This window comes from Microvirga sp. jy35, from assembly GCF_056148915.1.
The window spans coordinates 1-54,497 of sequence record NZ_JBWBEW010000005.1; the positions used below are offsets into that span (position 1 = coordinate 1).

The following is a 54,497-nucleotide window of genomic DNA, read 5'->3' on the forward strand; positions in this document are numbered from 1 at the left end:
GACGACGACACGCTGACCGGCTGGACCCTGGGTGCTGGTATCGAATATGCCTTCACCAACAACCTGACCACCCGTCTTGAATACCGTTACACCAACTTTGATGGTGGTGATAACTTCTTCAACAATGTCGCGCTCGGCAGCAACGACATTGAATTCCACACGGTCCGTGCTGGCCTCAGCTACAAGTTCAGCACCTACTAAGACCCGTCTCCCACAGAGACAGTTCAAGGACAGATCAAGGCCCGGGTCACCCCCCGGGCCTTTTTCGTTTCAGGGCGTCACCCTCGTCTTGGCGTAAGCGGGAACGCGGGCTTCGAAATCGGCAAGCCAAGCCACGAGCTTCGGGTAGCTCTCGCGCCAGCGGCCGCCGAAGCGCAGGTCGAGATAGCCCAGGGCACAGGCGAGAGCGATCTGGCCGATCTGCAGGTCCGGGCCCGGCGCCGAGAGATGAGCCTCCGCGTGGTCGAGGCCGCGGCGCACCTTGTCGGCCTGATGCTCGACCCATTTCGGCTCGCGCTTATCGTCCTGGCGGAAGCGGCCCTCATAGACCTGAAGCAGCGCGGCATCCATGATGCCGTCGGCCAGCGCCTGATCGCGCAGGGCTGAAAACCGCTCCGGCCCGTTCGGAATGACGCGCCCGCCGCCGGCCAGATGATCGAGATAATCGACGATCACGCGGGAATCGTAGAGCACCTGACCGTCCTGCAGTATGAGGGCGGGGATCTTGCCCAGCGGATTCTGCTGGCGGATCGAATCCTCAGGATTCAAAGTGTCCGCCTCGACGATCTCGATCCGATCCGAGAGACCGAGAATGGCGGCGGTGAGCTTCACCTTCCGGCCGAAAGGCGATGCAGGCGAGGAGCGGAGAACGAGCATGGGCAAACCCCTGATTTAAGAGAGTGGGGCAAGTCATGAACGGTCGCAGCCCCTGCGGCAATCCGATTTAAGCAGGGGGACCGAAGGCTTCACAGCGATAAGCGCCGTAGCCGCTGCGCGACAGGCGCTCTGCCAAGGCCGGCAGGAGAATCTCCGCCTCCTCCCTCAGCGACCATGGCGGGTTGAGAATGAGGAGCCCGCTGCCGTTGAGCCGGGTCGCATCGCGCGGATCGTCCACATAGAGTTCGAGGCGCAGGCCCGGACGCGAACTCTCCCGATGAAGGCGCCCGGCCAGCGCATCGACAGGGCCGACATCCTTCACAGGGTACCAGCCGGCATAGACGCCGGTCGGCCATTTCCTCAGCGCTGCAAGCAGCTCCGTCCCGAGCCGCTCCAACTCGTTCGGCTTTTCATAGGGAGGGTCGATCAGGACGAGACCGCGCTTTTCCTTGGGCGGAATGAGGGCATGCAGGGCCGTCCAGCCGTCGAGATGCATGACCTTCAGGTTGGAGACCTCATTGAAGGCCTCATTCAGCACCGCATGGTCGGCCGGATGCAGTTCCACGAGCACACCCCGGTCCTGCCGCCGAAGGACCTCGCGCATGATGCCGGGGGAGCCGGGATAGATGGTCTCTCCATGCCGGGCGCGTACATCGGCAATCACCTTGCGATAGGGAGCGAGGATTTCCTCCACCTCCGGCGCAAGAGCCTCGTCCAGACGCCCGATCCCCTCGATCCATTCCCCGGTTCGCTCGGCCTCGTCACCTGTCAGATCGTAGAGGCCGATGCCCGCATGGGTGTCGATGACTCGGAGCGGCGTCTCCTTGCGCTGCAGATAGGCGAGGATCCGCACCAGAAGGGCGTGCTTCATGACATCGGCGAAGTTGCCGGCGTGAAAGGCGTGGCGGTAGTTCATGGCTGGCCTACGGCATCGGGGCAAAAGTGGAAACCGCTTTTGGCCGATGCCCATCTCCTTTATGGGCGTATCGTTCGATGCGCTATCTTACCGCCGGGACAGTGATCTCGCCCGCCCGGCAGCCATCGCGATCAACCTCGGGACAGGGACGGAACCCACGCAGGTCTTTGCCGAGGCAGATGCGCACCTCCTGAAAGATGCGCCGTCCGCAGGAAACCGCAATCATGTCGGCGCGCAGGCCCGGATTGGCGTTCAGGAAAGCCTGCTCGATTTCGTTCGGCAGCACCCGGGAGCGGCTGTCCAGCCCCTTGAAGCTCTCGGGAATGCGAACCAGGTCGCGGGCGCGACGAACGGCCTGGAAGTAGCTGCTCGGGGATTCCCCTGAGCAGGTTCCATGCTTGCGCCACTGGTAGCGTGCCAGACCCTCATCGGGGAACAGACCATCCGCATCAGCGATGGCCGCCCGCGGCACAAAGCGTCCGCTGGGCTCGCAGAAGCTGGGATACCCCTTCTCGTTCTGCGGCCACAGACCATGGGTGACGAAGCCGAGCCCGGTGCCGCTGTCGCATTGCCGGCTCCGGCTGCCGCTGTTCTCGCAGAAGCCCGGCGACCAGGAGAGCGCGAGCACATAGAAGTCGAACTGCCCCATGGGGGCGCCCCTCGCCTCTCGAGGCCCTTGAGCCGCCGTGGGAGAGAACGAGAGAAGGCAGGCACCCGCGAGGGTGAGAGCCAAGGAGGCTTTTCTGACAGCGCCCTTCGCTCCAGCTCCTTTGGCATGCCGCATCACGCTGCCGAAAAACCGGGTCCACTTTTCCGATCGTTGCGCCAAGCACCGGCGCAGGATCAAGGAGCGGCCTGCTTGCAATGGGGAGCGAAGGCATAGTGGCGGTCGAAGCCGTCCACGCAGGCCTCGGTGTCCCAGCCGATGCCGATGAAGCCGAGATCCTCACGGATCGAGAAGTTGATCTTGTGCCTGTACCCGTCCGAGACGAGCACGGTGCCCGTGCAGAAGCGGCGGGGGATGTAGTCGAGTCCCCAGGGACGCCAGGCGACCTGCTGCACCCGCTCGAAGGAGAGGATCTTCAGGTTGGAATTCCAGAACCTGTATTCCTTGTGGGCGAAGTTCGCACTGATGTCCTGAAGCACGGATGGATCGGCACAGGCCGGCAGGGAGGCGTCAAAGGGCTCCTCCCGCCGCTCTGCAGGCGTGATCTCGCGGGCGATCGCAGGTGCGCTCAACATCATGCAGGAGATGAAAGCCGCCAGCCACTTCATTCGGATGCTCCAACAGGTCTTCGGATCGTGTTCCATCGACCATGTGGGCGAAGCCCAGGAAGGTCAAGGCTCCGCTTGTGGTTTAATAGATGGCGTGGCTGTTCAGCATCATCGGCGCACCCGCCGGGCGCCCCTGCGGCCGCGGCGGGAGATAGGTCTGCTCCGAGGGCCGGCCGGTCGGCGGCTGCGGATAGGACGGGGCGGGCGAGGCCCTTGGGACGCCCGCACCTGGCAGGTCGGCCGCATAGCCGTTCGAGGACGAGTATCGCGGCGGTGGAGCAACGGGGGCAGACAAGGCAGGTGCAGGAGGAGGCGCGGGCGGGATATAGGCTTTCCCTGCCGGCACATCCTGTTCCACGTCCACCGGGGCCAGATCGCCCGCGGCGGCCGCGCTCTGAAGAGCCTCCTGGCTGCGCTCGGGGTCGATCCGCGGAGCGAATTTCAAGATCGGCTTGCAGATGCGCCGCTGCCCTTTCGGGTCGTGCCGCGCCAGATCGATGTGGAGGTGATCGTAGTGGAAGGCGTCGGAGCCCGGCCCCAGAACCGTCGTGAAGTACCGGCAGGCGCCGACGAAGACCTCGCGCAGGAATTCCTGCTCGGCGGGATCCCGGCTCCGCCAGCCGTTCACCACCGAAATCTCCCGTCCATCGGTCAGGGCAAAACCCATGATATCGAGCGCGTTGCCGAATGAATGTTCGGAGAGTTTGGCGCCCCGCTGGTTGTTTCGGGGGCGGCAGGAATAGGAGCCTGCCTTGATGTCCGCGAGCGGGACGCCGAAATACATCTCCGCGGCAGGCCTTACGATCTCGTCGAGCCAGGTATCGATCTGCGGGATGATCGGGCAGGCAAGCGTCACCTTCGACTTCAAACCGACGGCGCCATTGTTGAAGGCCGAGACCTTGAACGGGTAGTCCATGCCGCAGACGCCAGGGCCGTCGATCTTGGAACTCAGGGCCATATAGGCTGAAGGCTGCACGAGTCGCTGCGACAGGCAGGCTTCCTCGGCCTGCGCGCGCCAAGGCTCGCGCTGCTCGAACCGAAACAGTCCGCAACCTGTAAGCCCGAGCCCGACGAGCGATAGGGCAAAAAACGCAACTAACCCACGACGCATGGGCGGGAGACTAGGACAGGGCCGTAAACATCCCGTCAACGGCGGAAGAGGAAGCTCCGACCCGAGGCCGATTCGGGCCTCAGGCGCCTCTGCTGGCCTATGAAATCATGAGAAAAACCGGGTGCGACAGAATGGATCAGGAACTTTTTTCGTCTGATGCTGAAAACGATTACGAGCTAACGAAAACAAGGCGTTAACTCATTATTAACCATTTCATTATCGGCCCTCGACCGCTTCCGGCCGACCCGGAGCGCTTCTCAGGATCTCGGAGGTTTGATAGTGTACCTATACATTCAGAGAGGGAAATAACCCCTCAGGACGAAGGGGGCTACGATGCATCTAACCTCTAATCTCGACTGGACGGCCAAGTTGAACATCGCTGCCGTCTGCGTCTCCTCCTCGTTCATCGTTGCAATCGTCGCCGGTCTTCTCTGAAGCGGGCGCCCTGCCGCTCCGGGCGACCAGCCCGGCAATCTTCATGGTCCCTCCGCGCTGCCCTCACCGGCAGCTTTTTTTATGTCTCAGGACAGGGCGCCTCGGTGAGGCTCCATGACATGACATTGATCTCCATTTGGCATTGGGCGAGCCGCGGCCCATCGGCCGTCTTCAGGCACACCTTCTCCCCGGGGGCGAACATCTTTCCTTGAGCCCGGCAGTAGCACTCGAGCGGATTGTGTTCGGGAGCTTGAGCCTGCTGAGGCAGCGTTGGGCGCTCGTGGGCGCCCACAGGGGCTGATAGCATCAGGCTGAGAAGGAAGACCACGCTGCGCATAGGCATCTCCGCGTGTCATTTCTCTCGCAATGGTCCGCCTTTCGCAGCATAAGGTCAAGGATCCGCACCCTGAATGCCAAGCTCCTCCATGAGCCCTGTCTTGCCCGATCTCGTGATCCGCCCCGGAACCTCAGTTGACAGCGCTGCCATCGGGCGGATTCTGGCCTCCGGCTGGCAGCAGGCCTATTCCGGCTTCATGTCGAAAGCCGAACTCGGCCCACGGATCGACCCTGATTACCGCGGTCGGGAGGTCGGGACGTGGCTCTCGAGGGAGTTCGACCCGGACGCGGAGCTGCTGCTCGTCGCGGAGCAGGCCGGTGATATCGCCGGCTTCCTCGCAGTGTGCCTCAACGACCGCAATGATGTGGGGTCCGTGGCACAGGTCACCCTGCTCTACGTTTCGCCCGAGCAACAAGGTCGAGGTATTGGCCGCCGGCTTCTTCTGGCGGCGGCCGAGTGGCTGAAGACGCATGCTCCCGGGCCGATCTCGATCGGAGCCTTCGAGCAGAACCCCTTCCGATCCTTCTACGAGGCCATCGGGGGCGTGGCGGTCAAGCAGATCATGGTCAAGGTCGATGCACGGGAATGGCCGGTGGTCATTTATCTCTGGCCCTCGCCGGAGGCGCTTCAGGGAGGCATCCAATCCAAACACGCCTGACGCGTCAGGCCCAGCGTTCCATGGCCCGGTCGTCGGTCTCCTTGGCCTCGACCCAGGCTCCGGCCGTGCCGTCCTTGAGGTGCTCCCGCTTCCAGAACGGGGCCCGGGTCTTGAGATAATCCATCATGAACGACGCCGCCTCGAAGGCGGCCGTGCGATGGGCGCTGGCGGCCAGAACCAGCACGATTTCCTCGCCGGGGGACATCCTGCCGAAGCGATGGATCACCGTCAGACCCAGCAGGGGCCAGCGGTTCTCCGCCTCCTCGGCTATCCGGTCGATCTCAGCCTCGGCCATGCCGGGATAATGCTCGAGTTCGAGGGCCACGAGCCGCCCACCCTCATCCCGGCAAAAACCCGTGAACGCAACCACCGCACCGATATCCGCCCTCCCGCCGGTCAGGGCGGCCGTCTCGGCGGCGGTGTCGAAAGGCTCAGGCTGAATTCGGATGGTTCGTGCCATGGCGGTCCTGCCCCCGAGGGGAGCTAACCTCCCGTCATCGGCGGGAAGAAGGCGATCTCCCGCGCGCCGGCAATCGAGGCCTCGGGTTTGACGTGGACATGATCGATGGCGGCCCGGACGATGCCCTCATTCTCGAAGGCGTACTCGTATTCCTCGCCCCTGTCTTTGAGCCAGCGCACCAGATCGGCCACCGTGCCGATGCCCTCCGGCAGGACCACGTCCTCGTCGGTTTTCCCGACCCGTTCGCGGACCCATGCGAAGTAGACGAGCTTCATGGCTCTAGCCCTCGTCCATGAGGTGGTGGATGCCGTTCTTGAAGTAGTCCCAGCCGGTGTAGATCGTCAGAACCGCCGCCACCCAGAGCAGGACGATGCCGATGAGCGTGTTGTTCGGCAGCACCGTCTCGCCGGCCGGTCCTGCGATCAGGAAGCCCAGCGACACGAGTTGCAGGGTGGTCTTCCACTTGGCCACCCGGCTCACCGGCACGCTGACCTTCAGCTCGGCCAGGAACTCGCGCAGGCCCGAGACCAGGATCTCGCGGCACAGGATCACGATGGCGGCCCACAGCGCCCAGCCATGGATGGTGCCGTCGGCCACCAGCATCAGCAGGCAGGCGGCCACGAGCAGCTTGTCGGCGATGGGATCGAGCATGCGCCCGAGGGCCGATTGCTGGGCGAAGGTGCGGGCCACGTAGCCGTCGAGGTAGTCGGTGATGGCCGCCACCGCGAACACGATCAGGGCAAACCAGCGCGACCAGTGGTCCTCGGGCCAGAACAGGAGACCGACCACGGCCGGCACCGCCACAAGCCGGCCATAGGTCAGCAGGTTCGCCAGGTTGAAGGCCTTCGAACGGCCCAAAGACGGAGCAATCTTCATAGCTCCCGCAGGAAGCATGAGGACGGACGGTCCGTCAATTGCAGAAGCCGGCATTTGCGAAACGTCACCGTGACGTGATCCACATCCAGCAGCACCCAAATCCTAGCCTCGCTCGTGGAAGAAGTCGTAGACGGCCCGGGCCGTGGCGGCATTCACCCCGGGCGCCTTCATCAGATCCTCCAGGGCGGCGCGCTGGATCGCCTTGACCGTGCCGAAATGATGCAGGAGCGCCCGCTTGCGGGTCGGCCCGATGCCGGCGATCTCGTCGAGGGGGTTCTTCACCAGCTCGCGCTTGCGCTTGGCCCGATGGGCCCCGATGGCGAAGCGATGCGCCTCGTCGCGCAGGCGCTGCACGAAATAGAGCGCCGGATCCCGCGGCGGCATCTTGAACGGCGGCTGGCCCGGCTTGAAGAAGGTCTCGCGCCCGGCATCGCGGTCGCGCCCCTTGGCGATGCCGATCAGCGCCACATCGTCCTCGCTGACGCCCACCTCCGCAAGCGCCTGGCGCGCCGCCTCGAGCTGTCCTTTGCCGCCGTCGATCAGCACGAGATCGGGCCAGGCGGGAAATCCGTCATCTCCATGCGCTACGCCATTGCCGTCCGGGCCTCGCGGCTCCTCCTTCACAAGGCGGGCGAAGCGGCGCTGCAGCATCTCGCGCATCATGCCGTAATCGTCGCCGGGCTTCAGGTCCTCCGATTTCATGTTGAAGGTGCGGTAATGCTGCTTCATGAAGCCGTTCGCCCCTGCCACCACCATGGCGCCGACCGCATTGGTGCCCATGATGTGCGAGTTGTCGTAGACCTCCACGCGCCGGGGCGGCTTCGGCAGGCCAAAGGCCTGGCCGAGGGAGACGAGAAGCTTCTGCTGCGAGGCCGTATCGGCAAGCCGTCGCCCGAGCGCCTCGCGGGCATTGCGAAGCACGTATTCGATCAGCTGACGCCGCTCGCCGCGCTGCGGCGCGTGGATCTCGACCTTGGTGTCGGTCTTGGTCGAGAGCGCGGCCGCCATCAGCTCCGCGTCCTCGATCTCGTGCGAGAGCAGGACGAGACGCGGCGCCGGCTTGTCGTCATAGAACTGGGCAATGAAGGAGCCGAGAACCTCCTCGCGGCTCATGGACTTGTCGGCCTTCGGGAAGTACGCGCGGTTGCCCCAGTTCTGCCAGTTGCGGAAGAAGAACACCTCGACGCAGAACTGCCCCGCCTGCTCATCGAGGGCGAAGACATCCGCCTCCTCCACCGATTGCGTGTTGATGCCCTGGACACCCTGAATGGCCGAGAGCGCCGCCAGGCGGTCGCGGCAGCGCGCGGCCCGCTCGAACTCGAGGTCTTCCGCAGCCTGCTGCATCTCCTCGGTGATGCGCTGCTTCACCGCATTCGACTTGCCTGAGAGAAAGGCCCGGGCCTCTGCCACGAGCCCGGCATATTCCTCATGCGGGATCTCGTTGGTGCAGGGACCCGAGCAGCGCTTGATTTGATAAAGCAGGCACGGCCGCGTGCGGTTCTCGTAGTAGCTGTCGTTGCAGGAGCGCAGCAGGAACGCGCGCTGGAGCGCGTTGATGGTGCGGTTCACCGCCCAGACGCTGGCGAAGGGGCCGTAATAATCGCCCCTGCGCTTTCGCGCGCCGCGATGCTTCACGAGCTGCGGCGCCTCGTGGTCCGCCGTGAGCAGGATATAGGGCAGCGACTTGTCGTCCCGCAGCAGCACGTTGTAGCGGGGCTTGAGCTGCTTGATGAGGTTGGCCTCGAGCAGCAGCGCCTCGGTTTCCGTCGCCGTGGTGACGAATTCCATCAACGAGGTTTCGCCGATCATCCGGGCGATGCGGTTGGAATGGGCCTGCCCGCGTGCATAGGAGCCCACGCGGTTCTTCAGGTTCTTCGCCTTGCCCACATAGAGAACGTCGCCCTTCGCATCGAGCATGCGGTAGACGCCGGGCGCATTGGGAAGGGTGGCCCAGAAATGCCGGATGACCTCCGTGCCGCGCTGGACCGAACCCGGATTGGCCTCCAGGTCGAATTCGACATCCGAGCCGCTCTCAAGGGCGACCGACTGATCGTCTTCCTCGTTGTCCAGAATGTCCGGCGGGACGTCATTGGTGGTGTTGCGATTCATAAAAGAGATTTAAGGGCTCAGGAGTCGTGAGGAAAGTGCCGCCGACGAACTGGCGCAGGCCCGCCGTTCGGGCTAAACGGCGAAGCTCTTTAGGGAAGTGGAGCCGGACATGCGCCTGTCGATCGTCACATCAGCCGTGGTCGCGGCCCTGGTGGGGTTCGGCAGCACGATCGCGATCATCATCGCGGCCGCGCAGGCCGTCGGCGCAGATGCGGCACAGACCTCCTCCTGGGTCGCGGCCCTGTGCCTCGCCATGGCGGCAACCAGCGGTTTCTTGAGCGTCCGCTACCGGATGCCGGTCATCACCGCCTGGTCGACTCCCGGCGCAGCGCTCATCGCAGCCTCGACCGGCATCTCGATCCATGCGGCAGTCGGCTCCTTCCTGCTGGCCGGCGCCCTGATCGTGCTGGCGGCCCTGATCAGGCCGTTCGGGCGCGCGATCGAGCGCATCCCCACCTCCATCGCGGCCGCCATGCTGGCTGGCGTGCTCCTCCAGTTCGTCGTGGGGGTGTTCCAGAGCGCGCAGGGCGCGCCCGGCCTCGTTCTGCCCCTTGTGGCTATCTTCCTCGCCGTGCGCCTGTTCAATCCGGCACTCGCCGTCCTGGCCGTGCTGTTCGTGGGCCTCGGCATCGCCTTCGGCGGGGGAATGGCGCAGCCGCTCACGTCGGACCTGAGCCTCTCGTCGCTCACCTTCATCGAGCCTGCCTTCGAGCCCGCAGCGCTGATCGGGCTTGGGCTGCCGCTCTTTCTGGTGACCATGGCCTCCCAGAATCTGCCGGGGTTCGCAGTGCTCAGGGCGTCCGGCTATCAGCCGCCCTCCCGCCCGATCCTGGCCGTAACGGGACTGGCCTCCGTGGTCACCGCCCTCTTCGGCGCCCACACGAGCAACCTCGCGGCCATCTCGGCGGCGATCTGCACCGGGCCCGACACCCATCCCGATCCGGCGAAGCGCTGGATGGTGGGACCATTCTATTCCCTGAGCTACCTGGTCTTCGCCGCCTTCAGCGCGGCATTGATCGGCCTGATCGCGGCGCTGCCGCCCGAACTCATCAAGACCGTGGCGGGATTGGCTCTCCTGGGCGCCTTCGCAGGCGCCCTCGGCTCCTCGCTCTCCGAGGGCTCCAAGGTCTTTCCTGCCGTCATCACCCTGGCAGTGACCGCTTCCGGTCTCACCCTCTTCGGCATCGGCTCCGCGTTCTGGGGGCTGACGGCAGGTCTCGTCACCCTTGGGCTCGATTCGCTGGCGGTCCTGCTGCGCCGACGCGGCTGATCTGGACGACAGCCTCCGTTAAGCTTAAGACTTCGTTACTAAGAACAAGAACGGGGGCTTTCATGGCCGAAATGGCGCTTGCAGGGCGGCTTGCCGCGATCGTGCTCACGACGGCGATGGGAGCCTGCCAGGGCACCTTCACCGCATCGCCCGAGGGCATTCCCGTCGCCCTCGAGAGCATCGACGGGGCACCGGCTCCGATCCGCACTGCCCTGGCCGAGGAGCTCGCCGCCGCAGCCACCGACCGCAAGGTCGACCTCGTCGGCGCCAGCGCCGAGGCACGCTACCGGGTCCGCGGCTACCTCTCGACGGCAACCGAGGACGGAGAAACCAAGGTGGCCTATGTCTGGGACGTGTTCGATTCCCAGAAGCGCCGGGCCAAGCGCCTGGAAGGGTCGAGCCCCGCGCCAGTTGCTTCCATCTCGTCTCTCGACAAGCAGGCCCTTGCCAGATTGGCCCAGGCCAGCATGGGCGAGATCGCCGAGTTCCTGAGCGCGGCCAAGTCCGAGCCTCCTGCCCCGGCCGAAGCGCCGATCCAGACGGCGGAGATCCAGCCGACGGAGCCCCTGGACGAGGATAACCAAGTTGCAATGCAATAATCGCATGGCAACAACCCGGCTTTGCGGCGCATCAAAGCCGCTCACGCGTATTGTGACGGTCTGATATCGCTGCTAAGACCCTTGCGCTCGGCCGCGCACGGATTGAGACGTTGCGCAGCGGGCATTGTCGGTCACACAGAGCCAAAGTTGCTTTCATGAAGCTCGTTGCGGGAAATTCCAATCGTCCGCTGGCGGAGGCCATCTCCGCCTATCTCAATATTCCCCTGGCCAGAGCTCAGGTGAAGCGTTTCGCGGACATGGAGGTGTTCGTCGAGATCCAGGAGAATGTGCGCGGCGAGGATGTGTTCATCATCCAGTCGACCTCCTTCCCCACCAATGACCACCTCATGGAGCTTCTGATCATCACCGATGCGCTGCGCAGGGCCTCGGCCCGCCGCATTACGGCAGTGATCCCCTATTTCGGCTATGCCCGGCAGGACCGGAAGTCCGCATCCCGCGCGCCGATCTCGGCCAAGCTGGTGGCCAACATGATCGCCCATGCGGGGGTCGACCGCGTGCTGACGCTGGATCTCCATGCCGGCCAGATCCAGGGCTTCTTCGACATTCCGACGGACAACCTCTTCTCCGCGCCCATCCTGGCGCGCGACATCAAGGAACACCTTGACGGCGGTAACCGCATGGTGGTCTCGCCGGACGTGGGCGGCGTGGTGCGCGCCCGTGCGCTCGCCAAGCGCATCGATGCCCAGCTCGCCATCGTCGACAAGCGCCGCGATCGTCCCGGCGAATCCGAGGTGATGAACATCATCGGCGACGTGTCCGGCCGCTCCTGCATTCTGGTCGACGACATCGTCGATTCCGGCGGCACCCTGGTGAACGCCGCCGACGCCCTCCTGGCCAACGGGGCGAAGGAGGTCTACGCCTACATCACCCACGGGGTGCTCTCCGGCGGCGCGGTGGCCCGCATCGCCAGCTCCCGCCTGAAGGCGCTCGTGATCACCGATTCCATCATGCCCACCGAGGCGGTGAAAGCGGCCCACAACATCCGCGTCATCTCCATCGCGTCCCTCATGGGCGAAGCCATCGGCCGCACGGCGACGGAAAGTTCGGTTTCAAGCCTGTTCGACTGATCAAGGGAACTGCCTCAATACGACGGGAATATTTCGGCTTCTGCCGAAGTGATTGCTCTGGACAGAGGTATATGTTCTTACTATGTTCCTGTTGATACAACATATCAGCTGGAACCATGGTCATGGACATTTCACAGGCGCAGGACGGAGATATTCCGCTCCACCGGGTCATTGAGCCGCCGGTCCTCTATTTCGGAACCCCAGTTGCCCTGATCACCACGCTGAACATGGACGGCACGCCGAATATCTCGCCCATGTCGTCTGCCTGGGCTTTGAATGACCGGATCGTGCTCGGCATGGCGACCGGCGGCCAGGGAAGCGAGAATGCGGTCCGTGAGGGCGAGTGCGTGATCAATGTCGCTCCGGCAACCCTTTGGGAGAAAGTGGAGCGGCTCGCGCGGACGACAGGGCGCAATCCCGTTCCCGAATACAAAGTGGCAGGTGGCTATCACTACGAACCCAACAAGTTCGAGGCCGCCGATCTCACCCCCCTGCCCTCCGATATAGTCCGCCCGCCGCGCATTGCCGAATGCCCGCTCCAGCTTGAGGCCCGCATCGTTGCGGCCCACGCACCGGGTGGGGGAAAATGGGAAATCGGCTGCCAACATTCCTTCGCCATTATCGAAACGCAGGTGCTGCGTGTGCATGCCCATGAGGACGTGACGCTCGCCGGGACAAACTATATCGACGTCAGCCGCTGGCAGCCTCTGCTTTACGTCTTCCGCCATTATGTGGAAGCCGGCAGAGATCTCGGCCGGAATTTTAGGGCAACCGCTTAACCCCCTGCCAACTTGTTGCGTTTCAGGCAATCTGCCGTTATAAGCCGCCTCGCGCCCGCTCGACACCCTTGGAGGCACGGGCGCTGACCTCATGGCCGCCGGTAGGTTTCAGGACCTTGGCGGCCATCGGTTTTTCCACTCAATCTATAGGACCACGACCATGAGCGAAGTAAAGCAAATCAAGGCCGTGGCGCGCGACCGGGCCGGCAAGGGGGCCGCCCGGGCCGTTCGTCGCCAAGGCCAAGTTCCCGCCGTCATCTACGGAGCCGGCCAGCCGGCCCAGGCGATCGCCCTCGACTTCAACCAGACCAAGCAGCTGATCTTCGCCGGTCACTTCCTCACCACGATCTTCGAGATCGACGTGGACGGCCAGACGATCCGCGCCATCCCGCGCGACTACCAGCTCGACCCCGTCCGTGACTTCCCCGTCCACGTCGACTTCCTGCGCCTCTCGCAGGGTCAGGCGATCAAGGTCGTGGTTCCGGTGCACGTGGTCGGCCAGGAGAAGAGCCCCGGCGTAAAGCGCGGCGGCGCGCTCCAGATCGTCGAGCACTCGGTGGAACTGCTCGTTCCGTCCGACTCGATTCCGGACTACATCGAGGCTTCGGTCGACGGTCTCAACATCGGCGACTCCGTCCACCTCAACGACATCACCCTGCCGAACGGCGCCAAGGCGACCTCCACCGAGAACGTGACCCTCGTCACCGTCGTGGCCCCGACCGGCCTCACGGAAGAGGATGCGGCTCCGGCTGCTGAAGGCGCTGCCGCCTAAAGGCTCTGATCGGGCGTTCAAGCCCATCGATCGGCTTCGACGCTCCGACCGCAAGGCCGGAGCGTTTCTTATGAGCAGGACCAAGCGATGCGCCTCTTCGTCGGCCTCGGCAATCCCGGATCCCGCTACGCCAGGAACCGCCACAATATCGGTTTCATGGCCGTGGACGAGATCGCGCGCGTGCACAATGCCGGCCCCTGGCGCAAACGCTTCCATGCGGAGGCCGCCGATGCCGTGATCGGGGGCGAGAAGGTGCTGCTGATCAAGCCGCAGACCTACATGAACCTGTCCGGCCAGGCGGTGGGAGAAGCGCAGACCTTCTACAAGATCCCGCTTCATGACGTGACGGTCTTCTACGACGAGCTCGATCTGCCGCCGGCCAAGCTGCGCGTGAAGATCGGCGGCGGCAATGCGGGGCATAACGGCCTGCGGTCCATCTCGGCCCATTGCGGCAACGATTACCGCCGGGTGCGGCTCGGCATCGGTCATCCCGGCCACAAGGCCCTGGTGCAGAGCCATGTGCTCGGCGATTTCGGAAAGAGCGAAGAGGCCTGGGTCGATGACCTGTGCCGGATCATCGCGGACAGCGCCGCCCTTCTCGCAAAGGCTGAGGACGGCAGCTTTCAGAACAAGGTCCACCTCGCCATGGAGGCGAGAGGCTGGACGGACGTGAAACGGCCCGGAGAAAAGGCCACCTAGTTCAGGAATCACGCCGGCGAACGCCGGCTATGCAAGGAGTGAGGCCATGGGCTTCAAAATGGGCATCGTCGGCCTGCCGAACGTGGGCAAGTCTACCCTCTTCAACGCCTTGACGCAGACGGCTGCGGCGCAGGCCGCCAACTACCCGTTCTGCACCATCGAGCCCAATGTGGGCGACGTGGCGGTGCCGGACGACCGGCTCGACCAGCTCGCATCCATCGCCAGCTCCGCGCAAATCATTCCGACCCGCCTCACCTTCGTGGACATCGCGGGCCTCGTGCGCGGCGCGTCCCGGGGCGAGGGCCTCGGCAACCAGTTCCTGGCCAATATCCGCGAGGTCGATGCCATCGCCCATGTGGTGCGCTGCTTCGAGGATACGGATATCACCCACGTCGAAGGCAAGATCGACCCGATTGCCGACATCGAGACCATCGAGACCGAGCTGATGCTGGCCGACCTCGACAGCCTCGAGAAGCGCGTGACCGCCCTCGAGAAGAAGGCCAAGGGCAACGACAAGGAGGCGAAGGAAACCCTCGACCTCGTCAACCGGACCCTGCCCCTGCTGCGCGAGGGCAAGCCCGCCCGCATGGTGGAGCGCAAGGTCGAGGAGGAGCGCCTGTTCCAGATGCTGGGCCTCCTCTCCTCCAAGCCCGTCCTCTACGTGTGCAATGTTGAGGAGGCTTCTGCCGACCAGGGCAACGCCTTCTCGGCCAAGGTTTTCGAGCGGGCCAAGGAAGAGGGCGCGAAGGCGGTCGTCGTCTCGGCCAAGATCGAGAGCGAGATCGCTGTTCTGCCGCCCGATGAGCAGAAGGACTATCTCGATGCGGTCGGTCTCACCGAGCCCGGCCTCAACCGGGTGATCCGCGCCGGCTACGAACTGCTCGGCCTCATCACCTACTTCACCGTCGGCCCCAAGGAAGCGCGCGCCTGGACCATCACCAAGGGCACCAAGGCCCCCGGCGCCGCCGGGGTGATCCACACGGATTTCGAGAAGGGCTTCATCCGGGCCGAAACCATTGCGTACACGGATTACACCGGCCTGAAGGGCGAGGCCGGCGCGCGCGATGCGGGCAAGCTGCGGTTGGAGGGCAAGGAATACGTCGTCCAGGACGGCGACGTGATGCACTTCCGGTTCAACACGTAAACCTGTCGGAATCCTGAACGCAGGCTTTTTCGCCCGTTCAGGGCCATGGTGCGACAAAGCCTGCATGGAGGTTGACGTCCCATGCAGGCTTTCTTCGAAACGTTCTTGTCCCCCGGCTTCGGCAGCGCCGAGTTCTTCGTCGGCGTGCTCGTGGCCTGCGGCTTTCTCATGATCGGCATCTCGTCCCTGCTGCCCAAGCGCGGCGATGAAGAGCTCGAGTGGTGGGAGCGGTAGCTTAAAGCCCTAAGGCAGCCGCAGGGCTTTCGGTCCGATTCCGAGGCCGATCTGCAGGCTCTCGGCGATCCTCCCCGCCCGATCCACGAAGAAAGCCGCCACTTCAGGCTCACAGATCTCCCGAGCCGTCGCCTCGAACAGGGACAACCAGCGCGAGAAAAGCTCGGGCGTCAGGCTCATTCTCATATGGGCCGCCTGCGGCTTGCCCTGGTAGCGCCCTGACCTCAGGGCGATCGAGGACCAGAAATCCACCATCAGGGCCAGGTGCTGGCTCCAGCGGCCGGAGAGCGCCGTGTGGAAGATCGGCCCGAGCTCCGGATCGCGGATCACCCGGTCGTAGAACGTCTCCACCAGTTCCCGGATCATCTCCTCCGTCACGCCCTCGGCCGGGCTGATGATCGGGATGCTGCGCCCTGTGGCTGAATGCGCCAAAGCGGATCTCCTCAAAAACAAAAAGGATGGAGCATCATGCCTCCATCCCGTTCGGTCATTCCTTGCGAAAGATCAAGCCGGGCGGCTCATGAGCGGCCCGGCTTGTAATACTCAGTGGTGGCTGTGGTTCTCAGGCTTGGCCTGAGGCCCATGCGGGTATTCCTTGCTGTGCGAGTGGGTGGTGAGTTCCATCTGCTGCCCGGCCTCATACGTGGCGCCATAGAACACGCCGTGCAGCCCCCAGTATCCGCTCACCAGCACCACGAGGGCGACGGCCAGACCTGCAGGAACCGAAGCCAGGCTGCCGAAGCGCGGCAAAGCATTCGGCATCTTCACGGCAACCGCCTTGGCCTCGCGGCACGGATCGGCGGCGACCAGGAAGAGGGCCGCCATGATCAGGGCGTGGCCGACGAGGTCGATGCGGCCGAACGGATAGACCGCGGTGAAGAAGATCGCCAGCAGGGCCACGGCCGAGAGACGGCGCACCAGCGGGGTCCAGAGCAGGCCGAAGCCCATGGTGAACTCGGCGACGCCGGCCATCGGGATGAACACGTCGCGCGGCATGCCGAAGGTCAGGAAGGGCTTCTCCTCCACGAGGGGATAGAACCAGTCCGGATAGGCGAACTTCTCGAGCGACGACCACATGAGCGCAATCGCGATGCCCCAGCGCAGGGCCAGGAACCGGCGGGCGCGCCACTTCTCGTTATCGGACGAGGCCATCACCAGATAGGCCGCGACCGCAACGCCGAGCGCCAGATAGTCGAGCAGGTGAAACAGGTCGTATTCACGCAGCGCCACAACCCACAGGGTGATGATGCCGGCCGCCGCAATCGGCATGGTCCGGCGCGAGAAGACGCACATGGCGATCAGCAGCTGCGCCCAAGAGATGAGCTCGTAATCCGTCTTGAGGTCGGGGGTGAGATAGATGCCGCCGACGGCGAAGATCGCCACGAAGAAGCCCCCGATGGAGACCCGCATGAAATCGTCCGCGCGGCTCCAGAGCGGAGCGCTGACCCGGTCGAGCCCCGACTGGACGCCGCGGCCGATAAAGCCGCGCTCGACCATGAGGGTGGCGAGGAAGAAGGCCAGCACGAGGCCGATGCCGGTCCAGAACCACGCATTGGTCAGGGTGGCGGAGATCGGCTGCGGCGCGGCATCGACGATGTAGGGGGCGAACCACTTCACATGGGCTTCGGCCGGCAGTGCCCAGAGGCCGGCGCCGAAGGCCGCCAGACCGGCCGCGGCGCGCTTTCCTGTTTCCGGCTTAACAGTCACGATGCCGTTCGTGGCAAATACGCGAGACATGACATCCTCGTTGTTGGACTTATCTTTAGGATGGGAAGGGATGTACACCCATCCGACCGAGGACAACATTCAGACAATGCCCCTAAGGGACATTGCGTAGCCGGCCCTCAGGCTTGGCCATAGGATCGCCGCGGACAGGGCACGTGTCCTGGGACAGGGAGGGATCGATCCCCAACCTTGAGCGTTGTGCCTTCGTCCTCTTCGATGCCGGATCATGAAGCTTCACCATCGCCACGACTGGAACCTCTCGCCTTCCGAGGCCATCGCCCTGCAGCAGGAGCTGCGCGGGGAAGTGATCTCCGACCGACCCATCGCCCTCGACAGGGTCGAGCTGGTGGCGGGCGTGGATGTGAGCGTGAAGAACGAGCACTCCCAGGCGGCCATCGTGGTCGTGACCTATCCGGGCTTCCTGCCGGTGGAAACCGTGCTGGCGCAGCGCCCGACGCCCTTTCCTTACGTTCCAGGCCTTCTGAGCTTCCGCGAGGGGCCGGTTCTCGAAGAGGCGTTCGAGAAGCTGAAAACCGTACCGGACGTCTTCCTCTTCGACGGCATGGGTATCGCGCATCCGCGCCGCATCGGGATCGCCAGCCATATGGGCCTGTGGCTGCAGCGCCCCACTATCGGCTGCGGCAAGACGCTCCTGTGCGGACGCTACAAGGATCTGGCCGAGGAGAAGGGCTCGGCCGCGCCGCTGATCGACCGCAAGGAGACCATCGGCGTGGCCCTGCGCACCCGCACGGCCAAGAACCCCATGTTCATCTCCCCCGGCCATCTCGCCGACATCCCCACCGCCGCCGAGCTCGTGCTCCGCTGCTCGCCAAAGTACCGCCTGCCCGAGCCGATCCGCCTAGCGCACAACGCGGCGGGGAATTTTTCGCCTTGATTGCTGCCAAACGCCGCAGCGCCCACAAACCCTGACCTTTCGTCAGCATCCCTCTCCGTTCAGAGAGTTGTCGCCCACGCGTGCCTCCGCGACAGATGGACCGAAGAAAATCTCTTCACTATGGGGCAATTGTTATGGCGACTTACCGCGGCACCTCTGGCTCGGACACACATACCGGCACTGATCGGGCAGATGAGATCTACGGCTACCCGGAGGCAGGAGTTCCGCCGACAACGGAAGTCGCGGGAGGGCTTTACCGGCCAGTTCTTGTTACGGCACCAAAGGGCGATACAGATCGCCTGTTCATTGTCTCGCAAGGCGGAAGAATCACTGTTCATGACCTCACAGACCCGCAAGCGAAACCAAAAGATTTCATAGTAATCCCAGATCCTCTAATCGACGGCAATGATGAGGCTGGTCTTATAGGGTTTACCTTCCATCCGCAGTTCGCCACGAACGGCAAGTGCTACGTGAACTACACTGAGGAGGGGAGCCGGGAACAAGTCATTGTCGAGTATACGATCGACTTGAATAGCACGCGCATCCCGCCAGCTCACACCACTCGCAAGATCATGACGATCGACTACCCGGATAACACGTCCCATCATCGAGCTGGATGGATCGACTTCGGGCCGGACGGCATGCTCTACATTGCGACAGGTGATGGATGGAGGAATGAAAACGGTGAACTTAACGGAAACGCTGCTCAGACCCTCGTCAATTCTGACGGCTCGATCAACCACCTCGGCAAGATCCTTCGCATTGACGTGAATGGCGATGATTTCGAGGGAGATGCTGATCGCAACTACCGGATTCCAGATGGCACCGATGGCAAGCCGGCCAACCCGACAGAATTCCAAGGCGTTAATGCGGAGTTACCGCACCCCTCTGAAATCTGGGCCATCGGTCTGCGCAACCCTTGGCGTGCTAGCTTCGGACCGGACGGCAAGCTTTACGTCGCCGATGTGGGTCAGGACACCTACGAAGAAGTCAATATCGTAGAGGCCGGGAAGAACTACGGCTGGCGCGTTGCTCAGGTGGCTGATGGTCCTCAGGCTGAGCCTGAAGGCACTGATCACTATACAGATCCTTACCACTACTATGGCCGCGGTATCGGGCAGTCAGTTACAGGAGGTTACTTCTATGATGGCGCTGGCGATCTGGATGGAAAGTATATTTTCGCCGATTATGTAGCCGGCAAGATTTTTGCCATGGATGTCGGCGAGAGCATCCCTACAGTCCAAGATGTCACGAATAGGTTCAAGGATGCTCAAGGAGCGTCAGTCGATTTCGGTCAAATCTCTTCGTTCGGATTGGACGGGCAAGGTAACCTATACGTTGTCAGCTACGCACAGGGCTGGGGGCAAGAGAACACAGGCAAGATTTTCCGCCTGAGCGACAACACGCCTGTTCAGGACGAAGGCGACCTCCTGAGCGGTGACGGCGGCAACGACACCATCTATGGCGGTGGCGGCAACGACACCGTTCATGGTGGTGCCGACAACGACCGCCTCTACGGCGAGGCCGATGACGATCAGCTGTATGGCAATGCCGGAACGGACACCCTTTCAGGTGGCGCTGGGAACGACAGTTACTACGTGGACGGTAGCGACACGATCGTTGAAGACGCGAGCAGCGCTGATATAGATAAGGCTTGGGCTCTGGAGTCCTTTACCTTGCAGGCAGGCCAAGGCATCGAGTGGCTTGAGGCTTCCAGCGAGGCTGCGCTGGATCTAACCGGCAACGAGCTCGGCCAGTTCATCAAGGGCAATGCTGGCGCCAACCGTCTCGACGGTAATGGCGGCACGGATATTCTGATAGGCCTGGGTGGCAACGACATCTACATCGTCGATGGCGACGATATGATCGAGGAGGCTGCAGATGCGGTCGGAGGTACCGATACCGTGATGTCGACGGTGAGCCTCAGCCTTACCGGCACGATCGCGAATCCCGATCAGTACAAAAATGTTGAGAACCTCACACTACTTCGCACAGCCATAGAGGGCACCGGAAGCGATCTCGACAACCATATCATCGGCAATGATGCGGACAACGTTCTCGACGGCTACAGCGGGAAAGACATACTGGAAGGCCGCGACGGCAACGACACCTACTGGATCGATGGGCAGGAGGATGTCATCATCGAGGCTTCCGCCAAAGGCACGGATACGATCATGGCCATGGCGGACTATGCCCTGACCGACGAGATGCATGTGGAAATCATGCGCGCCGTGGCCGGTAACGACGTTGATCTGACGGGCAACAAGTTCGGCAACGCGGGCGACAACGCCATCGACGGCCGTGGCGGAGAGGATACGGTGGTGTTCACTGGTGGCCGCAACGACTACACAATCACGCGTGTTGCGGAGAACTCCTACACCATCACCGATGATAAGAATCGCGACGGAACCGACAGAATCACCGGCGTGGAGTTCTTCAACTTCAACGGTCGCTTGATACAAGCGGCGAGCCTACTCAACACGGATCCGACAGACATCAAATTGGTAGGCGACGCCGTGCAGGAAAACACTCTGACCGGCCGCGATATCGGCACGTTCTCCGCTACCGACACGGCTGGCGACAATCTTTCGTACCAGCTCACCAATGACGCCGGAGGCCGCTTCAAGGTCGACGCTAAGACAGGTGTTCTCGAAGTGGCGGACGGCGTGCGGCTGGATTATGAGCAAGCAAGGTCGCATACCATCGAGGTGCGGATCACCGATCAGGACGGTGGAACTGCCACTAAGATCTTCGTGATCGGGATCCAGGATCAGTCCGATGAAAATGCCACCGGTAGCGCCCTGGGCGATCTGATCCTCGGCGGGGCCGGCCGGGACACCTTCTCCGGCGGCGGCGACGACACGCTGAACGCCGGCGCGAGCCATGACCGCCTGAGCGGCGATGCGGGCAACGACTCGCTAATGGGCGGCGCGGGCAATGACGTGTTCAACGGCGGCGACGGCAGCGACCGGATGATCGGCGGCACGGGCAAAGACACGTTCACAGGCGGCAAGGGCCGGGACGTGTTCGTGTTCGACGACCGGAAGACGGGCTCGTCCAAGACGAAGGCGGATTACATCACCGACTTCCGCGGCAAGGAGGGCGACAAGCTCGACCTGCGGGCGGTGGACGCCAACACGAAGAAGAGCGGCGACCAGAACTTCAGCTTCATCGGCACGAAGGGGTTCAGCAAGGCCGGCCAGGTGCGCTACGAGAAGACGAAGAAGGAGACTTACGTCTACCTGAACACGGATAACGACAAAGCCGCCGAGGCCGTGATCAAGCTCAAGGGCTCCATCGACCTCAGCAAAAGCTGGTTCGTGCTCTGATCGTCGTCTGAACGGACGAGATTCTCGCATCCTACGAGGGGACGGGCCTGGCCCGTCTCCTTCTGCTTTGCGGCATCGAACTCACCCCTCGGGCGGCGCACCGGCGACAGGCCGGGGGTGCGCTGGCGGGGCCTCCCCCTGAAAGGCCCGTTGTGCTAAGGGCAGGCCCCGATAGGGGATTGCACATGCGCACGTTCGAAGATCTGCCCGCCGGCTTTGCTCAGACCCTCGGCCCGCTCCATGTGTCGAAGGACGACATCCTGGCCTTCGCGCGGGAATACGATGCCCAGCCCTTCCATGTGGATGAGGTTGCGGCCAAGGATTCCTTTGTCGGCACCCTGATCGCCTCGGGCTGGCACACCTGCAGCCTCAACATGCGCCTCGTGGCCGATGGGCTGCTGCTGGATTCCTCCGCCATGGGCGCTCCGGGCATCGAGGAGGTGAAATGGGTGAGACCCGTGAGGCCGGGCGATACCCTGCGCTCGCGCGTGAAGGTCCTGGAGAGCCGCATCTCCAAGAGCCGGCCCACGCTGGGCCTCGTGCAGCTCCACTTCGACATGGTCAACCAAGCCGACGAGACCGTGCTGACCCAGACCAACTGGGTGATGTTCGCCACCCGCAATGCCGAGCCCTTCTCGGGCGGAGCCGTCTCGCCCGATGCCCGTTCCCGGTCCGGCCACCATCCCCAGCGGGGGATTCCGCCGATCTCCTCAAACCCCTATTTCGAGGATCTCGTCATCGGCGAGACGGAGGAGCTGGGCTCGTATACCTTCACGCCCGACGAGATCGTCCGTTTCGCGAGGCAGTTCGATCCGCAGCGTTTCCATGTGGATGCGGAGGCCGCAAAGAGCAGCCTGTTCGGCGCGCTCTGCGCCTCCGGTTGGCACACCGCGAGCGTGTGGATGAAGCACATGGTCGGCCATCGCGACCGGATCCGCGCCTATGCGCTCGCCCACGGCCAGAGGCCGGCCCGGCTCGGCCCCTCCCCCGGCTTCTCCAACCTGAAATGGCTCAAGCCCGTCTATGCGGGCGACACGATCACCTACCGCACCACCGTGACGGCCAAGCGCCCCTCCGCGTCCCGCCCGGAATGGGGCCTGGTGTTCCACCACAACACCGGCACCAACCAGCACGGCGAGGCGGTTTTCGCCTTCGACGGCATGGTGTTCTGGGAAAGGCGGGGGTGAGGCGTTCTCTTTGGTGTCATTCCCGGCCGGAGCGCAGCGGAGGGGAAGGGAATCCACCCGTACTCTCGGCGCTATGGATCCCCTTCCCTGCCTGCGGCCGCCGGGTATGACATCTGATCTCAATGCCCCTCGAAGCTCACGAGGCTGCGCACCTCGACGCCGAGATCGCGCAGCTTCGCGGCGCCGCCGAGATCCGGCAGGTCGATGATGAAGCAGGCGGCGACGATATTGGCCCCCATCTGGCGCAGGAGCTGAGTGGCCGCGACTGCCGTGCCGCCGGTGGCGATGAGGTCGTCCACGAGGATCACGCGCTCGCCCTCACCGATGGCATCCGTGTGGATCTCCATCTCGTCGACGCCGTATTCCAGCGAATAGGCGATCCGCACCGTCTCGTGGGGCAGCTTGCCCTTCTTGCGGATCGGCACGAAGCCGGAGGACAGCTGGTGGGCTATGGCGCCGCCGAGAATGAATCCGCGCGCCTCGATGCCCGCCACCTTGTCGACGCGACCGCCCGCGAACGGATGAACCAGCTCATCCACGGAGCGCCGGAAGGCCCGCGCATCGCCCAGCAGGGTCGTGATGTCCCGAAACACGATGCCCGGCTTCGGGTAGTCCGGGATCGAGCGGATCGCGGCCTTCAGGTCGGTGAGGAGACGCTGGTCCATGGGTTCAAGCCTGCCTGGGTGTCGGGTGAGAATGGATCCGTGACGGGTGGGCGCGCAAGGCGCCGGCGATCACGCTTTTGAGGGGTTTAGCACCCGGCCCGCCACCGCATCCAACTTTTTCAGGAGATCAGGATTGCGGGCGGAGGGAGCGGTCATGATGGCGCCGCCCAGCGCCCGGTCGGAGCCTGCGGGGCACGGCTCGTGCTCGGCCGGGAAGTCGCGGGCCACGCGGGCGACGAGGCGCGCGACCTTGGCGGCGTTCTGCTGCGCCACCGCCACGACGGAGGCCACGTCCACATGGTCGTGCTCCGGGTGCCAGCAATCGTAATCGGTCACCATGGCGATGGTGGCATAGGTGATCTCGGCCTCGCGGGCGAGCTTGGCCTCCGGCATAGCCGTCATGCCGATCACGTCGTAGCCGAGCCCCTTGTAGGTGATCGACTCGGCGTATGTTGAGAATTGCGGCCCCTCGATGCACACGAGCGTGCCGCCGAGCGCAAACGGGATGTCCTCGGCCAGAGCCGCATCGGCGATCCGCTTCCGCAGCAGGGGTCCGACCGGATGGGCCATGGGCACATGGGCGACGCAGCCCCGTCCGAAGAAGGAGGTCTCTCGCTTGTGGGTGCGGTCCACATACTGGTCCACCAGCACGAAGAAGCCGGGATAATACTCGTCCTTGAACGAGCCGACGGCGGAGACCGAGATCAGGTCGGTGACGCCCGCCCGCTTCATCACGTCGATGTTGGCCCGGTAGTTGATGTCGGAGGGCGACAGGCGGTGCCCACGCCCATGCCGGGGCAGGAACGCAATCGCCGTGTCGCCGATGCGGCCGATGCGCAGCACATCCGACGGTTCGCCCCAGGGAGACCCGATGCGCTCCTCGCGCATGTCCTGGAGGCCAGGCAGGTCGTAGACCCCCGATCCGCCGATGATGCCTAGAACCGCTTTCGCCATCTCGCCCTCGCCTGCCTGGTTGTTGTAAGCCCGTCATAGCCGAGGAACGCCTACGTCCCAAGCCTCACCTCCCGGTCAGCGGGATCGAAGCGATCTCCTCGGTCATGAGACAGGGAAAGAGTGTTTCGCGAACGAGCCTGATGTGCCTCACGGGTGCCGCGATGGACACGGGAAGGCTCTCGATGAGCCTGACCGTGTCATCCGGAACGGAGGCTTTCGTCTGAAAGCGCGCCAGGGTCGAGTGGATCAGATCGTACAGTATCGGTTCCTGGCCGGGCGGCGGGGGAATGTCGCTGACGATTTTGCCCCGGATGGCGCTGATCAGGCCGGTGTCCTCGGCCGCGGTCGCAATGATGGCGGTGTCGGTGACCTTGAGACGGGAAAAATGCAGCTTCAGCGCCTGATGGCCGTGGCAAAGCTCCTCCAGAAGGCGCTGGCTCCGTCCGGCAATGTCCTGCCAGTAGGCGCCCTTGTCGAAGGCTCCCCTGACTGGAACCAGCGGATAGATGGTGACATGCAGCGCCGGCCTGGGCCCCACATGCAAGGGTTCCGGCCAGTGCTCGGCAATCGCCCTCTGCACCTCTTCGAAAGCCTCCCGCGTGTCAGGCTCAAGGCTCGGCTGAACGTGATAGGCGAGGCAGGGCAGGCCCCAGAGGTCATCGGCAATCGTCTGCAGCATGGCCATCGAGATAAGGCTGCTCGGAGAACGTGTCACCCGAAAAGAAAAAGGCCCCGGAAGCCGGGGCCTTGATCGTCGCTTCTTACGGGTTGTGCGTCATCGGGGGCGTTGCGTGGCCTTCGACCTCGCCGCCGACCCGGGCCCAGATCTTCTTCTTGGTGAAGTAGAGCAGGCCAGCGAGCACGATCAGGAACAGCATGACCTGGAAGCCGAGGCGCTTGCGGGCCTCGAGATGCGGTTCCGCCGCCCAGGTGAGGAAGGCCGTCACGTCGCGGGCGTACTGGTCAACCGTTTCCGGAGCCTGGGGCTGGCCGGCCTCGTTCTTCGGGTACTCGACCTGACCGTCATTGATCGGCTTCGGCATCGCGATCACGTGGCCAGGATAATACTCGTTGTAGTGCCCGCCCTCCGGCACCGTGAAGCCCTGCGGGGCCTCATGATAGCCGTTCAGCAGCGCTACGAGGTAATCCGCGCCGTTCTCGGAGTACTGGCGGAACACGTCCGTGATCCACCAGGGGAAGCCGCGCTCGTAGGTGCGGGCCTTGGCCATCAGGGACAGGTCCGGCGGAGCCTTGCCGCCATTGGCCGCCGCCGCCGCGTTCTCGTTCGGGAACGGCGACGGGAAGCGGTCGGCCGCGCGGCCGGGACGCTCGAACATGTCGCCGGCATCGTTCGGGCCGTCCTGGATCTTGTACTCGGCCGCCAGGGCACGAACCTGACCCTCGGAGAACTCCGGACCGCCGGGCTGGGACAGGTTGCGGAAGGCGACGTAGCTCAGGCCGTGGCAGGAGGCGCAGACCTCCCGGTAGACCTTGAAGCCGCGCTGGAGCTGAGCCCGGTCGAAGGTGCCGAAAGGTCCCTGGAAGCTCCACTTGAGCTGCGGCGGGACCGGAGTCTCGCCGGCAGCGAAGGCCGGAGCGGAGAGGCCGAGAACGGCCGCAGCGATGAGAAGGGTACGCTTCATCATGATGTTTTCCTCAACGCTCCCGTTCAGCCCTTGGACTGCGGCTCGGCATTGGCGCCGGCCGGCATGCCAGCCCCGCCCTTCTGCACGCCCATGACGGATTCGAGGATCGAATTCGGCAGCGGCAGCGGACGCTCGACGAAGCCGAGCACCGGCAGGACGATCAGGAAATGGGCGAAGTAGTAGACCGTGCAGATCTGGGAGGCGATCACGTACCAGCCTTCGGCCGGGCGGGAACCGAGCCAGCCGAGCACGACGCAGACACCCACGAACACCCAGAAGAACTGCTTGTAGAGCGGGCGGTAGGCGGTGGAGCGCACCTTCGAGGTGTCGAGCCAGGGCATGAAGACCCAGATCACGATGGCCGCGCCCATGGCGAGGACGCCGCCGAGCTTGTCGGGAATGGCGCGCAGGATCGCGTAGAACGGCAGGAAGTACCATTCCGGCACGATGTGCGCGGGCGTCACGGCCGGGTTCGCCGGGATGTAGTTGTCCGCATGGCCGAGGTAGTTGGGCATGTAGAATACCCAATAGGCGAAGAATATCAGGAACACGACGACGGCGAAGATGTCCTTGATTGTGGCGTAAGGCGTGAACGGAACCGCGTCCTTGCCCGACTTGATCGGAATGCCCGTCGGGTTGTTCTGGCCCGGCACGTGCAGCGCCCAGATGTGCAGGGCGACGACGCCGGCGATCATGAAGGGCAGCAGGTAGTGCAGGGAGAAGAAGCGGTTCAGGGTCGGGTTGCCCACCGAGTAGCCGCCCCAGAGGTAGCTCACGATGGTCTCGCCGACGAGCGGGATCGCCGAGAAGAGGTTGGTGATCACGGTGGCGCCCCAGAAGCTCATCTGGCCCCAGGGAAGCACGTAGCCCATGAAGGCGGTCGCCATCATGAGGATGAAGATGATCACACCGAGGATGTAGAGAACCTCGCGGGGCGCCTTGTAGGAGCCGTAGTAGAAGTTCCGGAAGATGTGGATGTAGACGGCGATGAAGAACATCGACGCGCCATTGGCGTGCAGATAGCGGATCAGCCAGCCGTAGTTCACGTCGCGCATGATGTGCTCGACGGATTGGAAGGCGAGATCGGCGTTCGGGGTGTAGTACATCGCCAGGAACACGCCGGTCACGATCTGCGCGACGAGCATGAAGGCCAAGATGGCGCCGAAGGTCCAGAAATAGGTCAGGTTCCGGGGCACCGGGAAGGCGACGAATGAAGAGTGGACGAGGCCCGCAACCGGCAGGCGGCTCTCGAACCACCGACCGAAGGCGCTCTTGGGAACGTAAGTTGTGGGATGCTGGCTCATGTGTTTCGCCTGATCGTCGCTTAGGTTACGCCGTGGCTTCCTGGCCGATGATGACCTTCGTGTCGGACGCGAAGGCATAGGGCGGGATCGGCAGATTGATCGGCGCCGGACCGCCGCGGACGCGGCCGGAGGTGTCGAACACCGAGCCGTGGCAGGGGCAGAACCAGCCGTTGTACTCGCCCGAATTGCCAAGGGGCACGCAGCCGAGATGGGTGCAGTTGCCGTAGACCACAAGCCACTGCGCCTTGCCGTCCTTGACGCGGGCCGCGTCGGGCTGCGGATCGCGCAGGGAGGCAACGTTGACGTCCGCTGCGGCCTTGATCTCGTCCGGCGTGCGGTGCCGGATGAAGATCAGCTTGCCGCGCCAGAACACCTTCACGATCTGGCCTTCGGCGATCGGCGCCAGGTCGACTTCGACGGGCGCGCCTGCAGCCACCGTCGCCGCGTCGGGCGCCAGGGACTGGACGAAAGGCCACACCAGGGTGGCCCCCCCGATGGCGGCGGCTGCGCCTGTGGCGATGTACAGGAAATCGCGCCGTGTCGGCTCAGCGACATGAGTGGTGGTCTCGGCCACTTGGCTCTCCAGCATTGGTCAAAAAACGAGAACCGCGCATCGGCAATGCCTTGGCAACCCTGGCATTCGGCTCACGAGTTCCGATATGGAACACGACAACGCGCGCGCAATGCGACTGGGAGTCGCCGCGCGGTGGCTCTTTGGCACGGTCAAGCCCGCCTGTCCATAGCCGGATTGGAGTTGTTCCAGGCAGTGGCTCAAAATGCCGCCGGCCCGAAAGCCCTCAAGCCGCTCCCTTGACGGCGAGGCGACTTGCCACGATGACGAACCCATGCCCCGTCTTGCCATCTACCAGCCCGACATCCCGCAGAACACCGGCACCATGCTGCGTCTGGCGGCCTGCCTCGGCGTGCCGGTCGAGATCATCGAACCTGCGGCCTTCGATGTCTCGGACCGCAACCTTCGTCGCTCGGGCATGGACTACCTGAACCACGTGACGATCACCCGCCACATCGCCTGGCGGGCCTTCGAGGCATGGCGGCAGGAGGACAAGGGGCGGCTCGTCCTCGCCACCACCAGAGGGGCGATCCCCTATATGGATTTCGCATACCGGCCCGACGACATCGTCCTGGTCGGGCGGGAATCCGCAGGCGTGCCGGAGGAGGTTCATGGGGCGGCCGATGCGCGGATCCTCATCCCCATGCAGACCGGGATGCGCTCCCTCAACGTGGCCGTGACCGCCGCCATGATCCTGGGCGAGGCCCTGCGGCAGACCCGTTCGTTTCCCAATCCCGCTCCTTCGAAGATGTGAGGCCAGACCTGATGACCGACCAAGCCGCCGTCGCGCGCCTGCAGAATGAGGCCCCCATCTGGTTCGCCCTGCTGCGCGACCGCATCTGCGCCGCCTTCGAGGCGCTGGAGGACGAGGTGACGGCCCCCCTCCCCCCGGAAGCGACGGAGCCCGGCCGCTTCGAGCGCACGCCCTGGGAGCGCAAGGACCACAGCGGCATCCCCGGTGGCGGGGGCGTCATGTCGATGATGAAGGGGCGCGTGTTCGAGAAGGTGGGGGTTCACGTCTCGACCGTCCACGGCGAGTTCGCGCCCGAGTTCCGCGGCCAGATCCCGGGATCGGACCAGGACCCGCGCTTCTGGGCTGGCGGCATCTCGCTCATCGCCCATCCCTGGAACCCGAACGCGCCGACCGTCCACATGAATACCCGTCTCGTGGTGACCACGAAGCGCTGGTTCGGCGGCGGGGCGGACCTCACCCCCGTGCTCGAAAGGCGGCGCGCGCAGGACGACCCGGATACGATCCTGTTCCACGAGGCCATGGAACAGGCCTGCGGCGCCCACGCGCCGGAGGGGTCCTACGAAAAGTACAGGAAATGGTGCGACGAGTACTTCTTCCTGAAACACCGCAACGAGCCGCGGGGCATCGGCGGCATCTTCTACGACTACCACTGGACCGGGAACCCGGACGAAGACTTCGCCTTCACCCGCAACGTCGGCGAGGCCTTCCTCAAGATCTATCCCGAGATCGTGCGGCGCAACGTCGACAAGCCCTGGACGGAGGAGGACCGCATCGAGCAGCAGGTGCGGCGCGGGCGATATGTGGAGTTCAACCTGCTCTATGACCGGGGCACGATCTTCGGCTTGAAGACCGGCGGCAACATCGCGTCGATCCTGTCCTCCATGCCGCCGACGGTGAGGTGGCCTTAAGCCTGCTGCAGCACCCGCCTGAGCAGCTCCTCGGCATAGCTCGCGTCGGTCCGGCAGCCCTCCGCCAGCCAGGCTTGGCGGGCTCGGGCCAGCATTTCGCCGATCCTGGGTCCCTTTGGAACACCCCCTTCGACGAGATCGGCCCCGCGCAAGGGGAAGACCGGCACGGGCTCAGCCCCGCTCCTGTAGCGGGCGAGCGCCTCGCGAGCCCCCTGTTGGACGACCGGAGACGGTTCCCCGGCCGTCGCGGCGAGGACAACCCCGAGAGCCTCGGGCTCGTGATCCGCCGCCAGGCGACGGATGGCCGCGGCATCGAGCGGCAGAGTCCAGGTCTTGAGGAGGCTGAGAAGCCCGGCATAGGAGGCGAGCTTCCTGTGCTCGTCATTGGACAGCCGAAGCTGCTCCCGCAGGCGTTCCGCATCTTCCCCCACCATCGCGGCAAGGGCAGCAAGACGCCAGATCGCGACAGGGCTGTCCCGGTCATCGACGGCCACGCGACCGAGGCGGCCGAACTCGGCGACGCCGCCGATAAGCCCGGTGAGGAACCCGTGGTCAGCCAGGACCAGGATCGTCTCCTCGGCCCGCTTCGCGACGAGAAGCTTGAGGAGTTCGTGCCGGATCCGCTCCTTCGAGAGGATCGCGAGCCCCTGCCGCTCGGCTCCCGAGGCGGCAAGCCCCTCGGCGTCAGGGTCGCCTTGCGCATATTCCGCATGGAAGCGGAAAAAACGCATGATCCTCAGGTAATCCTCGCGGATGCGGGTGCGGGCCTCGCCGATGAAGCGCACACGCCGGGCGGCGAGATCCGCCTCGCCGCCGGTGTAATCGTAGAGCTGTCCGTCGAGCCCCAGGGACAGGGCATTGATGGTGAAATCCCGCCGTCTGGCATCGCGCGCGAAATCGCGCCCGAAATGCACGACCGCATGGCGCCCGTCGGTTTTCACATCCTCCCGAAGGGTGGTGATCTCGAAGGGCTCGCCGTCGACGATCACCGTGATCGTGCCGTGATCGATGCCGGTCGGAACCGCCTTGAACCCGGCCCGCTTCGCCCGCTCCGTGATGCCGTCGGGCAGCATGGTCGTGGTGCAGTCCACCTCGGTGACGGGACGTCCGAGCAGGGCATTGCGCACGGCACCGCCCACGACGCGGGTCTCCTCGGCCCCATCGTTGAAGGCCTCCAGGAGGCGACGCAGTTCAGGGCGCTGGAGAAGGCCCGCCAGCGCCTGCCGACCGAGGGGTTCCGTCACTGGAAATGCCCCGGAATGACGCGCCCGTTCTCGACGCGCGTCGGCACATAGGTGCCTGTCTGGCGCTCGTCCAGCAGGCTTGTGGCAATCAACGAGAGGACGACGAAGCTCAGGCCCGCGATCGTGAGCCAGAGGGACTGGCTGCTCCAGTGCGCCCAGAGCAGAGGATTGCGGCGGCGGATGATGAGGTATGCACCGAAAAGGACGAAAGGCAGAAAGAACAGGACAAGGCCTTGAACGACAGCACGCGTCATGAACCGTAGAGCCTCTCGTAAAGGTTGCGGATGATGCCCGCCGTCACACCCCAGATGTAGCGTCCCTGATAGGGCATTGCATAGTAGCGGCGAAGCCTGCCCTTCCACTCACGGGAATGGAGTTCGTGGCGCCCGGGATCCATGAGGAAACCGAGAGGAACTTCGAACGCGTCGGCCACCTCCTCGTGATTGATGGCAAGCGTGTAGGAAGGCGAGACCCGCGCCACCACCGGCATGACGAGATAGTTCGTTGTGGACAGATAAGCGTCGAGGTAGCCGAGCGGGCTGATGAAGCGGCTGTCGAGGCCGATCTCCTCCATGGCCTCGCGGCAGGCGGCGTCGAGGACGGAGGCGTCGGTCGGGTCGACCCGACCGCCCGGAAAGGCGATCTGCCCCGAATGCTGGCGCAGATGCGCAGCCCGTTCGGTGAGGAGCAGCATCGGCTCGTCGCGCATGACCACAGGCACCAAGACCGCCGCAGGCTTCGGGGACAGAGGGTAAGCCAGGGGCACGTCGTCGAGGCTGTGGTCGCCCCTTGGGTTGGCAAGCGCCTCCTCGGCATGCGGCGGCTCGGGCCGCAGCCGGTCGGCAGCAAGGGTCAGGAAGTCCGGCCCGTCATGGGGTGCAATACGCATCAAGCAATGCCCAGTTCGGACGCCGGAGCGATGGGGAAGAAGGCGCTGCCTGCCGCGACCCCGAAGGCCGCCATCCCATCGAGGCTCTTCTCTTCGCCCATGGCGATGAGATCGAGGGCCAAGCTTCGGGTCACCAGGGCCCACAGTTCCCCTCGAACCTTGACGTAAGGTTTGATGCCGCCGTTCGCGCCCTGCTCGAAGCGCAGAGGATGATCCGGTCCGACCTGCACGAGATCATCCACATTGGTGCGGAATGCGATCTGCCGGCTCTCACCCTCACCCTCCACGGCCATTTCGACGGCCAGGAACGGCGCATCCTCGACCGTAATCCCGACCCGCTCCACCGGGGTCACGAGCACGTAGCGCTCCGGATCCTTGCGCAGAACCGTCGAGAACAGCTTCACGAGGGCAAGCCGGCTGATGGGCGAGCCCATATAGTGCCATGTGCCGTCGGCTGCGATGCGCATGTCGATCTCGCCGCAATAGGCCGGGTTCCAGCGCTCGACCGGAGGTGGGCCTTTCCGCTTTGAATCGGACCCCAGCGCCTCTGTCAGGCGGGCCAGGGCACTTCCGGGTGTGAGTGGCAAAGGATGGGTCATGACGCAAGCGTGAACAGGATTTTCCATTTTCGGGATCGACGAACGGCTGCCGATTGTTACTTCCTAGAGCATAGAGTCCTTAGCTGTCTCGTCCACTCCACACGGGTTCAACGCTGCGGCGCATCGACCCTTGCCTATCGACCAGGATCAAAGGCAGACTAGCTATCGGGGGCACATGCGTATGAGAGGGAGAATGACCTCATGACGGCCAGCATTGCTCAAGCGCCCACCGCATTGGACGACGCGATCATCCGCAACGCGGAGGCGACGCTTGAGACCGTAGGCCGCGCCCGAGAGGCCATTCACACCGTCATCTTCGGCCAGGAAGATGTGGTGGACCTCACCCTCATTACCCTTCTCGCCGGCGGCCATGGCCTTCTGGTCGGTGTTCCGGGCCTCGCCAAAACCAAGCTTGTGGACACGCTGGGTACCGTGCTCGGGCTCGATGCCCGGCGCATCCAGTTCACCCCCGACCTGATGCCTTCCGACATCCTGGGCTCCGAGATTCTCGACGAAGGCGCCGACCGCCGCCGCTCCTTCCGTTTCGTGAAAGGCCCTGTCTTCGCGCAGCTGCTCATGGCCGACGAGATCAACCGCGCCAGCCCCCGCACCCAGTCCGCCCTGCTGCAGGCCATGCAGGAGCATCACGTGTCGGTGGGAGGCGAGCGGCACGACCTGCCGCAGCCCTTCCATGTGCTGGCGACGCAGAACCCCATCGAGCAGGAGGGCACATATCCGCTGCCCGAGGCTCAGCTCGACCGCTTCCTGCTGGAGATCGACGTCGGCTACCCGACCCGCGACGCCGAGCGGCGCATCCTGATCGAGACGACGGGTGCGGAGGATCACAAGCCGACGGCCGTCATGAACTCTGAGGCGCTCATGAACGCGCAGCGCCTCGTCCGCCGCCTGCCCGTGGGCGAGAGCGTCGTCGAGGCGATCCTCGATCTCGTGCGCTCGGCCCGTCCGGAGGCGGATCGGATCGAGGGCGTCAGCGACAAGATCCTGTGGGGCCCCGGCCCCCGCGCCAGCCAGGCGCTAATGCTGGCCGTGCGCGCCCGCGCGCTCATCGAGGGCCGCGTGGCTCCCTCCATCGCCGACGTGGTGGCGCTGGCCGAACCGGTGCTGAAGCACCGCATGGCGCTCACCTTCTCGGCCCGTGCCGATGGAGACACGATCGGAGGCGTCATCGGCCGGCTCACCTCGCGGCTGGCAGGCTAGGATCATCGTCATGGCCCGTGTCCGGGTCCTTCCCGAAAGCGCCCGCTCGCCGGGCCGCGCTGAGACGGAGAACGCGCTCTCCCTCGCTCACCGGATGCCGCGCCTTGTGCTCGAGGCCCGGCGGGTGGCCGCCAACCTTGCGCATGGCATCCACGGCCGTCGCCGCGCCGGCACCGGCGAGACCTTCTGGCAGTTCCGCCCCTTCGTGGCCGGGGAAGCGGCGCAGCGCATCGACTGGCGCCGCTCGGGCCGAGACGACCGGCTCTATGTGCGGGAGCGCGAATGGGAAACGGCCCAGACCGTCTGGTTCTGGATCGACCGCTCCGCCTCCATGGGCTACGCCTCCGATCTCGCCCAGGCACCTAAGATCGAGCGTGCCGTCGTGCTGGGGATGGCGCTGGCCAATTGCTTCGTCGAGGGCGGCGAGCGGGTGGGCATGCTGGGGCTGATGCCGCCGCGCGCGACCCGGCGCATCGCGGAGACCATGGCCCAGACCCTGGTGGCGGACCGCGCTTCTCTCGAGGAGGATCTGCCCCCGCAGGCTGCCGTCGCGCCGCAGCACGAAGCCATCCTGATCAGTGATTTCCTGTCGCCTGTGCGCGACATCGCCACCATGGTCGAGGGCATCTCGTCCCGCGGGGCGCGGGGACATCTGGTCATGATCGTCGATCCCGTCGAGGAGACCTTCCCGTTCCAGGGGCAGGCGGTTCTGCACGATCTCGAGGATGGCCTGTCGCTCCGGATCGGCGATGCCATCTCGTGGGGAAAAGCCTATCGGGTGCGGATCGAGCAGCATCGGGCGGAACTGCAGGAGCTGGCGCGCCGCCGCGGCTGGACAATGACGATCCACCGGACCGACCGGCCGGCGAGCGAAGCAGCGCTTCGCATCATGACCCTGGTCGCGACCTCCCGCGGCGTTGGTGTAGGAGGGCGCTGAGCGATGCTGGGCCTGCCTCTCACCTTCACCGTTCCGCTCGTCCTGACGGCGCTCGCAGCACTCCCGGCGATCTGGCTGCTCCTGCGGATCACGCCGCCGCAGCCCAAGCGCGTGGATTTCCCGCCCCTGAAGATCCTGGCCGACCTGCGCCCGGAGCAGGAAATGCCTGCCCGCACGCCGTGGTGGCTTCTGCTCCTGCGGCTGCTCCTGGCCGCCTTCCTCATCCTCGCGGCCTCAGGCCCGATCTGGAATCCTCTGGCCGAAGACAACAGCCGCTCGCCGCTTCTGATCATGCTCGACAACGGCTTTGCCGCCGCTCACGACTGGCGCGACCGCATGAACCTGGCCTCCGAGCGCATCGAAGCGGCAGGGCGCGACGGGCGCACGGTGGCCCTCGTGGCGATGGCGGAAGCGCCGGCGGCCATCGAACCATCAAGCCCCGCCGCAGCCCTCGAGCGCCTGCGCTCCCTCAAGCCCCTGCCGCATCTGCAGGACCGCCAGGCCCATGTAGAGCCCATCAGGCGGTTCCTGGAAGCAACGCCGGACGCCAACATCATCTGGATCAGCGACGGGGTCGCCGGCGTTGACGGACAGGGCTTCATCGATGGTTTGGCATCCATGGCGGACGGTCAGCAGATCACCGTTCTGAAAACGGAGCGTGCCCCGGCCCTCGCGGTCGCCGGCGTGGAGAATGCCAGCGGCCAGCTCAATGTCAGGCTCGTCCGTCCCGAACCGAACGGGCGCGATTCCGGCACCGTCCGGGTTCTCGACCTCAAGAGCCTGCCGCTCGCCGACATGCGCTTCTCCTTCGAGGCCAATGCAACCGAGACCAATGTGGCCTTCGATCTGCCCACCGAGATCCGCAATGCCATCGCCCGCATCGAGATTCTGGGCGAAGGCTCGGCCGGTGCCGTCCACCTGCTCGACGAGCGCGGCAAGCGCCGCCGCGTCGGCCTCGTGTTCGGCGGCACCTCGGATCAGGCCCAGCCCCTCCTCTCGCCGCTCTACTACATCGAGCGGGCGCTTGCGCCCTATTCGGAGATCCGCACGGGACGCGGCGGCGTGGCGGACTCGGTGAACCAACTCATCGACGAGCAGGTCTCCGTGCTGGTGCTGGCCGATGTAGGCGGGCTCGACCGGGAGACGCTCGGCAAGGTTGCGGCCTTCGTCGAACAGGGCGGCATGCTGCTGCGCTTTGCGGGTTCGCGGCTGTCGGCCGGCAATGACGAGCTGGTTCCGGTGCGCCTGCGCCGCGGCGGGCGCAGCCTTGGCGGAACACTGTCCTGGGATACGCCCAAAACCTTCGCGCCCTTCACCCGCGAGAGCCCCTTCTTCGGCCTCGCCGTGCCGGAGGAGATCGGCATCCGGCGCCAGATTCTCGCGGAGCCCGACGGCGACCTGCCGGCCAAGACCTGGGCGTCGCTCGCCGACGGCACGCCGATCGTGACCGCCGACAAGCGCGGGGATGGAATGATCGTGCTCTTCCACGTGACCGCCGACACCACCTGGTCGAACCTGCCCCTGTCGGGCCTCTTCGTCGACATGCTGCGCCGGACCACGGCTCTCGCCGGTGCTTCGAACGACCTGAATGCAGAGGCCCGCAACGCGGAGAACGAGACCGTGGCGCCCCGTCTGACCCTCGATGGCTATGGCATCTATATCTCGCCGCCGGCCAATGCCCGTGCCGTGACCCGCAACTTTGCCGAGCGAGCGACCGGCGAGCATCCGCCGGGCTTCTACGGGCCGGTGGATTCGAGCCTTGCGGTGAACGCGCTCCTGCCGGGCGACCGGCTGGCCCCGCTGAACTTTGCCCCTCTCAACGCCCGGATCGCCCCGCTGGCCGGAGCCCAGACCATCGACCTGCGCATGCCGCTCTTCATGCTGGCCCTGCTGCTGCTCGTCGCCGACACCCTTGCGTCGCTCTGGCTCGGCGGCCACCTGTCGAACCTCTCCGGCCGCCTGCGAAGGGCGGGCGCAGCGGCGGCGATCGTCCTCGGTTCCGCGCTGCTGCTGAACCCCATCTCGGACGCGAGCGCGCAGGAGCGCCGCCCGTCGATGACGATGGAAAGCTCAAGCCCTGCGCTCGTGACGCGGCTTGCCTATGTGATCACGGGGGATTCTCAGGTCGACGAGACCAGCAAGGCGGGTCTCACCGGGCTGACGCAGGTGCTGAGCCAGCGCACCGCCCTGTCGCCGGGCGAGCCCATCGGCATCGACCTGTCGCGGGACGAGGTGGCGTTCTATCCGCTGATCTACTGGCCCATCGTGGCCGGCCGGCCCATGCCGTCGGAGGCGGCGATCCGGCGTCTCGATGGTTTCATGAAGGGCGGCGGCACCGTGATCTTCGACACCCGCGATGCCTTCGGCAGCCGCCTCGACGGCGCGGCTTCCGCCGAGGGGCAGTATCTGCGCCGCATGCTCGCGGGTCTCGACATTCCGGAGATCGAGCCCGTGCCGGCCGATCACGTGCTCACCAAGACCTTCTACATCCTCGACAGCTTCCCCGGACGCTACGCCACGGGGCAGACCTGGGTCGAGGCCCTGCCTCCGCAGGCTGAAGGCGAGGCAAGCCGGCCGGCTCGCTCGGGCGACGGCGTGTCGCCGATCATCATCACGTCGAACGATCTCGCCGCCGCCTGGGCCGTAGGCGCGCGAGGCGAGTCGCTCTACCCCGTCGTCGGCAGCGACCAGCGTCAGAGGGAGTTCTCGTACCGCAGCGGCGTCAACATCGTCATGTATGCGCTGACCGGCAACTACAAGGCCGACCAGGTGCACGTGCCGGCCCTGCTCGAACGCCTCGGGCAGTAAGGGGAAATCGCTTTGCTTTCCGTCAGCTTCTCGCCCCTCATTCCCGACTACGCCCTCTGGGCCCTCGGCGCGGTCGTCGCGCTCCTGGCGATCCTTGCGCTCGTCACGCGTGGGCCAGTCGCTATCCTTCGCGCCGTCGCCCTCGGCCTCGTTCTTCTGGCGCTGGCCAACCCGGCGCTCGTGCAGGAGGACCGGGAGAAGGTGAAGGACATCGTGGCGGTGGTCATCGACCGCTCAACGTCCCAGACCCTGGGCGACCGCTCTCCCATGACCGATCAGGTGCGGGCCGAACTGGAACGCCGCTTCGGCTCTCTCGCCGATGTCGACCCTCGCTTCATCGAGGCCGATGACGGCAGCGGCGACGACGGCACGCGCCTGTTCGCGGCGCTCTCCAACGGTCTTGCCGACGTGCCGCCGGACCGGCTCGCCGGCGTCATCTTCGTGACCGACGGTGTCGTACACGACATCCCGCCCTCCGTGGAAGGTCTCGGCTTCAGGGCGCCTCTTCACGCGCTGATCACGGGACGCCCGGACGAGCGCGACCGGCAGATCAAGCTTCTGGAGGCTCCACGCTTCGGCATCGTCGGCAAGGACCAGACCATCCGCGCCCAGGTCATGGAACGCGGCGGCACGGGTTCGGCCCTGGTGACGGTGCGCCGGGACGGGCAGGTTCTCACCCGCCAGCAGGTGCGTTCTGACACGCCCTTCTCCCTCGACGTGCGCATCGAGCATGGCGGCACCAACGTGGTGGAACTCGAGGTGGAAGGCCTGCCCAACGAACTGACCCAGGCCAACAACCGGGCCGTGATTCCCATCGAGGGCATCCGAGAGAAGCTGCGCGTGCTGCTGGTATCAGGCGAGCCGCATGCAGGCGAGCGCACCTGGCGCAACCTGCTCAAGTCGGACGCCAACGTGGACCTCGTCCATTTCACCATCCTGCGTCCGCCGGAGAAGCAGGACGGAACGCCGATCAACGAGCTGTCCCTGATCGCCTTCCCGACACGCGAGCTGTTCCAGCAGAAGATCAAGGAATTCGACCTGATCATCTTCGACCGCTACGCGAACCAGAGTATCCTGCCCTCGAGCTATTTCGAGAACATCGTGCGCTATGTGCGCGAAGGCGGCGCGATCCTCGTGGCGGCGGGTCCCGAGTTCGCAAGCTATGGCAGCCTTGCCCAGACCCGGCTTTCGCCCATCATCCCCGGCCAGCCCAACGGCAGCATCATCGAGCAGCCCTACAAGGCCGAGATCACCGATACCGGCGACCGCCATCCGGTGACCCGCGACCTGCCGGGGTCGGAGCAGTCTCCTCCGTCCTGGGGCGAGTGGTTGCGCATCATCGGCTCGCAGGTGCAATCGGGCTCGACTCTCATGTCGGGCGCCAATGACCTCCCTCTCCTGGTGTTGCGCCGGGAAGACAAGGGCCGCGTCGCGCTGCTGCTGTCCGACCATGCCTGGCTCTGGGCCCGCGGCTATCAGGAGGGCGGGCCGCACCTCGACCTCCTGCGCCGCCTCGCCCACTGGCTCATGAAGGAGCCGGCTCTGGAGGAGGAAGCCCTGCGGGCAAGCGCGCAAGGGCGCGACATCCGCATCGAGCGGCAGACCATGGCGGAAACGGCCGATCCGGTGACCCTCGTCGCGCCGAGCGGCGCGGAAAGCAGCGTGCCCATCACCGAGTCGCGGCCTGGCCTGTTCACCGCACAGGTGGCGAGCCGAGAACTCGGGCTGCACACGGTGCGCTCCGGCGAGCTGATCGCCTTCGTCAGCATCGGGCCGGCCAATCCGCGCGAGCTGATGGACGTGTTCAGCAATACCGAGGCTCTGGAGCCCATTGCGGAGGCAACGGGCGGATCGGTCCGGCGCGTGGCCATGGCGGGCGATCAGAGCATCACTCTGCCCCGCATCATCGCGATGCATTCGGGCTCCCGCTTCGCCGGCGGCGACTGGATCGGCATCAAGCCGAGCGACAGCGCCATCGTGCGCGGCGTCTCGGTCTTTCCGATGGCGTTGGGCTTCGTGGGACTTGTGCTGCTGATCGGCTCGACTCTGGCCGCCTGGCTGATCGAGGGTCGGCGGCGGGCGTAGAGCAAGGCGGGCAACCCACTGCCACGTCATCACCGGCCTTGTGCCGGTGATCTCGATTGGAGAAGCACGGCGCCCCACAGCATCGGGTTGGCCGGCACAAGGCCGGCCATGACGTGGAGAGGTGGCGAGAGGCTGCGCTCTACCGGCTCGTGTCGGGAATCGTGCTGACCAGCCCCTTCGCGCGGGCAAATGCCCCCTCTTCCAGCTCCAAGGCAAGGAACCGCACCGGATTGACCGGACCAGGCAACTGCAACTGCTGGGGCGGAATGCGCTTGAAGCCGAAGCGGCTGTAATAGGGCTCGTCGCCCACCAGCAGCACCAGGGTATGACCCTTGCCCCTGGCGGCTTCCAGCGACCGGCGCATCAAGGCGGCACCGATGCCGCGGCTCTCGAAGGCCGGCTCCACTGTCAGGGGCCCGAGCATCAGCGCCGGCTCCTCTCCGGCCATGACCGGAGTCATGCGCACCGAACCGACCAGCAGGGTGCCGACCATGGCGGTAAAGGACAGATCGAGCAGGTGGGGCGCTCCCTCGCGCAGACGCGAGGCGGTGCGGGCGAAGCGGCCCGGCCCAAAGGCGCGCTCGTGCAGGCGCTCGATAGCTTCGGAATCGATGGGTTGCTCGGTGCGGATCTGGAGCGAGAGCTCAGTCATGAACGGACTCAGGCGAATGACGAAAAGGACAGGGCGGCGGGAGGGGTGTCAGCCGTGTCGTCGTCGCAGAATCCGGGTCATGGTCATGGAGCTCGGCGTTTCCTCTGTCTCATTTGAATGGAGCGTCGGATGGCTCCCAAAGGTGCAGATCCACTTTCGGGTCCGATGCTCTAGGCCATAGCAGCGTCGGCAACCCGGCGCAAACCCTCTTCACCAATGCGCGGAGGGAGGCCGCCCTTCAAGGATCTCCGCCAGGCGGCTCCGGGTTGCCGAGGTGGTCCCCTCGGGCAGATCATCGAGTGGAAAGAACCCCGCTTCCGCGATCTCCCTATCAGGCTGCTTGACCTGCAGCACCGTGAAGCTCCGGATCACATAGACCAGAACATGATCGCGCCGGGATATACGGTTGTTGAAGTACACGCCGAACAGGGAGGGAAGCCCGTCCATGGCGATGCAGGCCTCCTCGCGCAGCTCGCAGTCGAGAGCCTCCATCGCCGTCTCGCCGGTCTCCACGCCTCCGCCCGGCAGGTGCCAGCCCGGAACATAGGTGTGCCGAATGAGGAAGACCTGATTCTGGCCGTCGAGCACGACGCCCCGGACGCCCAGGGTCATGCCTCTCGAGAAGCGCCAGTAATTGTGCAGCCCCCAGGTGAGGAGGCGCGAGGCTTTCCGTGATGGCGGAGAGTCGGACATCGGATCATGCGATCATAACAAGATTACCGGGGGATGAATGTAGTCATTCATGAAATGCATGGCAGTGGTCTCAATTTGGCGCGTGACCCGCATAATACGAAGGTCTAAGACAACGGCAACCAAAGGTGTTCCAATGTTTCTCGCTTTCATTCTGTCCCGCCTGAACCGCTCCGCCCGCTTTTCGTGGTCGCCCGCCCTCAACTTCGACGACCGCACGATCTATTCGACCCTGATCCCGGGCGCTCAGTACTGAGCTCGGACGAGCGCTCCCGTCCATCGTGACAGGGGCTTGATATGGCGCGGCTCTATTTTAGAATAATTCTAAATCGGAGCCGCCATGAAGTCTCTGTCCGAACTCTCCGCCCGTGAAGTTGTCGCGCTCGCCATTGCGAGCGAAGAGGAAGACTCGCGGATCTACCAGCATTTCGCGGACCGAATTCGGCCCGACTTTCCCGCCTCGGCCGAGATCTTCGACGGCATGGCCGAGGAAGAGCGGGAGCACCGCAACTCCCTCTACGGCTTTTACCGCTCCCGCTTCGGCGAGCACCTGCCTCCCATCCGCCGGGAGGACGTGCGCGGCTTCCTGAAGCGCCGCACCGTCTGGTGGAGCCCCCATCTCGATCTGGATCGGATGCGCCGTGAGGCGGAGGTCATGGAACTGCAGGCTGCGAGCTTCTACGAGAAGGCCGCCCGGCAGACCCTCGACGTCTCCTTAAGGGAACTCTTCACCAGGCTGGCCGAGATCGAGCGCGGGCATGAGCGCAAGGCCGGCGAGCTTCATGCCGCCCACCTGACCGACAATGCACAGGCTGCCGAGGAGCATGCCCGCCGACGTCTGTTCGTGCTGCAATACGTCCAGCCCGGGCTTGCCGGCCTCATCGACGGGTCCGTCTCGACCCTTGCCCCGCTCTTTGCCGCCGCCTTCGCCACCCAGAACAACTGGGAGACGTTTCTGGTGGGGCTCGCAGCCTCCGTCGGCGCCGGCATCAGCATGGGCTTGACCGAAGCCCTGTCGGACGACGGCGAGATCACAGGACGCGGCTCGCCCTGGCTGCGCGGCCTGATCTGCGGCCTCATGACGGCGGCCGGCGGCATCGGCCACACCCTGCCCTATCTGGTGCCGGACTCCTGGCCCAATGCCTTCATCCTGGCCACCAGCATCGCGGCCCTCGTGGTGGCGGTGGAACTCGTCGCGATCTCCTGGATCCGGACGAAATACATGGAGACGCCGTTCTGGAGCGCCACCTACCAGGTGATCGTGGGCGGCGTTCTGGTGCTTCTGGCCGGTATCTTCATCGGCAGCGCTTGACGGAGCGGCGCCCGCGCGCGAGTTCTCGTGTCCACCCGCATGAACCCGGCCGCCATGTTCCGCATCGCCCATCTGACCGATCCCCATGTGGGCCCCCTGCCACGGCCGCGCCTGAAGCAGCTTCTGAGCAAGCGCCTGACCGGCTGGTACAACTGGCACCGCGGCGGCCGGCAGGACATGCACGACATGGAGCTCCTGGCAGCGCTGGTGGCCGACATGCATGCCCAGAAGCCCGACCACATCACCTGCACGGGAGACACCTGCAACATCGGCCTTCCGGAAGAGTGGAAGACATCCCGCGTCTTCCTCGAAGAGCTCGGCGAGCCATCCCGCGTCACCTTCGTGCCCGGCAACCACGACGCCTATGTCCGCGGGTCCCTGGAAGGGCTCCTGAAGGAGATCGCCCCATGGACGCGGGGCGACGACGGCCGCGAAGCGAGCTTTCCCTATCTGCGCCGCTACGGCTCCATCGCGATCATCGGGCTGTCGTCTGCAATCCCGACGCTTCCCTTCGTGGCATCGGGCAGGGTCGGCTCCAGACAGATGAAGGCTACCGAGGAGATCCTGAAGGACTTGGGACAGGACCCGACCTGCTTCCGGATCATCCTCATCCATCACCCGCCTCACGTGGGCGGCGCGGAGGCCGGGCGCAATCTGACCGATGCCAAACGCTTCGAGAAGATGCTCTGCCGGGCCGGCGCGGAGCTCGTGCTCCATGGCCACAACCATGTGGGATCGCTGGCCCATCTGGACGGCCCGCGCGGTCCCATTCCGGTGATCGGCGCGCCTTCGGCCTCGGCCCGCGGCGGAACGCTGATCCACACCGCCGGCTACCATCTCTTCACGATCGGCCGGGATGAAACGGGTTTCCTCCTGATGGCGGAACGAAGGGGACTGAAGCCCGACGGAACCGTCGGAGGCTTGGGCATGCTTTCGCTTGCCCGCATTCGACTGCCTCACGAGCAGGGATGAGGCGAAGGCCTGCACCGGGGTCGGCAGCGGCTAACACAAGTTAAGCGTCGCTCCGCACGAGCTTAGGCAAAGCTAAGCTTCAGTATTCATTTTGTATTTTCTTCGTGTAAGGCCCCACTTTCCTGGAACCGCTTAGATCGCTCCTCGTTGAAGGGGTGCAGCAGCCACCCATGAACTTCGCAAGCCTGTCGGGCTGCGCACGGTGTTCTGCGACCCGAGAAAACAGGAGTTCATCTCATGAAGAAGTACGTTGCCCTCGCGGCTTTGTTCGCATCCGTTTCGGCCGCCCCGGCCTCAGCTCAGATGGTCATGGACAGCCAGACCTATCGCATGATGGCGGCTCAATCGGATGCCTTCGAGATTGCCACGAGCCAGCTCGCCCTGGAGCGCTCCCGCAATCCTGTCGTTCGTCGCTATGCCCAGCAGATGATCCAGGATCATTCCATGACGAGCCAGGCGCTGAATGGCGGCCGTCAGGTCTATTCCGCGAATGGTGAGTTCATCGGCGGCTCCCTGAGCGGCACCCTGGCCGGCGCCGGCATTGGTGCTCTTGTTGGCGGCCCCGTGGGCGCAGCAGTCGGTGCCGGTATCGGTGCGACGGCCGGCGCGACGGCTGGCGCTGCCACGAGCGGCTCGCCCGGCACGGCTGGCGGAACGGCGACCGGCGCGCTGGCCGGTGCCGGCGTAGGCGCTCTGGTTGGCGGCCCGGTTGGCGCAGCGGTCGGCGCCGGCATCGGCGCGACCACTGGCTCGGCAGCGGGGGCTGCGGCCGACGTGCAGGCCACGGGTTCCGTGACCCCGATCCGTCTCGGCGTTCCGCTGCCTCCCGAGAAGATGGCCATGCTGAACCAGCTGGCTTCGACCTCCGGTCCGCAGTTCGACCGTCTCTACGGACAGGCGCAGCGCATGGGCCACCAGGAAGCTCTCGCCCTGCACACGAGCTATGCTCAGGCCGGTAACGATCCGTCCCTGCGCCAGTTCGCGGCCTCGGTGGTTCCGCATATCGAGCATCACCTTGAGGATTCCCGTCGCCTTCCCGGCGCGACCGCCCGTCGCCGTTAATCGGTTTCCAGCCTGACCTTATGGTGCGGCGGGTCCATTGGACCCGCCGTATCCTTATGAGGACAGCCCAGGAGAAAAGTTGGACCTTTTTCCCGGCTTGTGGTGCGGGCCGCACGGTGTAGGAAGAGACATCACACCTCATGTCTCGCGAGCTTCCATGGCCTACGTCATTCCTGCGCCTTCGACCCCTGCCCTCCCGGTTGCCGGGACGAAAGATCTCTTTCCGGTCCGCCGGGTCTATTGCGTCGGCCGCAACTATGCCGCCCATGCCCGGGAGATGGGCGGCGATCCGACCCGGGAGCCTCCCTTCTTCTTCATGAAGCCGGCCGATGCCCTCCAGCCGGTGGCCGAGGGCGTCACGGCTGATCACCCGTATCCGCCCAAGACCGGCAACTACCATTTCGAAATCGAGATGGTGGTGGCGCTGGCCAAGGGCGGCCGCGATATCCCCGTCGATCAGGCCCTCGACCATGTCTTCGGCTATGCGGTCGGTCTCGATATGACCCGCCGCGACCTGCAGGACGAGGCCAAGCAGCTTCGCCGCCCCTGGGAACTGGGCAAGTCGGCGGACCATTCCGGTCCGGTCGGGCCTATCCATCCGGTCTCCGCCGTCGGCCACCCGGCGAACGGCACCATCTCGCTGACCGTGGACGGCGCCAGCAAGCAGAAGGCCGACCTGTCGGACATGATCTGGTCGGTGGCCGAGCAGATCGCCTATCTGTCAACCTATTTCGAGCTTGCCCCCGGCGACGTGATCTTCTCCGGCACCCCCGAAGGGGTGGGCGCGGTGACGAAAGGTCAGACCATGGCCGGCGCCGTCGAGGGCCTGGGCGAAATCCGGCTACGGGTTGTGTAAGGCCTGCCCGCATCCCCTTGCCTTTTTTGCCGGATTGGCCGTTACTGCGTCACGGCGCGGTCCTCAGGGTCGCGGTAAGTTAGGCTCCGGCCAGAACGGAGCCATAAAACTAAGGGAACGACAATGAAATTCGTTAAGACCGTCGGCTTGGCTCTTCTCGGTTCGGCTCTTGCGATCGGCGGAGCGGCCGCTCAGGAGAAGACGGTAAAGATCGCCACGGAAGGCGCCTATGCCCCGTGGAACTTCACGGGCGCAGGCGGCAAGCTCGAAGGCTTCGAGATCGACCTCGCAAACGACCTGTGCGCGCGCATGAAGGTGAAGTGCGAGATCGTGGCCCAGGATTGGGACGGCATCATCCCGGCGCTGACCGCCAAGAAGTACGATGCCGTCATGGCCGGCATGAGCATCACCGAGGAACGCAAGAAGACCATCGATTTTGCTGGTCCCTATGCTAATTCCCCGAACGGCTTCCTCGTGGCGAAGAACTCGCCGTTGGCCAAGATGCCCGGCAAGGGCGAGGCCTTCAACCTCAGCACCCAGCAGGCAGCCGCCGAGAAGGCTATCGAGGCCTACAAGCCGCTTCTGAAGGGCAAGACCGTTGGTGTTCAGACCTCGACGATTCACTCCAGCTTTGCCGACAAGTACCTGAAGGGCACGGCTGAAGTCCGTGAGTACAAGACCACCGAGCAGCACGACCTCGATCTGGCTGCAGGCCGCATCGATGCCGTTCTCGCGGATGCAACGGCCATCATCGGCACCCTCGAGAAGCCCGAGTTCAACAAGGACTACACCTTGGCCGGCCCGTCCATTACCGGTGGCCTGCTCGGCGCCGGCGTCGGCGTCGGCCTGCGCAAGGGCGAGACCGAACTGAAGAAGAGCTTCGATGAGGCGATCCAGGCTGCGATCAAGGACGGCACGGTCAAGAAGCTGTCCGAGAAGTGGTTCAAGATCGACACGACTCCGCGCGTTTGATCTCTCGAGCATGTTATCGAAAGCGCGGCTTCGGCCGCGCTTTTTTGTATGGATCCGGACAAACTGCCACCGAAATTGCCAGCTTGGCTACCTTATTCAGCACGTTTAGGACTTGCACCGGCTTGGCTTTTGAATGTTAGCTTTCACACGCGGGATGGAAGGTCCGGCTCACCGGAGCCGCCTCTCACCTGACAAAGGGATCAGTCGAAACTGACCAGAGGGAAGACAATGAAGCTGTTCAAGGTTATCGGTCTCGGCCTGCTGGCCTCTGCTCTTGCGATTGGCGGAGCAGCCGCCCAGGAGAAGACGGTAAAGATCGCCACAGAGGGCGCCTATGCTCCCTGGAACTTCACGGGCGCCGGCGGCAAGCTCGAGGGCTATGAGATTGATCTCGCCAACGAGCTCTGCGGCCGCATGAAGGTGAAGTGCGAAATCGTGGCCCAGGACTGGGACGGCATCATTCCCGCCCTTCAGGCCAGGAAGTACGATGCGATCATGGCCGGCATGAACATCACCGACAAGCGCCTCGAGGTGATCAACTTCTCGCTCCCCTATGCCGCCACTCCGCATGGCTTCGGCGTCATGAAGGACTCGCCGCTCGCCAAGCTGGCAGGAACCGGCACGACGGTGAGCTTCGAGAAGGATCCCGAGGGCGCCAAGAAGGCCATCGAGGCCTGGAAGCCGATCCTGAAGGGCAAGACCGTTGGCGTGCAGGGCTCGACCGTGAACTCGCAGTTCCTGGAGCAGTACCTCAAGGATACGATCGAGATCCGCGAATACAAGACGACGGAGCAGCACGACCTCGACCTGACGGCTGGTCGCATCGATGCGATCTTCGCCGGGCACGGTGCCCTGAAGGCCACGCAGGAGAAACCCGAGTTCAAGGACATGGTGATCGCCGGAACAGGCATGCGCGGCGGTCTGCTCGGCCGCGGCGTCGCGGTCGGCATGCGCAAGGACGACGCGGACCTGAAGAAATCCTTCGACGAGGCGATTCAGGCTGCGATCAAGGACGGCACGATCAAGAAGCTGTCCGAGAAGTGGTTCAAGATCGACGCGACGCCGCAGGTCTGACGGCCTGTCGGAAACGTAATCCCGGGTCCTGCTACACGGACCCGGGATGATCTGGTCTAAGGCCGGAGGTTACAAATGCTGTCTCGCCCGCTGCTTTCCTTAGAGGGGAGACATATTCAAGAAAGTTACGACGCGTGCAGCAACTGAGCTATTTCGAGCTCGTCGGGTTTGGTCCCAATGGATGGGGATGGGCTCTCCTCACCGCCGCGGGAATGACGATCGCGGTCGCCATCTGCGGCTTTCTCGCGGGCTCCGTCGTCGGCACCCTGGTGGCCTGGGGCAAAATCGGCGGCAATCTCGTGGTCCGCAGCCTCGCCGATGGCTACACCACCGTCCTGCGCGGCATTCCTGATCTTCTCGTGATCTACCTGTTCTATTTCGGCGGAAGCGCGGCGCTCGGCGCCATCGGCAGCCTCTTCGGCGCCGACGGGTTCATCGGCGTGCCGGCCTTCGCAACCGGCGCCATGGCCATCGGCATCGTGTCCGGCGCCTATCAGGCCGAAGTCTTCCGCGGTGCCTACCAGGTCGTCAGCCGTGGCGAGCTTGAAGCTGCGCGCTCCGTCGGCATGCACCGCTGGCTCATGTTCCGCCGCATCATCGCCCCGCAGGTGCTGCGCTATGCCATTCCGGGCCTCGGCAACACGTGGCAGCTGGTTCTGAAGGAATCGGCGCTCATCTCCGTGACCGGCCTCGTCGAGCTGCTGCGGCAGTCGCACATCGCGGCCGGCTCCACGCGCCGACCGTTCGACTTCTATCTCACGGCAGCCGTGCTCTACCTGCTCATCACCTGGGTTTCGACCTACCTGTTCCAGCGCGCGGAAGCGCACTCGATGCGCGGCATGCGGAGGGCTTCCTGATGGACTTCGCTTTCATGCGGGACACCTTCCTGACGCTCATGGGCGGCGTGCCGCTGACCCTGAACCTCGCCTTCATGGCCGTGGGTCTTGGGGCCGTTCTCGCCATGATCCTGGCGCTCATGCGCATGTCGGGCATCAAGGTGCTCGACTGGCCGGCACAGGCTTACGTCTTCGTGTTTCGCGGCACGCCTCTGCTCGTGCAGATCTTCCTGATCTATTACGGCCTGGGGCAGTTCCGTCCCACCTTGCAGGAATGGGGCCTGTGGACCTTCTTCCGCGAGCCCTACTGGTGCGCGGTCTTCGCGTTGACGCTCAACACGGCGGCTTACGCCAGCGAGATCATCCGCGGCGGGCTGCAATCGGTTCCCTACAACCAGGTCGAGGCGGCGCGCGCCTGCGGCATGTCGGGCATTCTGCTCTTCCGCCGCGTCATCTTCCCCATCGCCGTCCGCCAAGCGCTTCCGGCCTACGGCAGCGAGATCATCCTGATGGTGAAGGCCACATCGCTTGCCTCGATCATCACCATGATGGAAGTGACAGGACTCGCCGCCAAACTGATTTCGCAGAGCTTCCGTGCGGTTGAGGTCTTCGTGGTCGCTGGTCTGATCTACCTCGTTCTGAACTTCATCATCACCCGCATCATCATGGCCATCGAATGGTGGCTCTCGCCTCACCTGCGCCGCCCACCGGCCGTGGAGCCGCGTCTGGAGGCCGCCCATGTCTAACGGAGTTGCATCCTTGTCGTCTCAACTTGCGTCTTCTGAAGCGGCCCCAGCCGTCTCCGTGCAGAATCTCCGCAAGAGCTTCGGATCGCTCGAGGTTCTCAAGGGCGTGTCGCTGAGCGCCAAGGAAGGCGACGTGATCTCGATCCTCGGCGCCTCCGGCTCCGGCAAGTCCACCATGCTCCGCTGCATCAACATGCTCGAGGTGCCGGATTCTGGCGAGATCAGCATCGCCGGCGAGATCATTGGCCTGAAGAAAAGCCGCAAGGGGATGGAGCCTGCCGATCAGCGCCAGGTGGACCGCATCCGCTCGCGGGTGGCCATGGTGTTCCAGAGCTTCAATCTGTGGTCTCACATGACAGTTCTGGAGAACGTGATCGAGGCGCCCGTTCATGTGCAGAAGCGCCCGAAGGCGGAATGCATTGCCGAGGCCGAAGAGCTGCTGGCGAAGGTCGGGATCGCCGACAAGCGCAATCAGTACCCGTCGCACCTCTCCGGCGGCCAGCAGCAGCGCGCCGCCATCGCCCGGGCGCTCGCCATGCACCCGAAGGTGATGCTCTTCGACGAGCCGACCTCGGCTCTCGATCCTGAACTCGTCGGCGAGGTGCTGCGCGTGATGCGCTCGCTCGCCGAGGAGGGCCGCACCATGCTGGTGGTGACGCACGAAATGGGCTTTGCCCGCGATGTGTCCAATCGGGTCGTATTCCTGCACAAGGGCGTGGTGGAGGAGGAGGGCGCACCGGCGGATGTGTTCGGCGCCCCGAAATCCGAGCGCTTCAAGCAGTTCATCTCAAGCCATCGCTGAGGCGTCGACCAAGACGAAATTCTCTCACGTCATGGCCGGGCTTGTCCCGGCCATCTCGATTGTCTAAAGCGCCGCAAGTTACACATCGAGATCACCGGCACAAGGCCGGTGATGACGAGGTATGGTTTGATACTCTAGTGTCTTTCGATCCGCCGGATTGGAGGCGGTCCGGACGACGATGTGGATGGGCCCGACATGCGAGAATCGCCCCGTGGCCCACGCCACTCTTCGACATATTGCTCACGTCGCGCGCTGCCGAAAAACAGGCCCAGCACGGCCGGAACGGCAAGAATGAGCAGCGACACCACGGCCCAAACGAAGACGATGGCCCCGAGGCCGAGACCTCGCAGGGCCGTCAACGCCCAGGAAAGCCACTCCACCGTCTCAGGATGGCCCGTGACGACGTCGGCATTGCGGGCAGCAACGCCGCCGAAGAAGTCCAGTAGCCCGTAAGCGCCCCAGGCGAACAGGGACCAGAGCGCCACGGCCATCCAAGCGACGATCCACAGCAGCCGTCTCATTCAGCGCTCCTCAATCCTGACCGCAGTCCCGTCGATCTCCTTCGGCCCGCGCTTGGGCGTGCCGAGATGCTCGTGGACGATCCGGAGGTTCCGCTCGTTGGCCTTGAAGTAGACGTCGAACAGGTCGCCTGCCAGCGGAATGGCACCGATGGCCGTGTCCATAGCGACGTTACCGATCATCCGGGCGATCTTCCAGCGCGGCAGGCCGAGTTGGCGGGCCTCCCAGATGATGTAGCTCGCGAGCGCTGCGGAAAGCGCATCACCGATACCCGGCACGAGGCCCAGCACCGCATCCAAGCCCACACGTCGGTTCAGGCCGGGAACCAGGAAGGCGCTGTCCAGCAACTTTGCAACCAGCGTGATGCGTGCGATCGCATCCTCCCGGCCCGGGCCGGCAGTCTTGATTGCATCGAAAACAGCACCACGGGCAGTGTTCATTCCACTCTCCAGCAGATCAAAGGTTTGATCGGTCCAATGGGCGAAATGTGTGTATCAGTTGCGGGAATCGCAAGTACAAGAGCTCTGTTATTTCAGAACTAACACTAAATTTCTGACACGCTGAAATCCTTGCAGGTTAAAGCTTTGACACCCACCAGAGTTGTTTGGCCTCTTCCTTAATGCCAACGCACCCTTGTCCAGTGCCAAGCTTCCTTTAGGTTGCCTTCCCTAACGCTATACGCGCAACCGTCAGTTATCTGACCAATAAAACAATGCCGATGGGAGGACCATTTCCACGGCACGATAATCTTGTAGGGGCTCAGAACGGGAGAACCCGATGAGCATCACCTGCCGAGTTCGCCACGCGTCCAGATTCTCTCTCGTGACCGGCGCGCTTCTGTTTGGGTTGTCGCCTTCCGCGCTCAAAGCTGGCGACGGTGAAGGAGGGCTTGTTCCGCCTGCTCAATATGTGAGCCTTCCATCCAATGACGAGATCAACAATCCCAGCACGACGGGCAGCCTGCCGAGTACGAGAACCCTCTCGGGTTTTTCCTCCCTGGTCTCGCAGGGAACAATCATGCTGCGAGCGAGCGCCCCGACCAATTGCGTGCCGGGCAATCTGCGCGAAGTCGTCGCCTCGGTTGCGGCAAAGTTCGGCCCCGTGAGCGTCGAATCCACCCATCGCAATCGTTCCCGCAACTGGCGCGCCGGCGGCGCGCGCCAGTCCCTTCACCTCTCCTGCCGGGCCATCGACTTCAGGGTTCGCACCCGCATACGCGGCGTCATGGCCTACCTGCGGTCTCACCCGCAGGTTGGGGGCCTAAAGATGTATCGGAACGGCATCATCCACATCGACAATGGAGAGCGCCGCTCCTGGTGAGTCTCCCTCTCGCTTCACATCCGCCATGAACACGGGGCTGCGGCCCACCCGCACGCAGCCCCGCGGCTTTTCCTGGCCCCTGGTCTCGAAGCGAAAACTATAAGACAATCACGGGATGTTCGAGACCTTCACCAACCGTCGTATCGAAACATCCGAAGCCGTCATCAACCTGCGTGTCGGCGGCAAAGGTCCGCCCGTGCTCCTGCTGCATGGACACCCGCAGACCCACGTCATGTGGCACAAGGTGGCGCCGCAGCTTGCCGAAAGCTACACGGTCGTGTGCGCCGACCTGCGCGGCTATGGCGACAGCTCCAAGCCTCCGACAAACGAGGAGCATGAGCCCTACTCCAAGCGCGCCATGGCGCGCGACCAGGTGGAGGTGATGCAGGCCCTCGGGTTCGAGCGCTTTGCCGTCGTCGGTCACGACCGCGGCGGGCGCTGTGCCTACCGCATGGCGCTCGATCATCCTGAGCGGATTATGGCGCTGTCGGTCTTGGATATCATCCCAACGGCAGAGCACTTCCAGCGCACGGACATGGCCTTCGCCATGGGCTACTGGCACTGGTTCTTCCTCGCGCAGCCTCACCCATTGCCGGAGCGACTGATCGCGTCGGATCCCGATGCCATCTATCTTCGCCGCGGGCGCTCGATGTTCGATGAAGAAGCACTTGCAGAATACCGCCGCTGCTTCACCAACCCGGAGACGATCCACGCCATGTGCGAGGATTATCGCGCGGGCGCGACGATCGACATGCGTCTCGATGAAGAAGACCGGAAGGCGGGGCGACGGATCATGTGCCCGGTGCAGGCCCTCTGGGGTCGCAGGAACGGGCTCGATCAATGGTATGACGTGCTGGCCGTCTGGCGCGACTGGGCCGATCATGTGGAGGGCCACGCAATCGATTGCGGCCACTATCTCGCCGAGGAAGCGCCCCATGACACGCTGGCGGCCTTGCTGCCCTTCATCGCCAAAGCTTTCGGGCGCTGAAAGAGGCAGCGCCCACTCAGTTTCAGGGAGCAGCGAACGGCGCGATCTTGACGCCGTTTGCCTCCAGCTTCGCGCGGACCGTCCGAGCCATGGCCACTGCGCTCGGCTCGTCGCCGTGCACGCAGATCGTATCGATCTCGACCGGAATGCGTTTGCCTGAAACAGTCGTGATCGCGCGGTCCTGAACTGCGCGCAGGATGCGCTCGGCCGCGAACTCCGCATCGTGCAGGACTGAGCCGGGCTTCTTCCTGCTGGTGAGCGTGCCGTTATCCTCATAGGTGCGGTCGGCAAAGATCTCGCGCACGACCGGAATGCCGACGCTATGGGACGCCTTCTCCATCAGAAGGCCCGGCATGCACATGTTGACGAGGCTCGCATCGACGCCCTTGATGGCACGGGCGATCGCGAGAGCGAGATCCTCGTCCTCGTTGGCCATGTTGTTGAGTGCCCCGTGCACCTTCACGTAGGTGACCTTATGCCCGGCAAGCGAGGCAACGGCCTGCATGGCGCCGATCTGATAGGCAATCATGTGTTCGATTTCGGCAGCGGAATTGCCGCGGATCATGCGGCGACCGAAGCCGTGCAGGTCGTTGAAGCCCGGATGAGCCCCGATGGCCACGCCCTTCCGTTTTGCGATCTCCGCCGTGCGGAACATGATGGACGGATCGCCCGCATGGAACCCGCAGGCGATGTTGGCGGACGAGACGATGTCGAGCATCGCCTCGTCGTCCCCCATCGGCCAGGGACCGAAGCCTTCACCCATGTCGCAGTTGAGGTCGATGATCATGTCCGTCACACCAATACAGGTTTCGCCGCTTGTTCGCCCACGTGGAAGATGCGCTTGTAGCGCTCGACCTCCGCTTTCGGCCCCATGGCTTTGGTCGGATTATCGGAGAGCTTCACCGTCGGCCGGCCATCAGCCGAGATGACCTTGCAGACGATGGAGATCGGATCGAGCTTTCCCTCAGGAGCCAGCCCGCGGAAATCGTTCGTGAGAAGCGTGCCCCAGCCGTAGCCGATGCGCATGCGGCCGCGGAAATGCCGGTGGATTCGCTCGATCACGTCCACGTCGAGCCCGTCCGAGAAGATCGCGAGCTTCTCGCGCGGGTTCTGCCCGCGCTGGCGCCACCATTCGATCGCCTCCTCGCCGCCCTCGATAGGATCCTTGGAATCGACGCGGATGCCTGTCCAGGCAGGCACCCATTCGGGCGCGTTCTGCAGGAAATTCGTGGTGCCGTAGGTATCGGGCAGGATGACGAGCAGGTTGCCCTCGTAATCCTCCTGCCAGTCGGACAAGACGTTGTAAGGAGACCGAGCGAGTTCCTCGTCGGATTTGGCCAGAGCCGCATAGACCATGGGAAGCTCATGGGCGTTGGTGCCCACAGCCTCCACCTCCTGGCGCAGGGCGACCAGGCAATTGGACGTTCCGAGGAAGGACGATCCAAGCCCCTCCATCATGGCCTGCACGCACCAATCCTGCCAGAGAAAACCGTGGCGGCGACGTGTGCCGAAATCGGCGATGGAGAGGTCCGGCAGCGCCTTGAGCCGCTCGATCTTCTCCCAGACCCGGGTCATGGCGCGGGCATAGAGCACCTGAAGCTCGAACTTGCCCATTCCCCTGAGGACCCCTCGCGAGCGCAGCTCATTGAGGATCGCAAGCGCCGGGATCTCCCACATGGTGGTCTCGATCCACGGCCCATGGAAGGTCAGGACGTATTGGCCGTCCTCCTTCTCCAGCAGGTATTCCGGAAAGCGGAAGGTCTCGAGCCAGTCCATGAACTCCGGCGAGAACATCTGCCGCTTGCCGTAGAAGGTGTTGCCCCGCAGCCAGGTGGACTCGCCCCGGGTCAGGCGCAGGCTGCGCACATGATCGAGCTGCTCGCGCAGTTCGCCGGCATCGATGATGTCGGCCAGGCGGATACGGGTGGTCCGGTTGTGGATGCCGAACGTCACCTGCACGTCGCGATGACGGCGAAAGATCGTCTGCGCCATCAGCAGTTTGTAGAAATCCGTATCCAGAACCGACCGGACGATCGGGTCGATCTTCCAGGTATGATTGTAGACGCGGGTTGCGATGTCCGCCATCGCCTGCTCCTTGCCGCTCGCGGGAGGCAGGACAATAGCGAAGGGCCGCCCATGATGAAAGGGTGCCCAGCCTTGAGAAAGGGAGCGGCCACAGCTTAAGGCGGCAGGACGTCGACCTGGATCGAGGCGTAATAGGCCGCCACGTCGGCGATGTCCTCGTCCGACAGGTCCTTTGCTACAATGTTCATCGACTCGTTCCTGCGCTCGCCTGACTTGTAGGCCGTGAGACTTCTGACGAGATAGCCCTCGATCTGG

Annotated in this window: 58 protein-coding genes (1 of these 58 running past the window's edge); 30 read left to right on the forward strand and 28 right to left on the reverse strand. The window is 64.4% G+C overall.

The genetic code is table 11. The annotated features are described in order from the left end of the window. Positions 1–201, forward strand: a 201-nt coding sequence (locus AC0QTX_RS06260; protein ID WP_474602972.1) for an outer membrane protein, incomplete at its 5' end; no start/stop codon positions are given. Between the two features lie 69 nt (positions 202–270). On the opposite strand, the gene AC0QTX_RS06265 is transcribed toward AC0QTX_RS06260, so the two are convergent. The 5 genes from AC0QTX_RS06265 to AC0QTX_RS06285 form a co-directional block, all read right to left on the reverse strand. Continuing rightward, a complete protein-coding gene (locus tag AC0QTX_RS06265) occupies positions 271–876 on the reverse strand; it encodes a glutathione S-transferase family protein (protein WP_474602973.1) in 606 nt (201 codons plus the stop codon). A gap of 67 nt (positions 877–943) precedes the next feature. Next, complete coding sequence (locus AC0QTX_RS06270) at positions 944–1,792, reverse strand: 23S rRNA (adenine(2030)-N(6))-methyltransferase RlmJ (RefSeq protein ID WP_474602974.1); 849 nt, start codon at positions 1,790–1,792, stop codon at positions 944–946. 82 nt (positions 1,793–1,874) lie between these two features. Then, on the reverse strand, positions 1,875–2,576 hold the full coding sequence (locus AC0QTX_RS06275; protein ID WP_474602975.1) for a ribonuclease T2 family protein: 702 nt from the start codon (positions 2,574–2,576) through the stop codon (positions 1,875–1,877). 59 nt (positions 2,577–2,635) lie between these two features. Then, complete coding sequence (locus AC0QTX_RS06280) at positions 2,636–3,067, reverse strand: hypothetical protein (protein WP_474602976.1); 432 nt, start codon at positions 3,065–3,067, stop codon at positions 2,636–2,638. 82 nt (positions 3,068–3,149) lie between these two features. After that, positions 3,150–4,178: an extensin-like domain-containing protein gene (locus tag AC0QTX_RS06285; RefSeq protein WP_474602977.1), complete on the reverse strand. Its 1,029-nt coding sequence runs from the start codon at positions 4,176–4,178 to the stop codon at positions 3,150–3,152. A gap of 872 nt (positions 4,179–5,050) precedes the next feature. Here AC0QTX_RS06285 and AC0QTX_RS06290 point away from each other — a divergent pair. Beyond that, positions 5,051–5,608 carry a GNAT family N-acetyltransferase gene (locus AC0QTX_RS06290; RefSeq protein ID WP_474602978.1) on the forward strand — a complete coding sequence of 186 codons (558 nt, stop codon included), beginning with the start codon at positions 5,051–5,053 and terminating at the stop codon, positions 5,606–5,608. A 4-nt stretch (positions 5,609–5,612) separates the two neighbouring features. On the opposite strand, the gene AC0QTX_RS06295 is transcribed toward AC0QTX_RS06290, so the two are convergent. The 4 genes from AC0QTX_RS06295 to uvrC form a co-directional block, all read right to left on the reverse strand. Continuing rightward, positions 5,613–6,068 carry a molybdenum cofactor biosynthesis protein MoaE gene (locus AC0QTX_RS06295; protein WP_474602979.1) on the reverse strand — a complete coding sequence of 152 codons (456 nt, stop codon included), beginning with the start codon at positions 6,066–6,068 and terminating at the stop codon, positions 5,613–5,615. A 23-nt stretch (positions 6,069–6,091) separates the two neighbouring features. Beyond that, positions 6,092–6,343 carry a molybdopterin converting factor subunit 1 gene (moaD, locus tag AC0QTX_RS06300; protein WP_474602980.1) on the reverse strand — a complete coding sequence of 84 codons (252 nt, stop codon included), beginning with the start codon at positions 6,341–6,343 and terminating at the stop codon, positions 6,092–6,094. Between the two features lie 4 nt (positions 6,344–6,347). Next, positions 6,348–6,944 carry a CDP-diacylglycerol--glycerol-3-phosphate 3-phosphatidyltransferase gene (gene pgsA, locus AC0QTX_RS06305; RefSeq protein ID WP_474602981.1) on the reverse strand — a complete coding sequence of 199 codons (597 nt, stop codon included), beginning with the start codon at positions 6,942–6,944 and terminating at the stop codon, positions 6,348–6,350. Between the two features lie 102 nt (positions 6,945–7,046). Beyond that, a complete protein-coding gene (uvrC, locus tag AC0QTX_RS06310; RefSeq protein ID WP_474602982.1) occupies positions 7,047–9,053 on the reverse strand; it encodes an excinuclease ABC subunit UvrC in 2,007 nt (668 codons plus the stop codon). Positions 9,054–9,162: 109 nt separating this feature from the next. On the opposite strand from uvrC, the gene AC0QTX_RS06315 reads away from it, so the two are divergent. From AC0QTX_RS06315 to AC0QTX_RS06350, 8 genes are all read left to right on the forward strand, one after another. Then, positions 9,163–10,323 carry a benzoate/H(+) symporter BenE family transporter gene (locus AC0QTX_RS06315; RefSeq protein WP_474602983.1) on the forward strand — a complete coding sequence of 387 codons (1,161 nt, stop codon included), beginning with the start codon at positions 9,163–9,165 and terminating at the stop codon, positions 10,321–10,323. A gap of 62 nt (positions 10,324–10,385) precedes the next feature. Next, positions 10,386–10,922, forward strand: a complete 537-nt coding sequence (locus tag AC0QTX_RS06320; protein ID WP_474602984.1) for a hypothetical protein — start codon at positions 10,386–10,388, stop codon at positions 10,920–10,922. Between the two features lie 155 nt (positions 10,923–11,077). After that, positions 11,078–12,010 carry a ribose-phosphate pyrophosphokinase gene (locus AC0QTX_RS06325; protein ID WP_474602985.1) on the forward strand — a complete coding sequence of 311 codons (933 nt, stop codon included), beginning with the start codon at positions 11,078–11,080 and terminating at the stop codon, positions 12,008–12,010. A gap of 122 nt (positions 12,011–12,132) precedes the next feature. Further along, complete coding sequence (locus tag AC0QTX_RS06330; protein WP_474602986.1) at positions 12,133–12,789, forward strand: flavin reductase family protein; 657 nt, start codon at positions 12,133–12,135, stop codon at positions 12,787–12,789. Between the two features lie 160 nt (positions 12,790–12,949). After that, on the forward strand, positions 12,950–13,561 hold the full coding sequence (locus AC0QTX_RS06335; RefSeq protein ID WP_474602987.1) for a 50S ribosomal protein L25/general stress protein Ctc: 612 nt from the start codon (positions 12,950–12,952) through the stop codon (positions 13,559–13,561). 87 nt (positions 13,562–13,648) lie between these two features. After that, a complete protein-coding gene (gene pth, locus AC0QTX_RS06340; protein ID WP_474602988.1) occupies positions 13,649–14,260 on the forward strand; it encodes an aminoacyl-tRNA hydrolase in 612 nt (203 codons plus the stop codon). 46 nt (positions 14,261–14,306) lie between these two features. Then, positions 14,307–15,404 (forward strand): redox-regulated ATPase YchF, encoded by a 1,098-nt coding sequence (gene ychF / locus AC0QTX_RS06345; RefSeq protein WP_474602989.1) that lies wholly within the window; start codon positions 14,307–14,309, stop codon positions 15,402–15,404. Positions 15,405–15,485: 81 nt separating this feature from the next. Then, the gene (locus tag AC0QTX_RS06350; RefSeq protein WP_474602990.1) at positions 15,486–15,638 is read left to right on the forward strand and encodes a hypothetical protein; all 153 of its coding nucleotides are present in this window, start codon (positions 15,486–15,488) and stop codon (positions 15,636–15,638) included. Between the two features lie 9 nt (positions 15,639–15,647). On the opposite strand, the gene AC0QTX_RS06355 is transcribed toward AC0QTX_RS06350, so the two are convergent. Both AC0QTX_RS06355 and AC0QTX_RS06360 read right to left on the reverse strand, forming a co-directional pair. After that, entirely contained in the window at positions 15,648–16,070 is a 423-nt protein-coding gene (locus tag AC0QTX_RS06355) for a group III truncated hemoglobin (protein WP_474602991.1), read from the reverse strand. Positions 16,071–16,181: 111 nt separating this feature from the next. Next, positions 16,182–17,375 carry a hypothetical protein gene (locus AC0QTX_RS06360; protein WP_474602992.1) on the reverse strand — a complete coding sequence of 398 codons (1,194 nt, stop codon included), beginning with the start codon at positions 17,373–17,375 and terminating at the stop codon, positions 16,182–16,184. A 214-nt stretch (positions 17,376–17,589) separates the two neighbouring features. Here AC0QTX_RS06360 and nfi point away from each other — a divergent pair, with 214 nt between their 5' ends. From nfi to AC0QTX_RS06375, 3 genes are all read left to right on the forward strand, one after another. Then, on the forward strand, positions 17,590–18,258 hold the full coding sequence (gene nfi, locus AC0QTX_RS06365) for a deoxyribonuclease V (RefSeq protein ID WP_474602993.1): 669 nt from the start codon (positions 17,590–17,592) through the stop codon (positions 18,256–18,258). A 134-nt stretch (positions 18,259–18,392) separates the two neighbouring features. Continuing rightward, on the forward strand, positions 18,393–21,587 hold the full coding sequence (locus AC0QTX_RS06370) for a PQQ-dependent sugar dehydrogenase (protein ID WP_474602994.1): 3,195 nt from the start codon (positions 18,393–18,395) through the stop codon (positions 21,585–21,587). A gap of 185 nt (positions 21,588–21,772) precedes the next feature. Further along, on the forward strand, positions 21,773–22,774 hold the full coding sequence (locus tag AC0QTX_RS06375) for a MaoC family dehydratase (protein WP_474602995.1): 1,002 nt from the start codon (positions 21,773–21,775) through the stop codon (positions 22,772–22,774). Positions 22,775–22,893: 119 nt separating this feature from the next. Here the strand turns inward: AC0QTX_RS06375 and AC0QTX_RS06380 are convergent, their stop codons facing one another. From AC0QTX_RS06380 to petA, 6 genes are all read right to left on the reverse strand, one after another. Further along, the gene (locus tag AC0QTX_RS06380) at positions 22,894–23,439 is read right to left on the reverse strand and encodes an adenine phosphoribosyltransferase (RefSeq protein WP_474602996.1); all 546 of its coding nucleotides are present in this window, start codon (positions 23,437–23,439) and stop codon (positions 22,894–22,896) included. A 69-nt stretch (positions 23,440–23,508) separates the two neighbouring features. Beyond that, positions 23,509–24,393, reverse strand: coding sequence for an S-methyl-5'-thioadenosine phosphorylase (locus AC0QTX_RS06385; protein ID WP_474602997.1), 885 nt, complete (start codon positions 24,391–24,393; stop codon positions 23,509–23,511). Positions 24,394–24,457: 64 nt separating this feature from the next. Continuing rightward, positions 24,458–25,078 carry a hypothetical protein gene (locus AC0QTX_RS06390; protein ID WP_474602998.1) on the reverse strand — a complete coding sequence of 207 codons (621 nt, stop codon included), beginning with the start codon at positions 25,076–25,078 and terminating at the stop codon, positions 24,458–24,460. Between the two features lie 76 nt (positions 25,079–25,154). Further along, a complete protein-coding gene (locus AC0QTX_RS06395) occupies positions 25,155–26,039 on the reverse strand; it encodes a cytochrome c1 (protein WP_474602999.1) in 885 nt (294 codons plus the stop codon). 23 nt (positions 26,040–26,062) lie between these two features. Next, a complete protein-coding gene (locus AC0QTX_RS06400; RefSeq protein WP_474603000.1) occupies positions 26,063–27,343 on the reverse strand; it encodes a cytochrome b in 1,281 nt (426 codons plus the stop codon). Between the two features lie 25 nt (positions 27,344–27,368). Next, positions 27,369–27,917 carry a ubiquinol-cytochrome c reductase iron-sulfur subunit gene (petA, locus tag AC0QTX_RS06405; protein ID WP_409564828.1) on the reverse strand — a complete coding sequence of 183 codons (549 nt, stop codon included), beginning with the start codon at positions 27,915–27,917 and terminating at the stop codon, positions 27,369–27,371. Between the two features lie 271 nt (positions 27,918–28,188). Here petA and AC0QTX_RS06410 point away from each other — a divergent pair, with 271 nt between their 5' ends. Together AC0QTX_RS06410 and hemF are read left to right on the forward strand one after the other, a co-directional pair. Continuing rightward, a complete protein-coding gene (locus AC0QTX_RS06410) occupies positions 28,189–28,668 on the forward strand; it encodes a tRNA (cytidine(34)-2'-O)-methyltransferase (RefSeq protein ID WP_474603001.1) in 480 nt (159 codons plus the stop codon). A gap of 11 nt (positions 28,669–28,679) precedes the next feature. Further along, a complete protein-coding gene (hemF, locus tag AC0QTX_RS06415) occupies positions 28,680–29,576 on the forward strand; it encodes an oxygen-dependent coproporphyrinogen oxidase (RefSeq protein ID WP_474603002.1) in 897 nt (298 codons plus the stop codon). Here hemF and AC0QTX_RS06420 read toward each other — a convergent pair. From AC0QTX_RS06420 to AC0QTX_RS06435, 4 genes are read right to left on the reverse strand one after another with little or no spacing between them, the layout of a single operon-like run. Continuing rightward, positions 29,573–30,820, reverse strand: a complete 1,248-nt coding sequence (locus tag AC0QTX_RS06420) for a CCA tRNA nucleotidyltransferase (protein ID WP_474603003.1) — start codon at positions 30,818–30,820, stop codon at positions 29,573–29,575. The genes hemF and AC0QTX_RS06420 overlap by 4 nt on opposite strands. Continuing rightward, positions 30,817–31,074 carry a DUF6111 family protein gene (locus AC0QTX_RS06425; protein ID WP_474603004.1) on the reverse strand — a complete coding sequence of 86 codons (258 nt, stop codon included), beginning with the start codon at positions 31,072–31,074 and terminating at the stop codon, positions 30,817–30,819. Before AC0QTX_RS06425 ends, AC0QTX_RS06420 begins: the two co-directional genes overlap by 4 nt. Then, complete coding sequence (locus AC0QTX_RS06430) at positions 31,071–31,709, reverse strand: CoA pyrophosphatase (protein ID WP_474603005.1); 639 nt, start codon at positions 31,707–31,709, stop codon at positions 31,071–31,073. Before AC0QTX_RS06430 ends, AC0QTX_RS06425 begins: the two co-directional genes overlap by 4 nt. Next, positions 31,709–32,308 carry a DUF1285 domain-containing protein gene (locus tag AC0QTX_RS06435; protein WP_474603006.1) on the reverse strand — a complete coding sequence of 200 codons (600 nt, stop codon included), beginning with the start codon at positions 32,306–32,308 and terminating at the stop codon, positions 31,709–31,711. The genes AC0QTX_RS06430 and AC0QTX_RS06435 overlap by 1 nt, the downstream gene beginning before the upstream one ends. 201 nt (positions 32,309–32,509) lie before the next feature. Here AC0QTX_RS06435 and AC0QTX_RS06440 point away from each other — a divergent pair, with 201 nt between their 5' ends. The 4 genes from AC0QTX_RS06440 to AC0QTX_RS06455 are packed head-to-tail and all read left to right on the forward strand — an operon-like array spanning position 32,510 to position 39,356. Beyond that, positions 32,510–33,526, forward strand: coding sequence for an AAA family ATPase (locus tag AC0QTX_RS06440; RefSeq protein WP_474603007.1), 1,017 nt, complete (start codon positions 32,510–32,512; stop codon positions 33,524–33,526). A gap of 10 nt (positions 33,527–33,536) precedes the next feature. Next, a complete protein-coding gene (locus AC0QTX_RS06445; protein ID WP_474603008.1) occupies positions 33,537–34,463 on the forward strand; it encodes a DUF58 domain-containing protein in 927 nt (308 codons plus the stop codon). 3 nt (positions 34,464–34,466) lie between these two features. Next, positions 34,467–37,271 carry a DUF4159 domain-containing protein gene (locus AC0QTX_RS06450; protein ID WP_474603009.1) on the forward strand — a complete coding sequence of 935 codons (2,805 nt, stop codon included), beginning with the start codon at positions 34,467–34,469 and terminating at the stop codon, positions 37,269–37,271. Between the two features lie 12 nt (positions 37,272–37,283). Beyond that, complete coding sequence (locus AC0QTX_RS06455; RefSeq protein WP_474603010.1) at positions 37,284–39,356, forward strand: hypothetical protein; 2,073 nt, start codon at positions 37,284–37,286, stop codon at positions 39,354–39,356. A gap of 139 nt (positions 39,357–39,495) precedes the next feature. Here the strand turns inward: AC0QTX_RS06455 and AC0QTX_RS06460 are convergent, their stop codons facing one another. Both AC0QTX_RS06460 and AC0QTX_RS06465 read right to left on the reverse strand, forming a co-directional pair. Further along, on the reverse strand, positions 39,496–40,008 hold the full coding sequence (locus tag AC0QTX_RS06460) for a GNAT family N-acetyltransferase (RefSeq protein ID WP_474603011.1): 513 nt from the start codon (positions 40,006–40,008) through the stop codon (positions 39,496–39,498). A gap of 210 nt (positions 40,009–40,218) precedes the next feature. Continuing rightward, positions 40,219–40,701, reverse strand: a complete 483-nt coding sequence (locus AC0QTX_RS06465) for an NUDIX domain-containing protein (RefSeq protein ID WP_474603012.1) — start codon at positions 40,699–40,701, stop codon at positions 40,219–40,221. A gap of 337 nt (positions 40,702–41,038) precedes the next feature. Here AC0QTX_RS06465 and mbfA point away from each other — a divergent pair, with 337 nt between their 5' ends. From mbfA to AC0QTX_RS06510, 9 genes are all read left to right on the forward strand, one after another. Continuing rightward, positions 41,039–42,010 (forward strand): iron exporter MbfA, encoded by a 972-nt coding sequence (gene mbfA, locus AC0QTX_RS06470; protein ID WP_474603013.1) that lies wholly within the window; start codon positions 41,039–41,041, stop codon positions 42,008–42,010. A 54-nt stretch (positions 42,011–42,064) separates the two neighbouring features. Continuing rightward, the gene (locus AC0QTX_RS06475; RefSeq protein ID WP_474603101.1) at positions 42,065–42,982 is read left to right on the forward strand and encodes a metallophosphoesterase family protein; all 918 of its coding nucleotides are present in this window, start codon (positions 42,065–42,067) and stop codon (positions 42,980–42,982) included. A gap of 237 nt (positions 42,983–43,219) precedes the next feature. Further along, positions 43,220–44,044 (forward strand): DUF4142 domain-containing protein, encoded by an 825-nt coding sequence (locus AC0QTX_RS06480; RefSeq protein WP_474603014.1) that lies wholly within the window; start codon positions 43,220–43,222, stop codon positions 44,042–44,044. Positions 44,045–44,201: 157 nt separating this feature from the next. Further along, positions 44,202–44,900 carry a fumarylacetoacetate hydrolase family protein gene (locus AC0QTX_RS06485; protein ID WP_474603015.1) on the forward strand — a complete coding sequence of 233 codons (699 nt, stop codon included), beginning with the start codon at positions 44,202–44,204 and terminating at the stop codon, positions 44,898–44,900. A 123-nt stretch (positions 44,901–45,023) separates the two neighbouring features. Then, complete coding sequence (locus tag AC0QTX_RS06490; protein ID WP_474603016.1) at positions 45,024–45,872, forward strand: lysine/arginine/ornithine ABC transporter substrate-binding protein; 849 nt, start codon at positions 45,024–45,026, stop codon at positions 45,870–45,872. Positions 45,873–46,100: 228 nt separating this feature from the next. Further along, complete coding sequence (locus tag AC0QTX_RS06495; RefSeq protein WP_474603017.1) at positions 46,101–46,946, forward strand: lysine/arginine/ornithine ABC transporter substrate-binding protein; 846 nt, start codon at positions 46,101–46,103, stop codon at positions 46,944–46,946. A gap of 134 nt (positions 46,947–47,080) precedes the next feature. Beyond that, positions 47,081–47,803: an ABC transporter permease gene (locus tag AC0QTX_RS06500; protein WP_474603018.1), complete on the forward strand. Its 723-nt coding sequence runs from the start codon at positions 47,081–47,083 to the stop codon at positions 47,801–47,803. After that, the gene (locus AC0QTX_RS06505; protein WP_474603019.1) at positions 47,803–48,528 is read left to right on the forward strand and encodes an ABC transporter permease; all 726 of its coding nucleotides are present in this window, start codon (positions 47,803–47,805) and stop codon (positions 48,526–48,528) included. Before AC0QTX_RS06500 ends, AC0QTX_RS06505 begins: the two co-directional genes overlap by 1 nt. Further along, the gene (locus AC0QTX_RS06510) at positions 48,521–49,330 is read left to right on the forward strand and encodes an ABC transporter ATP-binding protein (RefSeq protein WP_474603020.1); all 810 of its coding nucleotides are present in this window, start codon (positions 48,521–48,523) and stop codon (positions 49,328–49,330) included. The genes AC0QTX_RS06505 and AC0QTX_RS06510 overlap by 8 nt, the downstream gene beginning before the upstream one ends. A 134-nt stretch (positions 49,331–49,464) precedes the next feature. On the opposite strand, the gene AC0QTX_RS06515 is transcribed toward AC0QTX_RS06510, so the two are convergent. Continuing rightward, on the reverse strand, positions 49,465–49,851 hold the full coding sequence (locus tag AC0QTX_RS06515; RefSeq protein WP_474603021.1) for a hypothetical protein: 387 nt from the start codon (positions 49,849–49,851) through the stop codon (positions 49,465–49,467). Then, positions 49,852–50,289, reverse strand: coding sequence for a DUF4112 domain-containing protein (locus AC0QTX_RS06520; protein WP_474603022.1), 438 nt, complete (start codon positions 50,287–50,289; stop codon positions 49,852–49,854). A gap of 337 nt (positions 50,290–50,626) precedes the next feature. Between AC0QTX_RS06520 and AC0QTX_RS06525 the strand changes: the two genes are divergently transcribed. Both AC0QTX_RS06525 and AC0QTX_RS06530 read left to right on the forward strand, forming a co-directional pair. Further along, positions 50,627–51,169, forward strand: coding sequence for a D-Ala-D-Ala carboxypeptidase family metallohydrolase (locus tag AC0QTX_RS06525; RefSeq protein ID WP_474603023.1), 543 nt, complete (start codon positions 50,627–50,629; stop codon positions 51,167–51,169). Between the two features lie 115 nt (positions 51,170–51,284). Beyond that, the gene (locus AC0QTX_RS06530; RefSeq protein WP_474603024.1) at positions 51,285–52,157 is read left to right on the forward strand and encodes an alpha/beta fold hydrolase; all 873 of its coding nucleotides are present in this window, start codon (positions 51,285–51,287) and stop codon (positions 52,155–52,157) included. 22 nt (positions 52,158–52,179) lie between these two features. On the opposite strand, the gene AC0QTX_RS06535 is transcribed toward AC0QTX_RS06530, so the two are convergent. From AC0QTX_RS06535 to AC0QTX_RS06545, 3 genes are all read right to left on the reverse strand, one after another. Next, on the reverse strand, positions 52,180–52,944 hold the full coding sequence (locus AC0QTX_RS06535; protein WP_474603025.1) for a LamB/YcsF family protein: 765 nt from the start codon (positions 52,942–52,944) through the stop codon (positions 52,180–52,182). A gap of 5 nt (positions 52,945–52,949) precedes the next feature. Further along, a complete protein-coding gene (gene pncB, locus AC0QTX_RS06540) occupies positions 52,950–54,242 on the reverse strand; it encodes a nicotinate phosphoribosyltransferase (RefSeq protein ID WP_474603026.1) in 1,293 nt (430 codons plus the stop codon). 95 nt (positions 54,243–54,337) lie between these two features. Next, positions 54,338–54,497, reverse strand: the 3' portion of a protein-coding gene (locus tag AC0QTX_RS06545; RefSeq protein ID WP_474603027.1) for a c-type cytochrome. 170 nt of this gene lie beyond the right edge of the window; only the last 160 of its 330 coding nucleotides appear in the window; the start codon falls outside the window, past its right edge — the gene reads right to left on this strand; its stop codon occupies positions 54,338–54,340.

Excerpts from the sequence above, each read along its gene's own strand:
- AC0QTX_RS06350 (WP_474602990.1), top strand. The coding sequence starts at position 15,486 with ATGCAGGCTTTCTTCGAAACGTTCTTGTCCCCCGGCTTCGGCAGCGCC.
- AC0QTX_RS06275 (WP_474602975.1), bottom strand. The coding sequence starts at position 2,576 with ATGCGGCATGCCAAAGGAGCTGGAGCGAAGGGCGCTGTCAGAAAAGCC.
- AC0QTX_RS06520 (WP_474603022.1), bottom strand. The coding sequence starts at position 50,289 with ATGAACACTGCCCGTGGTGCTGTTTTCGATGCAATCAAGACTGCCGGC.
- AC0QTX_RS06360 (WP_474602992.1), bottom strand. The coding sequence starts at position 17,375 with ATGTCTCGCGTATTTGCCACGAACGGCATCGTGACTGTTAAGCCGGAA.
- AC0QTX_RS06475 (WP_474603101.1), top strand. The coding sequence starts at position 42,065 with ATGTTCCGCATCGCCCATCTGACCGATCCCCATGTGGGCCCCCTGCCA.
- AC0QTX_RS06430 (WP_474603005.1), bottom strand. The coding sequence starts at position 31,709 with ATGCGTATTGCACCCCATGACGGGCCGGACTTCCTGACCCTTGCTGCC.
- AC0QTX_RS06270 (WP_474602974.1), bottom strand. The coding sequence starts at position 1,792 with ATGAACTACCGCCACGCCTTTCACGCCGGCAACTTCGCCGATGTCATG.
- AC0QTX_RS06460 (WP_474603011.1), bottom strand. The coding sequence starts at position 40,008 with ATGACTGAGCTCTCGCTCCAGATCCGCACCGAGCAACCCATCGATTCC.
- AC0QTX_RS06380 (WP_474602996.1), bottom strand. The coding sequence starts at position 23,439 with ATGGACCAGCGTCTCCTCACCGACCTGAAGGCCGCGATCCGCTCGATC.
- AC0QTX_RS06440 (WP_474603007.1), top strand. The coding sequence starts at position 32,510 with ATGACGGCCAGCATTGCTCAAGCGCCCACCGCATTGGACGACGCGATC.
- AC0QTX_RS06425 (WP_474603004.1), bottom strand. The coding sequence starts at position 31,074 with ATGACGCGTGCTGTCGTTCAAGGCCTTGTCCTGTTCTTTCTGCCTTTC.
- mbfA (WP_474603013.1), top strand. The coding sequence starts at position 41,039 with ATGAAGTCTCTGTCCGAACTCTCCGCCCGTGAAGTTGTCGCGCTCGCC.
- AC0QTX_RS06400 (WP_474603000.1), bottom strand. The coding sequence starts at position 27,343 with ATGAGCCAGCATCCCACAACTTACGTTCCCAAGAGCGCCTTCGGTCGG.
- AC0QTX_RS06510 (WP_474603020.1), top strand. The coding sequence starts at position 48,521 with ATGTCTAACGGAGTTGCATCCTTGTCGTCTCAACTTGCGTCTTCTGAA.
- AC0QTX_RS06515 (WP_474603021.1), bottom strand. The coding sequence starts at position 49,851 with ATGAGACGGCTGCTGTGGATCGTCGCTTGGATGGCCGTGGCGCTCTGG.
- AC0QTX_RS06320 (WP_474602984.1), top strand. The coding sequence starts at position 10,386 with ATGGCCGAAATGGCGCTTGCAGGGCGGCTTGCCGCGATCGTGCTCACG.
- AC0QTX_RS06315 (WP_474602983.1), top strand. The coding sequence starts at position 9,163 with ATGCGCCTGTCGATCGTCACATCAGCCGTGGTCGCGGCCCTGGTGGGG.
- AC0QTX_RS06465 (WP_474603012.1), bottom strand. The coding sequence starts at position 40,701 with ATGTCCGACTCTCCGCCATCACGGAAAGCCTCGCGCCTCCTCACCTGG.
- ychF (WP_474602989.1), top strand. The coding sequence starts at position 14,307 with ATGGGCTTCAAAATGGGCATCGTCGGCCTGCCGAACGTGGGCAAGTCT.
- AC0QTX_RS06325 (WP_474602985.1), top strand. The coding sequence starts at position 11,078 with ATGAAGCTCGTTGCGGGAAATTCCAATCGTCCGCTGGCGGAGGCCATC.
- AC0QTX_RS06490 (WP_474603016.1), top strand. The coding sequence starts at position 45,024 with ATGAAATTCGTTAAGACCGTCGGCTTGGCTCTTCTCGGTTCGGCTCTT.
- uvrC (WP_474602982.1), bottom strand. The coding sequence starts at position 9,053 with ATGAATCGCAACACCACCAATGACGTCCCGCCGGACATTCTGGACAAC.
- AC0QTX_RS06335 (WP_474602987.1), top strand. The coding sequence starts at position 12,950 with ATGAGCGAAGTAAAGCAAATCAAGGCCGTGGCGCGCGACCGGGCCGGC.
- AC0QTX_RS06505 (WP_474603019.1), top strand. The coding sequence starts at position 47,803 with ATGGACTTCGCTTTCATGCGGGACACCTTCCTGACGCTCATGGGCGGC.
- AC0QTX_RS06265 (WP_474602973.1), bottom strand. The coding sequence starts at position 876 with ATGCTCGTTCTCCGCTCCTCGCCTGCATCGCCTTTCGGCCGGAAGGTG.
- pncB (WP_474603026.1), bottom strand. The coding sequence starts at position 54,242 with ATGGCGGACATCGCAACCCGCGTCTACAATCATACCTGGAAGATCGAC.
- AC0QTX_RS06435 (WP_474603006.1), bottom strand. The coding sequence starts at position 32,308 with ATGACCCATCCTTTGCCACTCACACCCGGAAGTGCCCTGGCCCGCCTG.
- AC0QTX_RS06410 (WP_474603001.1), top strand. The coding sequence starts at position 28,189 with ATGCCCCGTCTTGCCATCTACCAGCCCGACATCCCGCAGAACACCGGC.
- AC0QTX_RS06280 (WP_474602976.1), bottom strand. The coding sequence starts at position 3,067 with ATGAAGTGGCTGGCGGCTTTCATCTCCTGCATGATGTTGAGCGCACCT.
- AC0QTX_RS06370 (WP_474602994.1), top strand. The coding sequence starts at position 18,393 with ATGGCGACTTACCGCGGCACCTCTGGCTCGGACACACATACCGGCACT.
- AC0QTX_RS06285 (WP_474602977.1), bottom strand. The coding sequence starts at position 4,178 with ATGCGTCGTGGGTTAGTTGCGTTTTTTGCCCTATCGCTCGTCGGGCTC.
- AC0QTX_RS06485 (WP_474603015.1), top strand. The coding sequence starts at position 44,202 with ATGGCCTACGTCATTCCTGCGCCTTCGACCCCTGCCCTCCCGGTTGCC.
- pgsA (WP_474602981.1), bottom strand. The coding sequence starts at position 6,944 with ATGAAGATTGCTCCGTCTTTGGGCCGTTCGAAGGCCTTCAACCTGGCG.
- moaD (WP_474602980.1), bottom strand. The coding sequence starts at position 6,343 with ATGAAGCTCGTCTACTTCGCATGGGTCCGCGAACGGGTCGGGAAAACC.
- AC0QTX_RS06330 (WP_474602986.1), top strand. The coding sequence starts at position 12,133 with ATGGACATTTCACAGGCGCAGGACGGAGATATTCCGCTCCACCGGGTC.
- AC0QTX_RS06375 (WP_474602995.1), top strand. The coding sequence starts at position 21,773 with ATGCGCACGTTCGAAGATCTGCCCGCCGGCTTTGCTCAGACCCTCGGC.
- AC0QTX_RS06530 (WP_474603024.1), top strand. The coding sequence starts at position 51,285 with ATGTTCGAGACCTTCACCAACCGTCGTATCGAAACATCCGAAGCCGTC.
- AC0QTX_RS06295 (WP_474602979.1), bottom strand. The coding sequence starts at position 6,068 with ATGGCACGAACCATCCGAATTCAGCCTGAGCCTTTCGACACCGCCGCC.
- AC0QTX_RS06445 (WP_474603008.1), top strand. The coding sequence starts at position 33,537 with ATGGCCCGTGTCCGGGTCCTTCCCGAAAGCGCCCGCTCGCCGGGCCGC.
- hemF (WP_474603002.1), top strand. The coding sequence starts at position 28,680 with ATGACCGACCAAGCCGCCGTCGCGCGCCTGCAGAATGAGGCCCCCATC.
- AC0QTX_RS06395 (WP_474602999.1), bottom strand. The coding sequence starts at position 26,039 with ATGATGAAGCGTACCCTTCTCATCGCTGCGGCCGTTCTCGGCCTCTCC.
- AC0QTX_RS06495 (WP_474603017.1), top strand. The coding sequence starts at position 46,101 with ATGAAGCTGTTCAAGGTTATCGGTCTCGGCCTGCTGGCCTCTGCTCTT.
- AC0QTX_RS06535 (WP_474603025.1), bottom strand. The coding sequence starts at position 52,944 with ATGATCATCGACCTCAACTGCGACATGGGTGAAGGCTTCGGTCCCTGG.
- AC0QTX_RS06390 (WP_474602998.1), bottom strand. The coding sequence starts at position 25,078 with ATGGCCATGCTGCAGACGATTGCCGATGACCTCTGGGGCCTGCCCTGC.
- AC0QTX_RS06480 (WP_474603014.1), top strand. The coding sequence starts at position 43,220 with ATGAAGAAGTACGTTGCCCTCGCGGCTTTGTTCGCATCCGTTTCGGCC.
- AC0QTX_RS06385 (WP_474602997.1), bottom strand. The coding sequence starts at position 24,393 with ATGGCGAAAGCGGTTCTAGGCATCATCGGCGGATCGGGGGTCTACGAC.
- nfi (WP_474602993.1), top strand. The coding sequence starts at position 17,590 with ATGAAGCTTCACCATCGCCACGACTGGAACCTCTCGCCTTCCGAGGCC.
- AC0QTX_RS06525 (WP_474603023.1), top strand. The coding sequence starts at position 50,627 with ATGAGCATCACCTGCCGAGTTCGCCACGCGTCCAGATTCTCTCTCGTG.
- pth (WP_474602988.1), top strand. The coding sequence starts at position 13,649 with ATGCGCCTCTTCGTCGGCCTCGGCAATCCCGGATCCCGCTACGCCAGG.
- AC0QTX_RS06450 (WP_474603009.1), top strand. The coding sequence starts at position 34,467 with ATGCTGGGCCTGCCTCTCACCTTCACCGTTCCGCTCGTCCTGACGGCG.